General features: G+C 63.1%; 43 protein-coding genes and 3 pseudogenes. 23 read left to right on the forward strand and 23 right to left on the reverse strand.

What is annotated here, in order from left to right:
• From Y707_RS24390 to Y707_RS0107925, 4 genes and pseudogenes are all read left to right on the forward strand, one after another.
• A pseudogene (locus tag Y707_RS24390) lies at positions 1-290 on the forward strand (NAD(P)(+) transhydrogenase (Re/Si-specific) subunit alpha); the annotation flags it as partial.
• A gap of 2 nt (positions 291-292) precedes the next feature.
• Complete coding sequence (locus tag Y707_RS0107910; RefSeq protein WP_155852819.1) at positions 293-610, forward strand: NAD(P) transhydrogenase subunit alpha part 2; 318 nt, start codon at positions 293-295, stop codon at positions 608-610.
• A complete protein-coding gene (locus Y707_RS0107915; RefSeq protein WP_026534672.1) occupies positions 610-2,025 on the forward strand; it encodes an NAD(P)(+) transhydrogenase (Re/Si-specific) subunit beta in 1,416 nt (471 codons plus the stop codon). The genes Y707_RS0107910 and Y707_RS0107915 overlap by 1 nt, the downstream gene beginning before the upstream one ends.
• Before the next feature lie 106 nt (positions 2,026-2,131).
• Entirely contained in the window at positions 2,132-2,824 is a 693-nt protein-coding gene (locus tag Y707_RS0107925; RefSeq protein ID WP_155852821.1) for a hypothetical protein, read from the forward strand.
• Positions 2,825-2,854: 30 nt separating this feature from the next.
• Here the strand turns inward: Y707_RS0107925 and Y707_RS0107930 are convergent, their stop codons facing one another.
• Both Y707_RS0107930 and Y707_RS24395 read right to left on the reverse strand, forming a co-directional pair.
• Positions 2,855-4,009: an NAD(P)-binding domain-containing protein gene (locus Y707_RS0107930; RefSeq protein WP_026534674.1), complete on the reverse strand. Its 1,155-nt coding sequence runs from the start codon at positions 4,007-4,009 to the stop codon at positions 2,855-2,857.
• A 98-nt stretch (positions 4,010-4,107) separates the two neighbouring features.
• Positions 4,108-4,851, reverse strand: coding sequence for an alpha/beta fold hydrolase (locus tag Y707_RS24395; protein WP_051441768.1), 744 nt, complete (start codon positions 4,849-4,851; stop codon positions 4,108-4,110).
• A gap of 227 nt (positions 4,852-5,078) precedes the next feature.
• Here Y707_RS24395 and Y707_RS0107940 point away from each other — a divergent pair, with 227 nt between their 5' ends.
• Positions 5,079-5,996 (forward strand): AEC family transporter, encoded by a 918-nt coding sequence (locus Y707_RS0107940; protein ID WP_216699229.1) that lies wholly within the window; start codon positions 5,079-5,081, stop codon positions 5,994-5,996.
• Here the strand turns inward: Y707_RS0107940 and Y707_RS0107945 are convergent.
• Both Y707_RS0107945 and Y707_RS0107950 read right to left on the reverse strand, forming a co-directional pair.
• On the reverse strand, positions 5,977-7,047 hold the full coding sequence (locus Y707_RS0107945) for a lactonase family protein (protein WP_051441770.1): 1,071 nt from the start codon (positions 7,045-7,047) through the stop codon (positions 5,977-5,979). The genes Y707_RS0107940 and Y707_RS0107945 overlap by 20 nt on opposite strands.
• Before the next feature lie 43 nt (positions 7,048-7,090).
• Positions 7,091-8,011: a LysR family transcriptional regulator gene (locus Y707_RS0107950; protein ID WP_035780859.1), complete on the reverse strand. Its 921-nt coding sequence runs from the start codon at positions 8,009-8,011 to the stop codon at positions 7,091-7,093.
• Positions 8,012-8,148: 137 nt separating this feature from the next.
• On the opposite strand from Y707_RS0107950, the gene glyA reads away from it, so the two are divergent.
• Positions 8,149-9,444, forward strand: coding sequence for a serine hydroxymethyltransferase (glyA, locus tag Y707_RS0107955; RefSeq protein WP_026534678.1), 1,296 nt, complete (start codon positions 8,149-8,151; stop codon positions 9,442-9,444).
• A gap of 4 nt (positions 9,445-9,448) precedes the next feature.
• On the opposite strand, the gene Y707_RS0107960 is transcribed toward glyA, so the two are convergent.
• The 3 genes from Y707_RS0107960 to Y707_RS24400 all read right to left on the reverse strand — a co-directional run bounded on the left by Y707_RS0107960 (position 9,449) and on the right by Y707_RS24400 (position 12,216).
• Positions 9,449-10,063: a flavin reductase family protein gene (locus tag Y707_RS0107960; RefSeq protein WP_026534679.1), complete on the reverse strand. Its 615-nt coding sequence runs from the start codon at positions 10,061-10,063 to the stop codon at positions 9,449-9,451.
• Between the two features lie 117 nt (positions 10,064-10,180).
• A complete protein-coding gene (locus Y707_RS0107965) occupies positions 10,181-10,894 on the reverse strand; it encodes a LysM peptidoglycan-binding domain-containing protein (protein WP_026534680.1) in 714 nt (237 codons plus the stop codon).
• Between the two features lie 296 nt (positions 10,895-11,190).
• On the reverse strand, positions 11,191-12,216 hold the full coding sequence (locus Y707_RS24400; RefSeq protein WP_051441772.1) for a mechanosensitive ion channel family protein: 1,026 nt from the start codon (positions 12,214-12,216) through the stop codon (positions 11,191-11,193).
• 162 nt (positions 12,217-12,378) lie between these two features.
• On the opposite strand from Y707_RS24400, the gene Y707_RS0107975 reads away from it, so the two are divergent.
• Entirely contained in the window at positions 12,379-12,879 is a 501-nt protein-coding gene (locus Y707_RS0107975) for a DUF456 domain-containing protein (RefSeq protein ID WP_026534681.1), read from the forward strand.
• Positions 12,880-12,936: 57 nt separating this feature from the next.
• Here Y707_RS0107975 and Y707_RS0107980 read toward each other — a convergent pair whose 3' ends face one another.
• Complete coding sequence (locus Y707_RS0107980) at positions 12,937-13,998, reverse strand: winged helix DNA-binding domain-containing protein (RefSeq protein ID WP_051441787.1); 1,062 nt, start codon at positions 13,996-13,998, stop codon at positions 12,937-12,939.
• A gap of 218 nt (positions 13,999-14,216) precedes the next feature.
• Here Y707_RS0107980 and Y707_RS33230 point away from each other — a divergent pair.
• The 4 genes and pseudogenes from Y707_RS33230 to Y707_RS0108000 form a co-directional block, all read left to right on the forward strand.
• Positions 14,217-14,339: pseudogene (locus tag Y707_RS33230) on the forward strand (DUF6766 family protein); the annotation flags it as partial.
• 145 nt (positions 14,340-14,484) lie between these two features.
• Entirely contained in the window at positions 14,485-14,949 is a 465-nt protein-coding gene (locus Y707_RS0107990; RefSeq protein ID WP_026534683.1) for a DUF4383 domain-containing protein, read from the forward strand.
• Between the two features lie 79 nt (positions 14,950-15,028).
• Complete coding sequence (locus tag Y707_RS24405; RefSeq protein ID WP_035780828.1) at positions 15,029-16,210, forward strand: MFS transporter; 1,182 nt, start codon at positions 15,029-15,031, stop codon at positions 16,208-16,210.
• A gap of 9 nt (positions 16,211-16,219) precedes the next feature.
• Positions 16,220-17,089, forward strand: a complete 870-nt coding sequence (locus Y707_RS0108000) for an alpha/beta fold hydrolase (protein WP_026534684.1) — start codon at positions 16,220-16,222, stop codon at positions 17,087-17,089.
• A 34-nt stretch (positions 17,090-17,123) separates the two neighbouring features.
• On the opposite strand, the gene Y707_RS0108005 is transcribed toward Y707_RS0108000, so the two are convergent.
• Positions 17,124-18,506 carry a short-chain fatty acid transporter gene (locus Y707_RS0108005; protein WP_026534685.1) on the reverse strand — a complete coding sequence of 461 codons (1,383 nt, stop codon included), beginning with the start codon at positions 18,504-18,506 and terminating at the stop codon, positions 17,124-17,126.
• A 181-nt stretch (positions 18,507-18,687) separates the two neighbouring features.
• Between Y707_RS0108005 and Y707_RS0108010 the strand changes: the two genes are divergently transcribed.
• Positions 18,688-20,028: a choice-of-anchor B family protein gene (locus Y707_RS0108010; protein ID WP_026534686.1), complete on the forward strand. Its 1,341-nt coding sequence runs from the start codon at positions 18,688-18,690 to the stop codon at positions 20,026-20,028.
• 115 nt (positions 20,029-20,143) lie between these two features.
• Here the strand turns inward: Y707_RS0108010 and Y707_RS0108015 are convergent, their stop codons facing one another.
• A complete protein-coding gene (locus Y707_RS0108015; RefSeq protein ID WP_026534687.1) occupies positions 20,144-20,581 on the reverse strand; it encodes a type II toxin-antitoxin system VapC family toxin in 438 nt (145 codons plus the stop codon).
• Positions 20,578-20,835: a type II toxin-antitoxin system Phd/YefM family antitoxin gene (locus Y707_RS0108020; protein WP_026534688.1), complete on the reverse strand. Its 258-nt coding sequence runs from the start codon at positions 20,833-20,835 to the stop codon at positions 20,578-20,580. The genes Y707_RS0108015 and Y707_RS0108020 overlap by 4 nt, the downstream gene beginning before the upstream one ends.
• Before the next feature lie 116 nt (positions 20,836-20,951).
• On the opposite strand from Y707_RS0108020, the gene Y707_RS0108025 reads away from it, so the two are divergent.
• On the forward strand, positions 20,952-22,151 hold the full coding sequence (locus Y707_RS0108025) for an MFS transporter (RefSeq protein WP_026534689.1): 1,200 nt from the start codon (positions 20,952-20,954) through the stop codon (positions 22,149-22,151).
• A 9-nt stretch (positions 22,152-22,160) separates the two neighbouring features.
• Here the strand turns inward: Y707_RS0108025 and Y707_RS0108030 are convergent, their stop codons facing one another.
• The 3 genes from Y707_RS0108030 to Y707_RS0108040 form a co-directional block, all read right to left on the reverse strand.
• Positions 22,161-22,994 (reverse strand): aldo/keto reductase, encoded by an 834-nt coding sequence (locus Y707_RS0108030; protein WP_026534690.1) that lies wholly within the window; start codon positions 22,992-22,994, stop codon positions 22,161-22,163.
• 115 nt (positions 22,995-23,109) lie between these two features.
• Positions 23,110-24,420, reverse strand: coding sequence for a Glu/Leu/Phe/Val family dehydrogenase (locus tag Y707_RS0108035; RefSeq protein ID WP_026534691.1), 1,311 nt, complete (start codon positions 24,418-24,420; stop codon positions 23,110-23,112).
• A 161-nt stretch (positions 24,421-24,581) separates the two neighbouring features.
• Complete coding sequence (locus Y707_RS0108040; RefSeq protein WP_026534692.1) at positions 24,582-26,114, reverse strand: MFS transporter; 1,533 nt, start codon at positions 26,112-26,114, stop codon at positions 24,582-24,584.
• Positions 26,115-26,169: 55 nt separating this feature from the next.
• Here Y707_RS0108040 and Y707_RS0108045 point away from each other — a divergent pair, with 55 nt between their 5' ends.
• The 5 genes from Y707_RS0108045 to Y707_RS0108065 all read left to right on the forward strand — a co-directional run bounded on the left by Y707_RS0108045 (position 26,170) and on the right by Y707_RS0108065 (position 31,952).
• Positions 26,170-26,733 carry a TetR/AcrR family transcriptional regulator gene (locus Y707_RS0108045; RefSeq protein WP_026534693.1) on the forward strand — a complete coding sequence of 188 codons (564 nt, stop codon included), beginning with the start codon at positions 26,170-26,172 and terminating at the stop codon, positions 26,731-26,733.
• Positions 26,734-26,935: 202 nt separating this feature from the next.
• Positions 26,936-27,931 carry a nitrilase-related carbon-nitrogen hydrolase gene (locus Y707_RS0108050; protein ID WP_026534694.1) on the forward strand — a complete coding sequence of 332 codons (996 nt, stop codon included), beginning with the start codon at positions 26,936-26,938 and terminating at the stop codon, positions 27,929-27,931.
• A 44-nt stretch (positions 27,932-27,975) separates the two neighbouring features.
• Entirely contained in the window at positions 27,976-28,989 is a 1,014-nt protein-coding gene (locus tag Y707_RS0108055) for an agmatine deiminase family protein (protein WP_026534695.1), read from the forward strand.
• On the forward strand, positions 28,989-30,536 hold the full coding sequence (locus tag Y707_RS0108060) for an APC family permease (RefSeq protein ID WP_026534696.1): 1,548 nt from the start codon (positions 28,989-28,991) through the stop codon (positions 30,534-30,536). Before Y707_RS0108055 ends, Y707_RS0108060 begins: the two co-directional genes overlap by 1 nt.
• A gap of 54 nt (positions 30,537-30,590) precedes the next feature.
• Positions 30,591-31,952, forward strand: coding sequence for a flavin monoamine oxidase family protein (locus Y707_RS0108065; RefSeq protein WP_026534697.1), 1,362 nt, complete (start codon positions 30,591-30,593; stop codon positions 31,950-31,952).
• 136 nt (positions 31,953-32,088) lie between these two features.
• Here Y707_RS0108065 and Y707_RS0108070 read toward each other — a convergent pair whose 3' ends face one another.
• Both Y707_RS0108070 and Y707_RS0108075 read right to left on the reverse strand, forming a co-directional pair.
• A complete protein-coding gene (locus tag Y707_RS0108070; protein ID WP_026534698.1) occupies positions 32,089-32,835 on the reverse strand; it encodes a ThuA domain-containing protein in 747 nt (248 codons plus the stop codon).
• 2 nt (positions 32,836-32,837) lie between these two features.
• Positions 32,838-33,944, reverse strand: a complete 1,107-nt coding sequence (locus tag Y707_RS0108075) for a Gfo/Idh/MocA family protein (protein WP_026534699.1) — start codon at positions 33,942-33,944, stop codon at positions 32,838-32,840.
• A gap of 172 nt (positions 33,945-34,116) precedes the next feature.
• Here Y707_RS0108075 and Y707_RS0108080 point away from each other — a divergent pair, with 172 nt between their 5' ends.
• Positions 34,117-35,190, forward strand: coding sequence for a LacI family DNA-binding transcriptional regulator (locus tag Y707_RS0108080; protein ID WP_035780830.1), 1,074 nt, complete (start codon positions 34,117-34,119; stop codon positions 35,188-35,190).
• 150 nt (positions 35,191-35,340) lie between these two features.
• Positions 35,341-36,633 (forward strand): ABC transporter substrate-binding protein, encoded by a 1,293-nt coding sequence (locus Y707_RS0108085; RefSeq protein WP_035780832.1) that lies wholly within the window; start codon positions 35,341-35,343, stop codon positions 36,631-36,633.
• A gap of 1 nt (position 36,634) precedes the next feature.
• On the opposite strand, the gene Y707_RS0108090 is transcribed toward Y707_RS0108085, so the two are convergent.
• Positions 36,635-38,101, reverse strand: coding sequence for a S10 family peptidase (locus tag Y707_RS0108090; RefSeq protein WP_026534702.1), 1,467 nt, complete (start codon positions 38,099-38,101; stop codon positions 36,635-36,637).
• A gap of 161 nt (positions 38,102-38,262) precedes the next feature.
• Here Y707_RS0108090 and Y707_RS0108095 point away from each other — a divergent pair, with 161 nt between their 5' ends.
• On the forward strand, positions 38,263-39,702 hold the full coding sequence (locus tag Y707_RS0108095; protein WP_026534703.1) for an SDR family NAD(P)-dependent oxidoreductase: 1,440 nt from the start codon (positions 38,263-38,265) through the stop codon (positions 39,700-39,702).
• 133 nt (positions 39,703-39,835) lie between these two features.
• Here Y707_RS0108095 and Y707_RS0108100 read toward each other — a convergent pair whose 3' ends face one another.
• Genes Y707_RS0108100 through Y707_RS0108115 form a run of 4 tightly spaced genes read right to left on the reverse strand, consistent with a single transcriptional unit; the run spans position 39,836 to position 46,449 of the window.
• Positions 39,836-41,017: a Wadjet anti-phage system protein JetD domain-containing protein gene (locus Y707_RS0108100; protein WP_051441773.1), complete on the reverse strand. Its 1,182-nt coding sequence runs from the start codon at positions 41,015-41,017 to the stop codon at positions 39,836-39,838.
• A complete protein-coding gene (locus tag Y707_RS24410) occupies positions 41,007-44,396 on the reverse strand; it encodes an ATP-binding protein (RefSeq protein WP_035780833.1) in 3,390 nt (1,129 codons plus the stop codon). The genes Y707_RS0108100 and Y707_RS24410 overlap by 11 nt, the downstream gene beginning before the upstream one ends.
• Positions 44,393-45,010, reverse strand: coding sequence for a DUF4194 domain-containing protein (locus Y707_RS0108110; protein ID WP_026534705.1), 618 nt, complete (start codon positions 45,008-45,010; stop codon positions 44,393-44,395). The genes Y707_RS24410 and Y707_RS0108110 overlap by 4 nt, the downstream gene beginning before the upstream one ends.
• Complete coding sequence (locus Y707_RS0108115; protein WP_026534706.1) at positions 45,007-46,449, reverse strand: DUF3375 domain-containing protein; 1,443 nt, start codon at positions 46,447-46,449, stop codon at positions 45,007-45,009. The genes Y707_RS0108110 and Y707_RS0108115 overlap by 4 nt, the downstream gene beginning before the upstream one ends.
• Before the next feature lie 114 nt (positions 46,450-46,563).
• Here Y707_RS0108115 and Y707_RS0108120 point away from each other — a divergent pair, with 114 nt between their 5' ends.
• Entirely contained in the window at positions 46,564-47,232 is a 669-nt protein-coding gene (locus tag Y707_RS0108120; RefSeq protein WP_026534707.1) for a pyridoxine/pyridoxamine 5'-phosphate oxidase, read from the forward strand.
• Positions 47,233-47,594: 362 nt separating this feature from the next.
• Positions 47,595-47,765, forward strand: a complete 171-nt coding sequence (locus Y707_RS30575; protein WP_155852825.1) for a hypothetical protein — start codon at positions 47,595-47,597, stop codon at positions 47,763-47,765.
• A gap of 96 nt (positions 47,766-47,861) precedes the next feature.
• Here Y707_RS30575 and Y707_RS32730 read toward each other — a convergent pair whose 3' ends face one another.
• Together Y707_RS32730 and Y707_RS31350 are read right to left on the reverse strand one after the other, a co-directional pair.
• Positions 47,862-48,302 (reverse strand): glutaredoxin domain-containing protein, encoded by a 441-nt coding sequence (locus Y707_RS32730; protein WP_035780835.1) that lies wholly within the window; start codon positions 48,300-48,302, stop codon positions 47,862-47,864.
• A 9-nt stretch (positions 48,303-48,311) separates the two neighbouring features.
• Positions 48,312-48,732: pseudogene (locus Y707_RS31350) on the reverse strand (acyl-CoA dehydrogenase family protein); the annotation flags it as partial.

The following is a 48,732-nucleotide window of genomic DNA, read 5'->3' on the forward strand; positions in this document are numbered from 1 at the left end:
GCGCCGTGAAGGGCATGAAAGCGGGCAGCGTCGTGATCGACCTCGCGGGCGAGACCGGAGGTAACTGCGAGCTGACGGAACCGGGACAGGTCGTAGTCAAGAACGACGTGACCATCGCATCGCCGCTCAACCTTCCCGCGGAGATGCCCGAACATGCCAGCCAGCTTTATTCGAAGAACGTCACATCGCTTCTCGATCTCCTGGTGAAGGACGGCCGGCTGGACCCGGATTACGACGACGAGATCGTCGCCCAAGCGTGTGTCACCAGGCTGACCCCGACCGAAAGCTGATCATGGACTTCTTCCTTGCCAATCTGGCCATTCTGGTGCTGTCGGGATTCGTCGGTTTCGCCGTCATCTCGAAAGTACCCAACACGCTGCATACACCGCTGATGTCGGGGACCAACGCGATTCACGGCATTGTGCTGCTGGGGGCCCTGATCATACTTGGGACGGTGGACGATCCCGGCTTCCTGATGCAGGCCATCTGCTTCGTCGCCATCGTTTTCGGGACCGTGAACGTGGTCGGTGGATTCGTTGTGACTGACCGGATGCTGTCCATGTTCAAGGCGAAGACGCCGGCCCGTTCGACCAAGGCGGAGGATCATTGATGGATCAGCTGGTCTACGGCCTGTACATCATCGCCGTCGGGCTCTTCATCTACGGACTCATGGGGCTGACCCAGCCCAGGACGGCGGTGCGTGGCAACAAAATCGCCGCGGCAGGCATGGCGCTCGCCGTCGTCGCAACCTTGATCGAAATCCGCGCCACATCGAATTGGATCTTGATCATTGCCGGTCTGGTGGTGGGTGTGGCTTTGGGTATCCCGCCCGCGCTGCGTACAAAGATGACGGCCATACCCCAGTTGGTCGCCCTCTTCAACGGTGTAGGCGGCGGAACCGTCGCCTTGATCGCTTGGGGGGAATTTCTGGAGAGCGACGGTTTCACCGGGCTCGAGCCGGCCGATGGCCTGATTGTTCCCGTCGTCGTCGCTTCGCTCTTGGCCTCGATCATTGGCTCAATATCGTTCTGGGGATCGGTGGTCGCCTTCGGTAAGCTGCAGGGCATCCTTCCGGGGCGACCGATCAGTCTGGGCCGGTTGCAGCAGCCGGTGAATATCCTGATTCTGCTGACGGCTGTTGCGATTGCCGTCGTTATCGGCATTGGCGCAGCTTCCACCGGTGTGAGCCCTTGGTGGTTCCCTGCGATCCTCATAATTTCCGCGGTGCTCGGGCTGATGGTGGTGCTCCCCATTGGCGGCGCCGACATGCCCGTGGTCATCTCGCTGCTCAATGCGCTGACTGGAATTTCGGCGGCGGCGGCCGGTCTCGCCCTGAACAACGTGGCGATGATGGTGGCAGGCATGATCGTAGGCGCATCCGGCACAATTCTCACCAAGCTCATGGCCAAGGCCATGAACAGGTCGATTGCCGCGATCGTGGCGGGCGGCTTCGGCGGGGGAGCAGTTGCGGCCCAGGAATCGGCCGGAGACCGCACGGTCAGATCCACTTCCGCGGCCGACGTCGCCATTCAGCTTGCCTACGCCAATCAGGTCATCGTGGTTCCCGGCTATGGGCTCGCGGTGGCCCAGGCGCAGCTGGCTGTCAAGGACATGGCCATGATGCTTGAGGCCAAGGGCGTTGAGGTGAAATACGCGATTCATCCCGTTGCCGGACGGATGCCCGGGCATATGAACGTGCTCCTTGCCGAAGCGGACGTTTCGTATGACGCCATGAAAGATATGGACGACATCAACGGCGAGTTTGCCCGCACCGACGTCGCCATGGTCATCGGCGCCAACGACGTCACCAATCCGGCGGCCCGCACCGACTCCAGTTCACCGATTTACGGTATGCCGGTGCTGAACGTTGATGCGGCAAAGTCGGTCATCGTGCTGAAGCGTTCGATGAACTCCGGATTTGCCGGGATTGAGAATCGGTTGTTCTACGAACCGCAGACGACGATGCTGTTCGGGGATGCTAAGAAGTCGGTAAGTGACGTGACGGAGCAGCTCAAGGCCCTGTGATTCAGAGCGGAGCCCGGGTGTGGAACCTGAACTCTGACCCATCCGGTCTGCCGCTGACGACGAATAACTAGTAGATTAACCGTTAATCGTCTGAGTGGAGTATGGAATGAAACATAAGAGTTGGCTGGGCGCCGTCGCCATAGCGTCGGTATTGCTGTCCGGTTGCGCAGCTTCCACCTCGGCTTCGCCTGAAGATTCCGCCGCGCCGTCCTCCGCCGCGGCACCTTCCTCCACGTCCGGGTCTCATGGTGGAGAATCCCACACGATGGCCGATGGAACGGAAATGTCCGGGGCCGAACATGGGGCCGCCGGCCACGGAACCGAGGAGTCCGCCAAGAAGTCTGCCGAGCAGACTGCCCGCGAGCCATCGGACGCTGCACGGATGGTGTGTAATGGCCAAGTGGTAAAGAGCATCACCAGCTTCTTCGACCTGGAGGAAGCACCCGTGCCGTCGTCGACATGGGATCAGCCGACGTTCACCTGTACCTATGACCTCGAAAGCGGACCCCTGGTGCTGACGGTGCACGATGCCACCGACGCCGAAAAGGGCAAGGCCTACTACGAATCGCTGAGGAAGAGCCTGGGGAGCCCCGAGGAATTCAAGGGAATGCTCGGCTTGGGCAGGCCCGGCTTCGCCACCGGAGATGGCAAGGTTGCCTTCATCACCGACGGCAAGACGCTCGAGGTCGACGCCACTGGGCTGAGCGGCAAGATGGGCGTGGCGGGCACGTCGACGCCCAGCGATGCGGCCTACGCGGTTGCCTCAGCAGTTCTGGCCTGCTGGATTGACCACACATAAGCCGCAGGTAGGGCGGAAGGCCACTAGGGTCTAGCGGGCCGGGCTTGGCAGCGGACTTCGGCTGGAGTTGAGCTGCGCCATTACCGCCGTCGCTGCTGCCCGTCCGGCACGGTTCGCTCCCAGGGTTGAGGCCGAAGCGCCATAGCCGGTCAGGAACATCCGCGGATCTTTTACGACCTTCACGCCATCGGTCCTGATGCCTCCACCGGGCTCGCGCAGGTGCAGCGGTGCGAGGTGGTCGAGCGACGGCCGGAAACCGGTTGCCCACAGAATGGCGTCGGCCTTCACTTCCGTGCCGTCGTCGAACACCACCGAATCCTCCGTGATCGAGGTGAACATGCGGCGGGCGACGAGGACGCCGTCGTCAATTCCCTTTTGATATTCCGGAGTCAGCGGCAGGCCGGTTGTGGCGACCACGCTCAATGGCGGCAACCCGGCAGAGGTGCGCTCGCGGACGCGCCGTTCGATGTCGCGGCCCCACTCGGCGTCGAAGGGGCGGTCGGTGAATTCCGGCGGGCGGCGGGTGACCCACGTTGTGGTCGCGACCTTCGACAGTTGCAGCAGGAACTGGACAGCGGACGTGCCGGCCCCGACCACGACGACGTGCTGGTCGCGGAATTCGTCGGCGGAACAGAAATCATGGGTGTGGAGCTGGCGTCCCTGGAAGCGGTCGCGGCCTGCATAGTAGGGCCAGTACGGTCGGTCCCAGGCACCGGTGGCGTTGATCAGGGAGCGCGCCTGCCAGGTGCCGGCACTGGTATGGACCGTCAGGGGCGCATCGGTGGCGCGATCGTTGCCGTCGTCGAACCGGACGCTGGTGCCGTCGTCGCCTCCGCTGGTGGCGTCGAACCCGCCACTGGCGACGTCCGGCTCAACCTTGGAGACCGACACCGGCCGGTGCACGGGGAGCCCGAATTCGCGCTCATACTTCTGGTAGTAACGGCAGACGACGGCGGACGCGGGCTCACCCGGATCCGGTTCGCCGAGAGGCATGCCGGGAAGATCGTGAATGTTGTGTGCGGCGCCGAGGGTCAGGGAGGGCCAGCGGTGCCGCCATGCGCCGCCGGGACCGTTATTGGAGTCCAGGACGATGAAGTCCTCTTCCGGTACCAGTCCCAGGCGCTTCAGGTGATAGGCCGCGGACAGACCGGCCTGGCCTGCGCCGATCACGATCGCCTCCAGCATGTTTTCCTCTCCACGGTGCGTTCACCTGTAGAGCGGTGGGCCGTGCGGCCTTATTCCCGCCCTGCCCGTACGAACATATGGCACGCAGCAGCTGAATTTCAGGGTGTGATCAGGGCGTGAATCCGCTCGGCGCAAGACTGTGGCGCTTCCCAATGCACCATATGGCCGGCTTCCGGAACCACGGCGAGGTCCGTTCCGGCATGGGCGTTGACGTATCCCTGCACCTCGGCCAGCGGACGCGTCTTGTCTTCAGCGCCGACGATGACCTGCACCGGTGCCATGAGCTGGGCGGGGACATCCGGTTCCACCCCGTCGAGTGCCGCGAGCAGGCTGGCGTCGAGCACGTCCCGGCGGATCCCGAAGGGCGCATGTGTCATCGCGGCGTCTTCCGGCGGAGAGTTTCCGTACCAGGCGTTGAGGCAAAACTGGATCGCATCCTCGCGGATTGGACCGTTCAGGAACAGGCCGGTGAGCAGTTCACGGGATGCGGACGACGGCGCCGTGGGCACCATCCCGAGCAGCGTCACCGAAGCGACGAGTTCCGGATGCCGGGCGGCGATGGTGGCCGCTATGCTTCCGCCGAGGGAGTGGCCGACCAAATGAACGGGCGCTTGCCGGCGGGTAGCGAATTCCGCGGCGAGAAGCTCAGCCACCGTCCCTACGCCCCATTCGAATCCGTCCGGCAGCGCCGCTGCCCCGTAACCCGGAAGTGGAGGAGCGACGGCGGAGTGCCCCAGCTGCTCAAGTCCGCGCTGCAGCGGTGTCCAGTAACCCGCCGGACAGGCCCAGCCGTGAAGGAGAACCACATCAGCTGCCGGGTCGCCGTCGTCGTCATTGTGCATTGTCTGCTCACTCCTTCGTATTCGGTTGGGCCGCCATCACTTTAGGCAGGTTACGCCTTACCGGCAACACGCCACCGCGGATTTGAGTCGAGCGGCGTCTTAATCGATCCGCCGGATGGGTGCTGGGGGTTCGACGGCGGTAATATCGCCACGGTGACGTGTCGGCGGAACACCGCGGCCACTGCGTGGCTAACGGTAATAAATAGCGGGAGGTGATCGTGGCAGGAGTGCTCGAAGGCTTCGCCGTTATCGTTCTCGTGGTCGCCGTCGGCTTCGTTCTTGGCCGGTTCAACGTGCTCGGAACAGATGCGCAGCAGGTAATCTCGCGGCTGGTGTTTTCAGCCGGTACGCCCGCCCTGCTTTTCGTCACTCTGACTGAGGCGGATCTCAATTCCGTCATCTCTCCGGGGTTGGCCGTGACGGCACTTTCGACCACCGCGATCGCATTGCTCTACGCCGGCATCGCGCGTTTCGCCTTGAAGCGCAGCACCGGTGAAACGGTGATCGGCGCGCTCGCCGCCTCGTACGTCAACGCTGGAAACCTCGGCATCCCCATCACCGTTTTCGTCCTGGGTGACGCCGCCTACGTGGCGCCCGTGATGCTGTTCCAGGTCGTGGTGATGGCGCCCGTTGCCTATGCGATTCTCGACCTCGACGCGCAAAAGGTCTCCGGTCCGGTGTGGAAGCGCGTTGTCCGCCCGCTGCACAACCCGATCACGATCGGCAGCGGTCTGGGCATGCTCGTGTCCGGAACGGGAATGACGATCCCGGACCTCATCTACCAACCGATCGAGCTGGTGGCCGGCATGGCGGTGCCTGGAGCGTTGATCGCCTTCGGCCTGTCGCTGTCGTCGGGATGGCGGATGACCTCGCCGCCGCCACGGCTGGACCTCACGCTGATTTCGGTGCTGAAGCTCGTCATCCACCCCGCGCTGACGTTTGTGCTTGCCTACTTCGTGTTCCAGCTGTCGGGAATCCTGCTGCTTGCCGTCACCTTATTCGCGGCGCTGCCCACTGCCCAGAACGTTCTGATTGCGGCAATCCGGTACAACCGCGGTCCCGGTCTTGCTCGTCAGGCGGCGCTAATCACGACGGCGTCGTCCATCCTGCCGATGGTGCTGATCGTTACGCTGATTCCGGGCTGAATTCTATGCAGCGCGGGCCGGCAGCACACTCGTAGCTGTCCAGGAACGCCAGTGCCCCGGTGGACTGGTCGATCTGATAGACGGACAACCGGCTGGACACTTCGCCGCACGTCAGCAGGTATTGGCCATCCGGGGTGATATTCATGCCGCGTGGCTGGGTTTCGGTGGGGAACGAGTCCAGGTAGCTGAGCTGGCCGCTGCCGCCGTCGACCGCGAATGCCGTGATGGTGCTGCTGGACCGTTCCGTGGTGTAGAGGAACCGGTTATCCGGTGTCAGCCGCAGTTCCGCACACCAGATTGCGTCCGGACCGGGTTTGGGAACGGATCCGTCGCGGACCCGTCCGCGGATGAGCTGCAGGTGTTCGGGGACGGAGGAAACGGACTGGATTTCCGTGAGCGAGCCGGTGCCGGCGTCGCGTTCGAAAACAGTGACGGTCCCGGCCATCTCGTGCAGCACATAGACGTGGATTCCGGAGCTGGAGAAGCGCAGGTGCCGGGGGCCGCTGCCCGGCTGGGAGGCCGCCGTGCCGCCGTCGTCCAGCTTTCCTGTTGTGGCATCGAAGCTCCACCAAGCGGTCAGATCGTCGCCGAGGGCTGTCGCATACACGTACTTGTTGTCGGGCGAGGGGAGCACGGTGTGGGCATGCCGGCCGGGAATGACCTTGCCAGTCCGCGCGCCGGTGGCCACGCCATCGTCGATGCTGCTGACCGTCACGACGTCATCATTATAGGAAGCCGCGAGCAGATGTGTGCCGTTGCGGTCGGGGGCCAGGTACGCCATCGACGCGGCCAAGGGCGCCGTACCTGCCTGGTGGAGTCTGGAACCTGCGGCTGAGCCTGAACCTGAAGCCTGAAGGGAGACCACGCTCGGCGGATCCGAACGGACGGCGGCGTACAGCATGCTTCCGTCCGGGGCGGTCGCCAGCCACTGGACCTCGTTCCCGGCCTGGAACCGGCCATGGCCTGACAGCACCCCTTTGTCGAGGTCGAGCTCAAACGTATCGATCGATTTCCCCGCGGCACAGCCAACATAGACGGCGACAGAACTCACACTTACCTCCCGGATTGGATTCAATGGCCAGCTTAGCTTGGGACTATTCGCCCTGTGCCGGAATGCCCACGAAGCCGGCACAGTTTTCCTTGAGTGCCGCGACGACGGCCTGCACGCCCGGGCGGCGCTGGTTGGTCCTTCGGACGACGGCGATGATCCGACGCCGGGTGGACGGCGCCAAGGGCACGGTGGCAATATCCGGTGCGACGGCGGTGACCGCCAGTTCCGGCAGCACCGTCACGGCGCGCCCGGCGGCAACAAAGGCGAGCCCGACGTCGGCATTGTGGAACCGGGCAACAACGGAGGGGCGGAATCCGGCTTCCGCGCAGGCGCGCTGCACAAAGGCGCCGAGATAGGTTTTCGATTCCTCCAGCAACCAGGGATCATCGGCGAGCTCCTCCATTCGGATCGACCGTGCCTGCGCCCGGGGATGGTCAGGCGGCAGGACGACCAGCAGCCGGTCCTTCATCAGCAGTCCGCCTACCAGGTTCTCATCGATCAGCGGTTCGTCCGCGAAGGAATCGACGACGGCTACGTCGATATCGCCCACCGCCAAACGGCGCAGACTCTCGTGCGATTCGCTCTCATCCACCGTGACATTCAGGTCCGGAAACCGTTCGTCGAGCGCGGTGCACGTCCGGGGGAGGAGGGCGCGCGCCCCGCTGGAAAACGCGGCGCTCCGGATCATGCCCGCAACCTTGGTCCGGCTGGCCTGCAGGTCGGTTTCGGCCGCCTCGATGGAGGCAAGGATGCCATGGCCGTGGCGCACCAGCAGGGCGCCCTCTTCGGTCAACCGGACCCGGCGGCCATGGCGCTCGAGCAGGCGGACCCCGGCCTCGCGTTCGAGGACGGCCAGTTGCTGGCTGACGCCGGAGGTGGACAAAAACCGTACTTCAGCCACACGTGTCAGCGTGCCGAGCCGGTCGAACTCGAGCAGCAGGCTGAGGCGTTCGGGGTCAATCATCCGCAGATCCTTCACAAGCTTGCCAAAAATTGTCAATAGACGGTGGAAGGTTTCCGCCTGAGACTGAGTATAGAACCAGTGCGTGCTGATTCCAGCGTCTCTGCTCGTGCCGCCGTCGTTCCTTCAAAGGAGTCTTCGTGTTCCCTGCGCTGTCACCCCGGTCCTGGGTCCCCGCACCAAGCGAGGATCTCGTGCGCCGTGTCTCGGAAGCCACCGCGGCGGACAGTCCAGCCGGCATCCTCGGCGAGCTGGACCGGCTGGTCGAGCAAAACCGCACGATTCACGACGTCGACGCGGTCAATCTGAACCCTGCCACCAACGCGATGAATCCGAGGGCGGAGGCGATGCTCTCGGCACAGCTTGGCCGGCCCTCGCTCGGGTACCCTGGCGACAAGTACGAGATGGGCCTGGAGGCCATCGAACGAATCGAGATCATTGCCGCCGAACTCGCCGCAGAGGTCTTCTCCGCCCGGCACGCCGAAGTCCGGGTCGGCTCCGGTGCGCTGGCGAATCTCTACGCCTTCATGGCGACCTGCAAACCCGGAGACACGATTATCGCCCCGCCGGCCGATATCGGCGGACACGTCACCCACCATGCACCCGGTGCGGCCGGGATGTACGGGATCAACACCGTTCCCGCCCTCCGGACCCTGGCGCACGAAGTCCGGCCGAAACTGATTACCGTTGGCGGCAGCCTGAACCTGTTCCCCCACCCGATCTCCGCCATCCGCGGGATCGCCGACGAGGTCGGTGCGTACGTCCTCTTTGACGCTGCGCACCTGTGCGGGATGATCGCCGGAAAGGCGTGGCCGCAACCCCTCGCTGAGGGCGCACATCTAATGACCATGAGCACTTACAAGAGCCTCGGCGGTCCACCCAGTGGGCTGGCCGTTACTGACGACGACGAGCTCGCGCAACGGCTGGATGTCATCGCCTTTCCCGGACTGACCGCAAATTTCGACGCCGGCAAGACCGCTGCGCTCGCCGTCACCATGGTCGATTGGAAAGTTGCCGGAGCGGACTACGCCCGGGCCATGATCGATACTGCCCAAGCCCTTGCGGCTGAACTGGCCGACCGGAGCGTGGAGATCTTCGCAGCAGGGCGGGGCGGGACGACATCCCACCAGTTCGGAATACCGGCTGCCTCATACGGGGGCGGACAGCAGGTAGCGCACCGGCTCCGGAAGGCCAACCTGCTGGCCTGCGGCATTGGGTTGCCCGCGCCGCTGGTTGAGGGGGACATGAACGGTCTGCGCATCGGCACGCCGGAAATCGTCCGGCGCGGCATGCGCCCAGCGGATATGCCGGAGCTGGCAGGCTTTATCGCCCGTGGCCTGGATCCAGGTACCGATCCGGAGCAGGTCGCCCCCGAAGTCTCTGCCTGGCGCAAACAGTTCGACAGCATCCACTTCACCGCCGACAACCCGAACTGACCGGCTACCGTTCGTAGTGCCCCGGCCAGTCGGCGGCGCGGATCCGTTTGATCTCGCGGATATGGCCGGCGGTGCCCCACTGGTCTTTGCCCAGGCGGGAAAGCGGCTGCAGTAAGTCGACTCTGGGATGCTGGCCATCCAGCACATCGGTAGCGATTGCCGCGTGCAGGACCTCGCCGAAAACCACGGTGCAGTCACCGATCGGGAGCGTCCTATACAGTCGGCATTCGAGTGCAACGGGAGACTCTTTCACCCGCGGAGCCGCAACAGTCAGGGCCGGCTCCCGGGTGAGACCGACGGCGTCGAACTCACTGACATCAGCGGGGAAATTGGTGCCGGTGGCATTGACCTGTTCGAAGAGGTTTTCCGGCGTTAGGTTGACCACAAAATCCTTCGTGGCCTCAATGTTCCGCAACGAATCCTTCTCGCCGACTGAGGTGAATTGGATGATCGGCGGGTTGACGGAAGCGACGGTATAGAACGAATGCGGTGCGAGATTGTCCACGCCCGCTTCAGAGGTTGAGGAAACCCATGCGATCGGACGAGGCACCACCACCGAGTTCAGCAGGGCATAGAATTCGCGGGCGGAAAGATCTTCGCGGCGGAAATCGGTTCGCATGCCTCAATTCCAGCACACGGGAGCGTTTCCCCGGGGAGGTAGCGGGCGTTAAACACGAATGCGCTCCGTGCCGGCGAAGATTGCCGGCACGGAGCGCATTCGTACGCTGCGGAGGTGTTACTGAGCCGGGAGCTGCAGAACGTCTCCGGTGAAGATGAGATCGGCGCTGATGAGGGTATCGGCGTTGACCTCGTGCAGGGCCTGCCATCCGCCCTGAACGCCCAGCTTCTCGGCGATCTTGGCGAGCGTGTCGCCGGACTGGATGGTGTAGGTCTCGCCGCTGACGGCTGCGGCCGGAGCAGCAGGTGCCTGAACTGCGGCGGGTGCGGGTGCGGGGGCAGGTGCCGGTGCAGGAGCAGGAGCAGGTGCCGGTGCGGGAGCAGGCGCCGGGGCCGGAGCAGGCTGCTCGATGGGTGCCTGAACCTGAGACTGCGTGGTGACCTGGGTCTGGGCAGCAGCGCCGCCGGTTGCGACAGGTGCGCCGCCACCGCCGGAGAGTCCGAGCTCGGCGGCACATGCAGGCCATGCGCCCCAGCCCTGGGTGTTCTGGACGCGCTCGGCGACGGCGATCTGCTCAGCCTTGCTGGCGTTGGTCGGTGAGCCGGTGCCACCGAAGGCGGACCAGGTGCTCGGGGTGAACTGCAGGCCGCCGGAGAAGCCGTTTCCGGTGTCGATGCTCCAGTTTCCGCCGCTTTCGCACTGGGCGAGGGCATCCCACGTGGCAGTGGAAGCGGCCGAGGCGGAAGTGGCGGTGAGGCCGGCAGCAGCGGTGGTCATGGCTGCAATGGCGAGCCCGCGGCGGGCAGTGCGCTTAAAGGTGGTGTTTTTCATGAGGGTTGCGATGCTCCGAAAGGGCTGCTTGCGCTCCATCCGTCCCCGGATTTCCTCGCGACGCCGCCTGCCCCTGACAAATTGAGGTCTCTAACGATGACTGCATTGGCGGCGTAAAGCATGCTGCAGCACCGGGCATTTCGGACTGCCAGGTGAGTCCCAGCAGTCCCATCTCCCGAACGGGATCTCCCGCTACCCTACGACATTTAATAAATCGTTGCAAAACCGAGATCAAACTGTGTGGTGCGTTACCGTTCCTTTATGGTTCGTCTGATACGGCGCTTATCACGTTCCAATTACGACGTCGGGCCCAGCTGGCTGTCGTCCTTGCCATCCGGATTGCCGCTCCCGGCGAAGACGGTGTTGTTGCCGTCCCTGATGACGGCCTGGTTGACCAGCGGGATATGAAGGCCGGCCTCGTCGAGTTCTGCCTTCAAGCGGGCGCGCATCTCGCGGGCAACGCCCCACTGTTCCAGCGGCTTGGTCCGGAGCACCAGGCGAATGGTGATTGATTCGCCGCTCAGGGCCTGCACGCCCCAGACTTCAGGTTCATCCAGGATGAGGCGGCGCCATTGCCGGTCCATCCGCATCTTTTTAGCAGCCTGAAGGATGAGATCGCTGACCTGCTCGAGGTCGGAATAATACGGAATCGGGATATCGAGGACGGCACGCGCCCAGCCCTGCGAGAAGTTGCCCACACGCATTACTTCGCCATTGCGGACGTGCCACAGCGTGCCATCGAGATCGCGGAGCTGGGTCACCCTCAAACCGACATTCTCGACTTCGCCGGAAGCATCTCCCAAGTCGACATAGTCGCCGATCCCATACTGGTCCTCGGCAACCATGAACAGCCCCGAAATATAATCCTTGACCAGCGCCTGGGCGCCGAAACCAAGTGCGACGCCGACGATACCGGCGCTCGCCAGCACCGGGGCCATATCGAAGCCAAGCTCGGACATAACCATCAGCAGGACCAGCGCGGTGATCACGATAGTGGACAGCGAACGCAGCACTGAGCCGACGGTTTTGGCGCGCTGGGCCCTTCGCGCGTTCGCCAACGGCGAATCCTGAATGAGCCAGTGCCTGGTCTCTTGTGCCTGACCGGTTTCTGCAGGCACCACCTCATTGTCCAGCTTTGCGGCGTCGCCCTTGGCTATGTGGTCCATGGCCCGGCGGATGATCATCCGCAGGATCAGGTTCAGCACAATGCCGGCAACAATGATGATCGCGATGCGCAGCGGCTTGTCGAGGAGGAAGTCCCAAATCCCCGAAGCGGCAACCCCCGCGCTCTCGACTGCGTCCTGTGCCGTATTTTCGTCCATAGTGCCGAGGTTATGCGGGTCCGGAGGGAGCAGGCAAACTGTCAGGAACTACTCGGTTGTCATTCAACATAGCCGCAAAGTTGGGTTTTCGACGTCGGAGCCTGCGGCCCGCAGGCTCCGATAGGCTCTATCGGAAGAGCCCGTGGCAAGACAAGGAGCGCCGTGGACATTTCCGTCGTCATCGTCATCGTATGTGCGTTATTGATTGTCGTCGGGGTTATCGGCGTCGTCGTTCCTGTGCTGCCGGGATCACTGCTGGTCGTCGCTGCCCTGCTGGTGTGGGCCGTGACTGTGCAGAGCATGGCCGGCTGGATCGTATTCGGCATCGGGGCGCTGCTGCTGACCATCGGAATGCTCGCCAGCGCCGTGCTGACGGGACGGCGGCTGAAGCAGCGGAAAATTCCCAACCGCTCGATTCTCGTGGCGCTGGTCTTCGCGGTCGCGGGGCTGTTCCTCATCCCAGTGGTGGGTTTGTTCGTCGGCTTTGCGGCTGGACTGCTGCTGGCGGAATTCATCCGCCAGCGGGATTTCCGGGCGGCTGTTTCCTCCAGCTGGGCCGCCTTGAAAGCGACGGGTATCGGCATCCTGGTGGAGTGCGGGCTGGCCTGTCTGGCCGCGAGCGTGTGGGTCATTGGACTCTGGGTGCACTTCGCGGGCAGCTGATTGAACTCCATAGCGACGGTTGGGGAGTGTGACCAAAGTCATACTCTCGACATGGGTTCAGCGAAGCGTGGCGAACCGTCGTTCAATAAGGCGCAGTTCCGCCTTGGTGAACCGCCGGCTGAACGACGTCGGTTCGATCCTTCGGTCCACACCCTTTCCGGCGCGCTTCCAGGTACCAGTCACCTGACCGTCGCGGATGATGGTTGGACGGAAGACGCCGTTGCCGCCGGGAACAATGCGCTGGGCAAATTCAGGTCTCAGTGCCGCCGACCGGTCCTGATAACCGAGCAGGTATTCGTCAAAACCAGGCAGCAGGAACAGTCCCGATGCTTCGTGCGCTTCGCCGCCCGGCAACGCCGGTGATGCGGGGTCCATCAGGTACTCAACGCCGTCGTACCAGCTGCTTTCCAGGTTCTGCCGGGCGAGTGCGACGGCGGTTTTCACATCCGCCGCCCGGAGTTTGGTCCACCAGCCGAAATCCTTCACGGTCGCCGGTCCGTGGCTGCGGAAATATCGTAGAGCCAGTTCGCCCAGCGCCTCGTCCGGTTCGAGCCGGCGCGGATGTGGAATCCAGGAGTCGATGAGAACCAGCTGCTGTTCACCACCGCGGACCGGGCCGAAGCACAGCACTCCCGTCATCGCCAGGTGCCCGATCAGATGGTACCCGCGTTCCTTCACCTCCAGCAGGCCGGCCTTCCGCCACAGGGCGATCAGCTCATTGCGGCTGATCGGCTTTCCATCACGCATCTCCGCCAGCGCGATGTCCCGGGCGGCGCCAATGAGCCGGTCGTCGATGCCGAGTTCAGCATGCCGGCGGGCCGACGTGGCGACCATCCGGGCCGCCGTCGTCCGCAGCATCCAGCCCAGATCCTCGGCCGGTACAAAATGCAGCGTGCCCCGCATCGGCCAGGACCGGACGATCGTTCCGGCGTCGAGGGCGGCAAGGACCGCCTCCCGGGTCCCGCCTTGGAAGCGCAGTGCCACCGAAGTGACGGCCCCATTGAAGTCCTGCGCCTGAACAGCCATCATCCAGCGCACGACGTCGGCAGCACCGGCTTCCATCGGAGCGGCGATGCGTTGGGAAACCAGTCTCAGCTGGCCAATGCCGAACTTCACCATCTGCATAATGCTAAGCCGGATTAGTGCCCGGCGGACCCGGAAACCGGCTTCTTTGGAAGTACCTCCTGCCGCGGGTAGCGTTGAGCGGGAAAATGGGGAGACTACTTTGCGATATGCATTCCGTGGGGTCGTTTTGATTATCGGCCTGATGGCTTTGGCGGGTTGTTCGGCCCTCAATCCCGGCACCGCAAAAGCGGAGAAGACGGCCGAAGCGTTCCATGCAGTCGGAGTTTTTGGCCGTTTTGTCCATGGCCGTCCTGGCGGTGTATCTGCGCCAACGTGGTTCACCGGAATCCAAGCCGGTGGGCGAGCCGCATTCATCCACGGGCGTACAAGGTTAATGCAGTCGTGAATTGAATTCATCCACTTTTCCGGGCGGATAAACGTCGAATAACAAGATACTAAGTACCCTTACGTTCGCGGATAATGGTGGCTGGAGTTTGTAATACGACGCTTCATACGACCGAAAATGTAAGGAGATGCAAAATGGCCAGTTCAGCAGCCCACAACACCCCGGGCGGAAGCTCGCGCACGCCGGTCCAGCTAGCCGCTCTCGTCGTCGGCGTTGTCTTTTTGCTCGTCGGCATCCTGGGGTTCATCCCCGGAATCACCACCAACTACGGTGCGTTGCAGTTTGCCGGTCATGAGTCCGAAGCCTTCCTGCTTGGGGTCTTCCAAGTCTCAATTCTGCACAATATCGTGCATCTGCTGTTCGGTGCCGCCGGTATTGCCATGGCGAAAACCGGTCCGTCGGCCAGTAAATACCTGATTGTCGGCGGCATCATTTACGCTGTCCTGTGGATCTACGGCCTGATTGTGGCTCCCGAATCGGGTGCCAACTTTGTTCCCTTGAATACCGCCGATAACTGGCTCCACTTGGTCCTCTTCATCGGCATGGTGGCTATGGGATTCCTGCCAGGACGGAAGACAGCAGCCACAGCACGGGCATAAACAGCATGACCGGACTGCTCCCACGGGGACCACTGCTACTCTAAGCGGGTAGCAGTGGTCCCTTAGCGACGGAGGTGCCATGAAGGCATTGCCGCTGATTGTCAGCGGGACGGCGCTGGTGGGTGCCACCTATGGGCTGGCGCGTTTCAGCTATGGTCTGTTTGTTCCGGCCTTCAGCAGGGAATTCGAGCTGACGCCGTCCCTGGCCGGGGTTATCTATTCCGGAAGCTTCCTCGCCTACTGCCTTGCCGCCGTCGTCGCCTTCCGCTTTGCTGACCGGCCCCGCTGGAGCATTCTCCTGGCGGGGGTCACCGCCACAGGTGGCAGCGTCGTCGTCGCCGCAGCGGTTTCCCCGATCATGTTGGCAGCCGGCATCCTGATCGCCGGCGCCGGCGCAGGATTCGCATCGCCGGGCCTGGTCGCTCTCGTTGCCCACCACGTACCTTTCCGTGCTGGCGACCGAATCCAGACTGTCGTCAATGCCGGCAGCGGGATCGGCGTAGCGGTGGGCGGCCCGATGGCGCTCCTGTTCAGTGGAAACTGGCGTACGGCGTGGTGGCTGATCGCGCTCATTGCCGCCGTTGCGACCGCCCTGACTCTGCTGACCGACCGTCCCGCGACTGGCGCGACAGGTAGAGCCGGCGGGGCGGATGAGACCGATAGAGCTGCCGCGGGATTGACGCTCTCCGGCCTGGCCCCGCTGCGGACCGCGATGGCGGCGGCTGTGCTCGCCGGGGCAGCCAGCGCGGGGGTGTGGACCTTCGGCCGCAGCCATGTCGTGGCATCGGGCGGACTATCCCAAACCCAGGCCACGGTTTTCTGGGTCCTCGTCGGCATCGCAGGCGTGGCCGGCGCCTTTTCGGGTGATGCGGTGGACCGGATCGGCCTGCGCCGCAGCTGGATGACGACGTCGGCGTTGCTGGCGGGTGCCACGGCGGCTGTTGGCTTTTGGGCGGGGCAGCCGGTGGTGGCTTTTAGCGCCGGGGCCATCTTCGGGGGCGCCTACGTCGCGTTGACGGGGATCCTGATTGTGTGGGCGGCCCACCGGGTGCCGGAGCAGGCATCGGCGGGCACCGCGGCACTTTTCATTGCGCTCGCCGTGGGTCAGGCGGGCGGCGCGGCGCTGCTCGGTGGGCTGCTCGAGGTTGCCGCGGCCTGGGTCGGTTTCCTGCTCGCGGCATCAACCGGTGTCCTGGGCGCCGTGGTGGTGGCGGCGGATGCGGCTGTCGATGAGCGGCCGCGCAGCCCGGACCTGGTTTGAGGGGTTGCCATGTTCGAGGGGTTCACCTCAGAAGTGATCAACGTGGGCGGCGCCGAAATCTTCGTCCGGCATGCCGGGAATGGTCCCGCCGTCCTGCTGCTGCACGGACACCCCCGGACATCGGCCACTTGGGTCCACGTCGCCCCGGCGTTGGTGCAGTTCGGCTTCACCGTTGTCTGTCCGGACCTGCGCGGCTACGGCGCCTCATCGAAACCGGCGACGACGCCGGATCATGCGCCATACTCCAAGCGTGCGATGGCGGGTGACATGTCACGCTTGATGGAGCGGCTGGGACACCGCCGGTTCCACGCCGTCGGCCACGACAGGGGCAGCTACGTCGCATTCCGGCTCGCGATGGACAGCCCCGACCAGCTCCGGAAGCTGGTGCTGATCGACTCGGTACCAATTAAGGAAGCGCTCGACCGCTGCGGTTCCAGGTTTGCGGCGAAGTGGTGGCATTGGTTCTTTTACGCCCAGCCGGACACCCCCGAGCGGGTTATCAACGCCGACCCGGACGCCTGGTACCGGGGTACGCCGCTGCACATGGGCGGCGAGGCCTATGCGGAGTTCCGGTCCGCCACCTGGAACCCGGCGACCGTCAAAGCGATGCTGGAAGACTACCGGGCGGGTCTATGCATCGACTACGAAAACGACACCGCGGACCGGACGGCGGGCAGGAAAATACGCTGCCCGCTGCTGGTGCTCTGGACCTTGCGGGACGACATGGAAGAGCTGTATGGCGATCCGCGCCGGATCTGGCGGGACTGGGCCGACGACGTCGAAGGTCACGGCATCGATTCCGGTCACCACGTGGCGGAGGAAGCGCCGGAAGCCTTAGTGCAGGCGGTCAGCCGCTTCCTCCGGACGGATGGCAATTAGCCCCGATCCTACAGGCGCCGAGTAGCCCTGATTATCAGGCTCCGGCGCCCACGATCAGCAGGATGCCGGCGAAGACGATTCCGGAAGCGATCAGCGTGACCATCGTGTAGCCGAGGATGTCGCGCATCTTCAGCCCGGCAATGGCCAGCAGTGGCAGTGCCCAGAACGGCTGGATCATGTTCGTCCACTGGTCGCCGTAGGAAACAGCCATGATCGCAACTGACGGATCGACGCCGAGGCGGTCGGCGGCGTCGAGCATAATCGGTGCCTGCACGGCGAATTGTCCGCCGCCGGAAGGGACGAAGAAGTTAACGATGCCGGCCGAGAGCAGGGCCAGCACGCCGAAGGTGGCTGGACTGGCGATGCCAACCAGGAAGTCGGAGAAGACAGTGATGAGTCCCGTCGTCGTCATAATTCCCATAATTCCCGCGTACAAAGGGAACTGCAGCAGGATTTCCCCGACGTTGGAGGCGGCGTTCTTGATCAAGCCGATGAGCTCGAAGGGATTGCGCACGAGCAGGAAGATCAGCGCCAGGAAGGTCCAGTTTACGATGTCGAGCGTGGCCGTCCCGCCCTGCACGTAGTGGATGACCAGATAGGTGGCCAGCGCTAGGCCGACGATCGTGGTCAGGATGCGGCTGGCATCGACGTGGTCGGCCGGGGTGACAACTTCGTCCTCGATATCGACGTCGTCGGTGTTCCGGGCGTCGACCTTGAGCTCGATGATTTTGTCGCCGGCCCGCGGAGCGACGAGTGCAAGGGCGAGAGCCACGAAGATGATGGTGGCAATGGCGGCCGTGATGTTCCACCAGGTGAAGGTCGTCTCGCTGACCGGGATGGTGCGGCCCAATTGTTCGGCGATGAACGAATCCGGTGTGGCGGCGACCAGCGGGCCGGAGCCGGAGTAGCCCATATGCCACACAACGAAGCCGGAGAAGCCGGCGGCGACGAGCATCGGAAAGTGCAGGGCCATGCCCTTTTCGCGGCCCTGCGCGGCAACTTCTCTGGCCAGCAGACCGCCGACGACAAGACCGAGCCCCCAAGTGATCAAGGAGGCGACGGCCGCCACGACGAAAACGAAAACGTACGCCTGAACCGGGCTTTTGGGAACCCCGCCGAGAAACGCCAGGAATTTGCGGACCGGCCCGGTGTTGGCCAACGTATGCCCGAGCAGCAGAATCAGCGCCATCTGCGTCATAAAGGCCAGCAGGCCGGACAGGCCGTCGCCCCAGCTGGAAACGACGTCGACGAAACCGGCGTCGGTCAGCAACAGTGCCAGTATTCCGACCACCAGGGTGAGGACGACGGCGAACACCAGCGCACTGGGGATGTAGCGTTCGACGACGGAGTTGACCGGCCGCATCGCAGCGGAAAGGCCGGACGATTTCTGCTTCGGTTCAGGGCTCGAGGTAGGCATGATACATACTCTAGGCGTATGTGCATACCGGTTCCGGCATTTTGCCAGCCAATTCTGTGACAACCTTCACAAGCAGCGTCTCCTATGCGTACGTTCTAATAACTACGTTCGCACGAGCGGCCGGCAGCGACGGGCAATCCCCGTTCAGCAAGCGGCTGCTCTTTTCTTTGGAGGTACATGCATGACTCGACTAACCCGGCTTATAGGAGCTTCGGTGATCAGCGCCGCTTTGGCGGTGAGCCTGGGCAGCACTGTGGCAACTGCCCACGACGACGGCAAGGGCGCCGTCCAGCCACCGTCCATGGAAGCGCAGGAACACGAGTTCGAAAACGTTGCCGCCTCTGCGGCTAATGCGGAGAGTAGCGCTCCTAAGGGATTTGCTCCCTGCATCAACGGAATGGCCGCCAAAACCTACCCGTGTGACGGCGTCGACATGATGAGCCACCTGACGAGGGCAGACCTCGGGCTCAGTTTCGTGAACGATATCTGGGGCTGGACGGATCCGAAGACCGGACACGAGTACACCCTGGTGGGCGGTATCGAAGGCACCGTCTTCGTCGACATCACGGACGCCAAGCGTCCCGACGTCGTCGGCATCCTTCCGACGCACTCCACCTTGGGCGGCGACGTTTGGCGGGATATTAAGGTCTCGGGCCACCACGCTTACATAGTGTCGGAGAACGCCGAACACGGTATGCAGGTTTTCGACCTCACAGAGCTGCGTGGTGCCACCGGAGAACCGACTGTCTTCGAGGCGACGGCCCACTACAGCGAATTCGGCAGTGCCCATAACCTCAATATCAACGAGGATTCCGGCTATGCCTACGTTGTTGGCAGCCGGACATGCGACGGCGGACTGCACATGGTCGATATCAGCGCCCCGGCAAACCCCGAATTCGCAGGATGCTACTCCAGCGAGGGCTACATCCACGATACGCAGTGCGTGATGTACGAGGGTCCCGACGTCGCCTACCAGGGCCGCGAAATTTGCTTCAACTCGAACGCCGATGGCGACGAGAACACCTTGACCATCGCCGATGTGACCGACAAGTCGAACCCGGTGACTCTCTCGAAGGTGTACTACGAGAACGATGGTTACAGCCACCAAGGGTGGCTGACGCCGGACCAGGGTTACTTCCTGCACGGTGACGAGCTGGATGAGGCAACGCGCGGAATCAACACGACTACGCGGGTGTGGGACGTTCGTGACCTGGACAATCCCGAAGTGATCGACGTATACGACAACGGAACCGATTCCATCGACCACAACATCTACACCGAAGGTGACCGGGCTTTTGCCTCGAATTACACCTCCGGCCTGCGGATCTTCGATACCAGCCTGGTCGCTGACGGCGAGCTCAGCGAGGTCGGATTCTTCGATGTCTACCCGGAGAACAACAACGCGACCTTCGAAGGTGGAACCTGGAGCAACTACCCCTACTACGAGCAGAACGTCGTGGCGGTGGGCAGCATCGACAGGGGACTGTTCGTGCTGAAGCCCCGGGGCGACGTCGGCCCATAACCGCCGTCCATTCCGGCTCTTTCGGAGAGTCTCCTGAAGAACACCGGGGCCCGCATCGTTTGGTGCGGGCCCCGGTGCGTTCCGTCGAAGCGGGACCAGTCGAATGAGTCGTTGGTTATGTATCGGCGCCTCGGTTGATGTCGATGGTGACCAAACCTTGGTTTGAGCATGCCGACAGGAGGTCATGATCACCGGCGGCGACTGCTGTTGCCGGTCCATTGACGGCCAAGGCTGAGGCAAGATGCACGGCGTCGTATCCGCGAAGGTCTTCGAATACGGCCAAGGAAGCCGCCTGTTCAAGAAGCGGCGTGGTCGGACTAATTAAGGTCATGTCCCCCAAGAGGATGCTGAGCTCTTCGACCGTGGGCCCCAGCTGATCCCGGCCGATCCGGTCCATCCGCGCGGCCATGGCCAGCGCCGCGGCAGCCTCGACACGGGCGAGCTCGGAAGACACGACCGCATCGGCGCTTTGCCACAGTTCAGCTACAACGCCACTGGATGGCTCCTGGGTAATCAGCGGGATTAGAGCGGATGTGTCTACATAGAGGATCATCGGCGCTGAGCGGCCACGAGATCCGACACAGTTCCGTTGGCGGGGAGCGGGTGTGGTTTCGTGCGCCGGCCGCGCACCGGGGGTGTAGCCACTCCGGATTCAATTAGCTCCTCCAGAATGGACCGTTCTTCGATTGGCACAATTCTGGCGACGGGATGACCATGCTCGGTCACTGTCACGGTCCCGCCGTTCTTGACTTGGGAAATGTGCGCGCTCAGGTGGTTTTTCAGTTCCCGCAGACCAACAGATTCCATTTTCGCCTTATCGATAATGTGTCCCCATTATGTCTCTATTGTAGCTACAGAGGCAATAGCTGCTAGCGGGGTTGGAAGTGCCGGACCGGAACCGCTGGCGCCCCTAAGCTTGGAGTATGACCCCGCCCTTCTACCGCAGCCGCCGGTTCTGGCTGTGGTCCACGGGTTCGCACCTGTCGAACCTGCCGGCGGCGATGGCGCCGCTGACGTTCACCGCCCTGACGGCGACACTGACCGGTTCATACTCGACCGGTGCCGGTATGGTCGCGGCGATGATTCTCAGCCAGGTGGCACTGGCCATTCCGGTCAGCCGCCTGCTGGACCGTGCCTCCTCCAATGCCGGACTGCGGCTGTTGTTACTGCTGCGCGCCGTGGTGTTCGGCATCCTCCTCTGCGCTGTCCTCTTGTCAGCGCAGACTTACTTGCTCATCGGGCTGGCGGCGCTCGCGGGAGCGGCCGGGTCGGCGGTTCCGGGCGGCTTCCGTGCCCTGCTGACCGGGATCGTCGGCTTCGCGGACCTGCGCCGCAGTGTGGCATTGACGGCGACGCTGAACGAGCTGATGTTCGTGATCGGGCCGGTCCTGGTGGGAGTCCTTGGGCTCATCACCGAATCGATGCCCTTGATCGTCATGGCGGCGCTCACCGCGGCCGCGGCGGCTTTCGTGCCCGGCAACGCGGCTGCGGCCCGGAGTGCGCCACCGGTGAAAGGCGCATCCATGGTGCCGAGGCTGTTCGGTTGGATGCTGGCCGGTTTCGCCGCCGCGTCCATCGTCGCGATCGTCGAAGTCGGTGCGGTCGCGTTGGCACTGCGGCTTGGCCGGGACGCCACCTGGGCTACCGTGATCGTGGTCGTACTCTGTATTGCCAGTGTGTCCGGCGGCGTTTTCTGGACGTGGCGCAACTACCGCGGTTCGACGGCGACACTGCTGGTGCTGCTCGCCGGCATGATGGCCGGTGCCGTGCTGATCGCGCTGAGCCTGAACTTCGTATTCGTCCTGGCCGGTGCGGTGCTCGTCGGTCTGTGCCTCGCTCCGCTGGGAACGACGGCGTCGCTGCTGGTGGAGGACGCGCTGGACCCACATCGCAGGATCGAGGGGTTCTCCCTACTGCGGACGGCGTCCGGGCTCGGAGCCGGCTTTGGCGCTCTGCTGGTAACGCTGGTTCCGATCGGCGCCGCAGCTTCTGCCGGTGTCGCGGCCCTGGCGGGTGCGATAGCCGGGTTGTACTTCTGGGCGCGGCTGTCCGCCCGGCGCAATCTGACCGAACCAGCGCCGACGTCGGAAGAGGTTGAGGTTCCCCGGCCCGGCGGCGACTGATCCGCAGCCTTAGTGGCCGAAGTCGTCCGAATCGGCGATATCGCTGACGCCGGTGTCCATCGAGGAGATGCTGTCCATGTCGTCGGGAGCCAGTTCGAAGTCGAAGATATCGATATTCTGCCGGATCCGTTCAGGTTTGGCTGACTTGGGGATGACGACGGCGCCCAGCTGTACGTGCCAGCGCAAGACAATCTGCCCCGGCGTCTTGCCATACTTGTCTGCCAGTGACGTGAGGGTCTGTTCCTGAAGCAGGTCGCCACCCTTGCCCAGCGGGCTCCATGACTCGGTGACGATGCCATGCTGGGCATGAAAGTCCCGCGAATCAGGCCGGGTGTGCCGGGGATCGAGCTGGATCTGGTTCACGTCCGGGGCCAGTCCCTCGTCGAGCACCCGCTGCAGATGGGCCGGCTTGAAATTCGAAGTGCCGATCGCCCGTACCCGCTTGTCCTCGAGCAGGGCCGCGAGTCCCTTGAACGCATCCACGTACTGGTCCTGCCCGGGATTCGGCCAGTGGATCAGCAGCAGGTCGATGTAGTCGACGTCGAGGAGCTTGGCGCTGTTCTCGAAGGCGCGCTGGGCGCCGTCGTAGCTGTGCCAATCCTTGTTGAACTTCGTGGTGATGAACACGTCACCGCGGTCGATCCCGGAGCGGCGGATACCTTCGCCGACACCGGCCTCGTTCCGGTAATTTTCAGCGGTGTCGAAGAGCCGGTAGCCGGAACCGATGGCGGTTTCGACGGCGTCGGCCGCTTCCGCATCATCGAGCGGCCAGGTGCCGAACCCGAGCACGGGCATGGACGCACCGTGCTTGAGACGGACGGTGGGGGCGGTGGAATCTGTCATGAACTGCTCCTGAAAATCCCGCGTCGGACGGGGTAGGCATTCGAAACATTGCGGTCTGTCCAGCCTATAACCCGCGTCCGACACTCAGAAGTGTTGCACGGCCCCACCGAGTGGATCAGGGGTAGAGTCCGCGGATCTGGCGTGCTTCGGCAACGCGTTCGACGGCGGTGACGGTCGCCGCCTCGCGGAGGTTGAGGCTGCGGCGGTTCGCCACGGTCAGCACGTTGTGCCAGGCGGCGAGCATCCGGCTTTCGAGCCGTTCCTCGACCTCCGCGGCGGTCCACCAGTAGGCCTGGTTTCCCTGCACCCATTCGAAGTAGGAGACGATCACGCCGCCGGCATTGGCCAGAATGTCCGGCACGACCAGGATCCCGTTGTCTGCGAAGATCCGGTCCGCTGCCGTCGTCGTCGGACCGTTGGCTCCTTCAACAATCACCTTCGCCTGGACCCGCGCCGCATTGTCCGCATGCAGGACGCCTTCGACGGCGGCCGGAACCAGCAGGTCGACGTCCAGTTCCAACAGCACGTCGGACGGGATCGGATCAGAGCCGGGGAAGCCGACTACGCTGCCGGTAGTCCGCACATGGTCGGTCAGCGAACGGATGTCCAGCCCTTCGGCGGCATGGATCGCCCCGTACTGGTCCCCGACGGCAACCACGCGGACACCGGCGTCGGCCAGGAATCCGGCAGCACCGGCACCAACCTTGCCGAAGCCTTGCACGACGGCGGTGGAGCGGGCGGGCGCGAGGCCCGCGTGATTCAGCGCGGCCAGGGCAATGTGCACGACCCCCCGGGAGGTGGCAGAGGGACGGCCGAGCGAGCCGCCGACGCTGACCGGTTTCCCGGTGACGACGCTGGGTACGGTGTAGCCGACGTTGACGGAATAGGTGTCCATCATCCACGCCATCGTCTGCTCGTCGGTTCCAATGTCCGGGGCGGGAATGTCCTTGTCCGGACCGATGATCGGCAGGATCTCGCTGGTGTAGCGGCGGGTGACGCGCTCGAGCTCCCGCTGCGAGTAGTTGCGCGGGTCGATGGTGATTCCACCCTTGGCTCCGCCGTACGGCACATTGAGCAGCGAGCACTTCCACGTCATCCACATCGCCAGGGCGCGGACCTCGTCAAGGGACACGTTCGGGCTGTAACGGAGGCCGCCCTTGGCCGGGCCGCGGGAGAAGTTGTGCTGCACGCGGTAACCGGTGAGCATTTCGACGCTGTCATCGTCGCGGCGCAGCGGAATTCCCACCGTCATTTCGCGCCGGGCCTTCGCGAGATGCTGGTGCAGGCCGTTGCTGAATCCGAGGGTCTGGACCGCGGCGGAGAGCTGCGCCTGGGCGTTTTCGAGCGCCTCGGCGCCGGTATCCCGGACAGGAGCTGCGCCAGGAGTGGCAGGGGTGGCGGGAGCGGACAAAACTTCAGTCGTCATTGACATGTTCCTTGTTGGTGAAACGGGGGAGAGGTGCCTTCTCAGCGTATGGGGCGGTACGTTTTCCGGCAGTAGGCAGCTGGCCAATCTTTCGAAGGTCGTGTTGTGCAGATGATCAGCTGCCAGGCGCCGGGCAGGGGCGACAGTTGCCGCGTTGGCTCTCAGCGGTCTGCCTTGGTGCTCCGCAGTGTCAGGAGCACGGTGACGGCAGCACTGACCATCAGCGCAACGCCGATCGCCGCCGTCGTCGCCACTCCCGAATCAAAGGCAGCCTTCGCCGACTCGAGCAGCGCCTGGCCAGGTCCGGAAGGCAGGGAAGCGGCGACGTCGACCGCCCCGCCCAACGTCTCGCCTGCCACCAGCTGGTCGGGACCGCTCAATCCGGCGGGAATGACCACATTGCGTTGGTAGGCAGCGGTGACGATACTGCCCAGAATCGCGGTTCCCAGCACGGCGCCGAGTTCGTAAGCCGTTTCCGATATGGCCGACGCCGCTCCTGCCTTGGTGGCCGGGACGCTGGACAGGATCAGATCGTTGGAGATGGTTTCACCCGCTCCCACCCCTGCACCGAGGATCATGAATCCGGCCATTACACCGTGCACGTCGCCCTGATGCCCGGTCTGGAGCACAACGTAGTACCCGACGGCGTTGAGCAGGAGTCCACCGGCCACGACGTAGGACGGCTTGATCCGGCGGACCATCGGCACGACGGCGAGGCCGGCCAGGATGGTCAGCGCAAGGCCGGGCAGCATGGTCAGGCCGGCCTCCAGGGGAGACTGTTCCGCGACCAGTTGCAGGTGCTGGGACAGGAAGAAGATGAAGCCGACCAGTGAGAAAATGCTGAGCAGGTTGGCAGTCAACGCGCCGCTGAAGACGGGGTTCCGGAACAGCCGCACGTCGAGCATCGGGATGCGGCGGCGGAGCTGGCGCCGGACAAAAGGCCCACCGAAGAACAGTCCGACGGCGATGGGAGCCACGGAAGCCGCACCGGCGCCGTCGACCGCAAGAGCCTTAATGCCGTAGACGACCGGTGCCATGGTCAACAGGGCCAGGGCGATGCTGATTGGGTCAACAGGCCCGGGCGCGGGATCCCTGGATTCCGGGACGAAGAACGGTGCGAGCACCAGCAGCGGGATCAGCACCGGCACTGCCACGAGAAATACCGAGCCCCACCAGAAATGTTCGAGCAGGAAGCCTCCGGCGATCGGGCCGAGGGCGGCGCCACTGGAGAATCCGGCAGCCCATATGGCGACGGCGGTCCGGCGCTGGGTCGTGTCGGTGAACATGTTGCGGATCAGCGACAGGGTGGCCGGCATCAGCATGGCACCGAAGAAACCAAGCACCGCGCGTGCGGCGATGAGCATCTCGCCGCTGGAAACGAAAGCGGCCAGCACCGAGACCACGCCGAAACCGGCGCTGCCAATCAACAGGAGACGGCGGCGGCCGATGCGGTCTCCAACGCTGCCCATCGGCACCAGCAAGCCGGCGAGAACGAGCGAGTAGACGTCGACAATCCACAACAGCTCCGTGCCGCTGGGATTCAGCGCCAGGGAGATGGAGGGAATGGCGAAACTCAGGACGGTATTGTCTGCCGCGACGAGCAGCACAGGCAGCATCAGCACCAGCAGCCCGAGCCATTCGCGGCGACCGGCCCGGTCCTTGGCGACTACAGGTGTGGCAATGGAGATGGACATGGAGAAATACTATACCGTCTAGACGGTACAGTAAAGAAACAGGTACGGTACAGATATGTCTGCCAAACCTTCCGCCCGCGACAAAGTCCTGTCGGCGTTCGAAAGCCTGCTCATTGAAGAAGGGGAGCGGGCCGCCACGATGGATGCGGTTGTCGCCCGGGCCGGAGTATCAAAAGGCGGGTTGCTGTACCACTTCAAAAACAAGGAAGCTCTGGCCGCGGCGCTGGTTGAAAAGCTGCGCGCCCTCGCCGATGCGGACATTGAAGCCATGCGGACCGACCCTGACGGGCCGTCGATGTATTTCGTCCGCGAGTCGGTGTACGTCGGCAGCGGCCTTGACCAAACCTTGATTGCCGCCATGCGGGTGGGTCAGAACTCGGAGACCGAGGCTCGCGAGCAATTGCAGCGGATTCACCAGTGCTGGTTCGAGTTGATTGTCGAAGAGGTGGGGGACCACTCCATCGCGCGCGCCATCATGCTGCTTGGCGACGGCCTCTACTACAACGCGACCCTGGCCGGCATCTGGCCCGAGGAGGCCGGCATCGGTAAAGAGGAATCTGTGCAGGGACTGCTCGAAGTGGTCCGAATGCTCAAGCGCCATGCTGCCGCAAAGGCGTAACGCGCAACTGCAAAGGCTTTGCTGCTACGACGTAAAGCGCAACTCCAGAAGCTTTGCGTCCAGGCGTAACGCGCAACTGCGGGTGTCCTCCCCGCGTCGTAAATGAATCATTTTCGTTTTCGTCTTGCCAAGCGGGTTTATCGTCGTTCATACTAAACGAACGCTATTCGTTTATGTGACCGCCGTCTCTCTCTGGAGAATCATGATTGAACTAACCCGCCTCGACCCGCCGGCTTCATTCGCCCGCACTGCGGAACCGTCCCGCAAGCCACTACGTGCCGGGCTGGTTCAACACCGCTGGAATGCCGACCCGCAGCGTTTGCGGTCCGAGCTCAACGAGGGCATCGAGCGCGCGGCAGCACACGGCGCCTCGGTGGTGTTCCTTCCCGAACTCTCGCTGTCCAGGTATCCGGCCGATACCCTTCCGGAATCCGAACCTGCCGCTGAAGCCGAAGACCTGCTCACCGGGCCGACCTTCACCTTTGCCGCCGCTGCGGCCCGCGCCAATAACGTCTGCGTGCACGCCTCGCTCTACGAGAAAGCCGACGCCGGTGACGGGCTGGGGTTGAACACGGCCATCCTCGTGTCCCCGGAGGGCGAGTTGCTGGCGCGGACGCATAAACTGCACATTCCGGTCACCGCCGGGTACTACGAGGACAAGTACTTCCGCCAGGGCCCCGCGGCAGAAGATGCGTACCAGATCCATGCACCCGCCGAACTGGGCGGCGCCCGCCTGGGGATGCCGACCTGCTGGGACGAGTGGTTCCCGGAGGTCGCACGGATGTATTCGCTGGGTGGTGCCGAGCTCCTGGCCTACCCGACCGCCATCGGCTCCGAACCAAGTTTCCCGGCCTTCGATACCCAGCCGCTGTGGCAGCAGGTGATCGTTGGAAACGGCATCGCGAACGGATTGTTCATGGTTGTGCCGAACCGCTGGGGCGACGAAGGAAACGTAACCTTCTACGGTTCCTCGTTCATCTCGGATCCCTACGGACGCATTCTCGTGCAGGCACCGCGGGACGAGTCGGCCGTGCTGGTCGCGGATCTGGATCTTGAGCAGCGCAGCGACTGGCTGGAGCTCTTTCCCTTCCTGTCCACCCGCCGTCCCGAAACGTACAACCGACTCACTGAACCGGTGCGTCACGACACTCCCTACGGGGACAGCCCCGCGCCGGCCGGCATCCCCGGGATCGGCTGAACATGGGAGCGTCAAACATGGGCCCGTTGAACAGCGGTTGGAGGATGCCGTCGGAGACTGCGCCGCAGGAGAAAATCTGGATGGCCTTCCCGCCCGGCGGCTACGCATTGGGCGATACCCCCGAGGAGGCGCACGCCGCCCGTTCCACCTGGGCCGCCGTCGCCAACGCGGTGGTCGAATTCGAGCCGGTCACCGTCGTCGCCGCCGAAGACGATGCCGGGATGGCCCGCAGCTACCTTAAGCCTGAGGTCGAGATTGAAACCGCGCCGCTCAACGATGCCTGGATGCGGGACGTCGGGCCCACCTTCGTGATGAACGACGACGGCGGGCTGGCCGCGGTCAACTGGATCTTCAACGGCTGGGGCCGGCAGGACTGGGCAGAGTGGGACAAGGACGAGGAGATCGGCACGGCAGTCGCGGACTGGGCCGGCGTCGAACGGATCGATTCACCGCTCGTCAACGAAGGCGGCGGTATCCAGGTCGACGGCGAAGGCACCGTCCTGGTCACCGAGACCGTGCAGCTGGATCCGGACCGCAATCCCGGACTGACCAAGGCGGAGGTTGAGGCAGAGCTGGCCCGCACCATCGGCGCCACCCATACGATTTGGCTGCCGCGGGGACTAACCCGCGACGCACAGAAGTACGGAACCCGCGGGCACGTGGACATCGTGGCGGCCATCCCATCGCCGGGCGTGCTACTCCTTCATGCGCAGAACAACCCTGACCATCCCGACTATCAGGTCAGCCGTGACCTGAAGAGCTTCCTGGCCGGCACACACGATGCGGCCGGACGCAGCTGGAACATCATTGACGTTCCGGCCCCCGAAACCCTGACGGACGAGGAGGGGTTTGTGGACTACAGCTACATCAACCACCTCGTCGTCAATGGCGCGGTGATCGCCTGCAGCTTCGATGACCCGAATGACGAGCAGGCACGATCCATCCTCGCAGCCGCCTATCCCGGACGCCGCGTGATCAGCGTAGACGCACGCGAACTGTTCGCCCGCGGCGGCGGCATCCATTGCATTACGCAACAACAACCCCGAAAGGCCCAATGATGAGCCAGACCACCCGTACGCCGGCCCCCGCCGGGAACAAACAACCAGGCGGAATTACCGCCAAGGGGCTGCAGAAGGGGCAGCTGGGGCTGCTCGCCGTCGTCGTCATCGGTATCTCCACGATTGCACCCGCCTACGTGTTGACCAGCTCCCTCGGTCCCACCGTGCAGGCCATTGGCGTCCACCTGCCCGCGATCTTCATTGTCGGCTTCATCCCGATGTTCCTAGTGGCGCTCGGCTACCGTGAACTCAACGCGGATTCGCCGGACAGTGGCACCACCTTCACCTGGGTGACCAAGGCCTTCGGGCCGTACATCGGCTGGATCGGTGGATGGGGGCTGCTCGCCGCGAACATTATCGTGCTCTCCAACCTGGCCGGCGTTGCGGTCGACTTCTTCTACCTGTTCCTGGCCCAGCTGACCTCGCAGGGCTGGATCGCGAACTTGGCCGGAAACATCTTCATCAACGTCGCCACCTGCCTGGTCTTTGTCGGGCTCGCGGTGCTGGTGTCCTGCCGCGGCATGCGCACCACCAAGACCGTGCAATACATCCTGGTCGGCTTCCAACTGGCCGTGCTCGCCTGGTTCGTAATCGGCGCCTTCTCCGGCATCTCCCGCGGCATCACCGGCTCCGACCTGGCCTTCAGCTGGGACTGGTTCAATCCGCTGCAGATTGAAAGTTTCTCCGCCTTCGCGCTCGGCCTGTCGCTGTCCATCTTCGCCTTCTGGGGCTGGGACGTCTGCTTGACCGTCAGTGAGGAAACCACCAACGGCCGCCGCACCGCCGGCGCCGGAGCCACCTGGACCGCCGTCGTCATCCTGGGCATCTACCTGCTGGGCGCGATCGCCACGGTGATGTTCGCCGGCGTCGGCGATACCGGCCTGGGACTGAACAACCCCGACAACGCGGGCAATGTCTTCACCGTCCTCGCCGCGCCCGTGATGGGCCCGTTCGCAATCCTGCTGTCACTGGCGGTGCTGTCCAGCTGCGCCTCATCGCTGCAGACCACGATGGTCTCGCCGGCACGGAGCCTGCTCGCAATGGGCTACTACAAGGCACTGCCGGACAAGTTCGCCTCCGTCAGCAACCGCTTCCACTCGCCGGTCTACGCCACCATCGTCGCCGGTGCCATCTCGGCTGGTTTCTACGCCGTGATGCGCTTCCTCAGCGACAACGTACTCAACGACACCATCATGGCGCTGGGCCTGATGATCTGCTTCTACTACGGACTGACCGCGATCGCCTGCGTCTGGTACTTCCGCCAGACCCTGTTCACCAGCGTGCGGAACTTCTTCTTCCGGCTGCTGTGTCCGCTGCTGGGCGGGATCGGCCTCCTGGTCGTGTTCCTGCAGACAGCCGTCGACAGCTGGGACCCGGCATTCGGCAGCGGCTCGGAGATCTTCGGCATCGGACTGGTCTTCATTATCGGCGTCGGGATCATTGCCCTCGGGGTCGTGGTGATGCTGTTCATGCGCCGCAGCCGGCCGGAGTTCTTCCAGGGTGAAACGCTGCAGAAAGACACGCCGGCCCTCGTGGTCCCCGAGTAACGCTGGATCAACAACCGCACAACGAAACAACCGCTACGCCAGAAGGAACACACCATGAGCACCATCGAGCGCGACGTCGTCATTATCGGCGCCGGAGCATCAGGACTGACCGCCGCCCACGAACTGACCAAAGCGGGGCTCAGCGTCGCCGTGCTGGAAGCCCGCGACCGGGTCGGCGGACGGCTCTGGACCGGGAATATCGACGGCGCCATGCTCGAGCTGGGCGGTCAGTGGGTCTCGCCGGATCAGGACGCGTTGATTGCGACGCTCGCGGACCTGGGCCTGGAGACCTATTCCCGCTACCGCGACGGCGACAGCGTCTATGTCGACGAGGCTGGGGAGAAGAGGCGTTTCACCGGCGATATGTTCCCGGTCCCGGCCGAAACGGCGGCCGTGATGGAGGACCTGATTGGGCAGTTGGACACCTTGACGGCGGAGGTCGGCGCGGAGGAACCGTGGAAGCACCCGCGCGCGGCCGAGCTTGACCGGATCTCCTTCAGCACGTGGCTGGAACAGCAAACGGACGATCAGATCGCCCGTGACAATATCTCCATGTTCATCGCCGGCGCCATGCTCACCAAACCGGCGCACGCGTTCTCGCTCCTGCAGGCGGTGTTGATGGCGGCCAGCGCCGGCAGTTTCAGCAATCTGGTCGATGCCGACTTCATTCTGGACAAGCGCGTCGTCGGGGGTCTGCAGCAGGTTCCGCTGCGGCTGGCTGAACGGCTCGGCGAGGACGTGCTGCTGGGCACCCCGGTGCGCAAGGTGCAATGGAACGACGACGGCGTCACGGCAGTGGCGGACGAGGTGACCGTGCGTGCCAAGTATGTGGTGATGGCCGTCCCGCCGAACCTGATCTCGAGGGTGGATTTCGAACCGCCGCTGCCCCGGCGCCAGCAGCAGATGCACCAGCACCTCTCGCTCGGGCTGGTCATCAAGGTGCACGCGGTCTACGCCACGCCATTCTGGCGCGAAGACGGGCTATCCGGAACATGTTTCAGCCCGTACCAGGTGGTGCACGAGGCGTACGACAACACCAATCACGGGGACACCCGGGGCACGTTGGTCGGTTTCGTCTCGGACGAGACCGCCGACGCCGTCTTCGCTCTGTCCGCCGAGGAGCGGAAGCGGAAAATCCTCGCCTCGCTGGCCAGCTACTACGGCGACCAGGCGCTAACTCCTGAGGTTTACTACGAGAGCGACTGGGGCACCGAGGAATGGACCCGCGGCGCCTATGCGGCCAGCTTCGACCTCGGCGGATTGTCCCGGTACGGCGACAGCCTGCGCGATTCAGTAGGGCGGATCCACTTCTCCTGCAGCGACATCGCCGGAGCCGGATTCCAGCACGTCGACGGCGCCATCCGGATGGGCCGCAACACCGCCACCGCCATCACCGAGCTCGAGAACCCGGCCTAGGGGAGTTTGGGCCGGGAAGCTCCCCGTTGGGACATTTAGACCTGCGCGCCGGGGGCGAAAAGTCCCATCGGGGAGCCAACCCGGGCGTGTCGTGGTCCCCCTGCAGCGCAACCAATTCTGGTCGCCGGCCCGGTGGCTACAGGGCGAACCAATTCCGTTGCGGGTTCCGTACCGACGGGGCGCTCCGGTGCAGTTCCGGTTTCGCCGCCCATTGCACGCCATTTGCCAGAACCCGGCGGATCTCCGGCCGGTGATACACCGGGTACTCCTGGTCTCCCGGACTGAAGTAGAAGATCCGCCCCTTGCCGCGGTTGAACGTGACGCCGGAGCGGAAAACCTCCCCGCCTTCAAAGGAACTGATGAAGATCAGGTCATCGGGGGCGGGGATGTCGAAGAATTCGCCATACATCTCGTGCTTGTCCAGCACCACGGGATGGTCGATCCCATCGGCGATCGGATGCGTCGGGTTCACATTCCACACCATTTCCCGTTCGCCGTCATTGCGCCACAACAGTGAACATGTGGTCCCCAGCAGTCGGGTGAAAATCTTTGAGAAGTGTCCGGAGTGCAGCACCAGCAGTCCCATGCCGCCCAGCACGTGGCGCTGCACGCGGTCAACCACGACGTCGTCGACCGCGTCATGGGCGATGTGCCCCCACCAGAGCAGGACGTCGGTGTCCGCCAGGACCTCTTCGCTCAGTCCGTGCTCCTCATCGGCCAGCACTGCGGTCCGGATTTCCGCTTCCGGATAGTGCTCGGCCAGTCCTGCCGCGATGGCGCCGTGGATGCCATCCGGGTAATGGTCTGCGATCGAGGCGGGCTCCTGCCGCGCCTCGTGCACGCCCTCGTTCCAGACGGTGATCTTCAATGCCGGGTTGCTCATGATTACAGTTGCACCTCTCTGTGTTCGGCCGCCGACTGGTAGCAGGCGTCAATGATCCGGGCCCGGCTCAGCGCGATCGACCCGTCGTGCTGGCCCCAGACCGTTTCCCCGCCGCGGACGGCAGTGATGAAATCTTCGACGACGGCGCGGTGCGCCCGGCCGGGCTTCGCTTCCGGAGTGTAGTCGGCGTTTTTGCCGTCCTTTTCGGTGTAGACCCTCAGCTCGGCCACGGGCGCCAGCGGAGCTCCGGCGGCACGCAGGTCCGCCCCGCCGTCGGTGCCGAAGACCGAGAAGTCCATCAGGTCCGCTTCGTCGCGATAACTGGCCCAGCCGGATTCGATGATCAGGGTGGCACCGCCTTCGAGACGGATGAAAGCCGACGCGAAATCCTCCACCTCGTAAGCGAAATTGGTGCTCAGTGCTGTTGCCCTGTCGTTGCCGCCGCGGCCGCGCGGTCCCAACTCGGCGAAGGTGGCAGCGGAAACACTCATAACCTTAGGTTCACCAAGCAGGTGCAGCGCGTAGTCCAGCACGTGCACGCCGATGTCGGCCAGCGGCCCGCCGCCGGACATTTCCCTATTCGTGAACCAGCTGCCGAGCTTGGGAATCCCCGAGCGGCGCACCCATGAGGCCTTGGCGTAATACGGCCGGCCGAGATCGCCGTCGTCGATAATGCGCTTGAGCACCTGGATATCGCCACGGCGGCGGTGGTTGAACGCTACGTCGAGGACACGTCCAGCCCGACGTGCGGCATCGACCATTTCCTGCCCTTCGTTGCCGTCGCGGGCGATCGGCTTCTCACTGAGCACGTGCAGTCCACGGTCAAGAGCGGCGATGGCAATTGGCGCATGCAGGAAGGTGGGAACGGCGATGCTCACCGCGTCCAGACCCTCCAGGTCCAGCAATTCTTCCCAAGTCCCGAAGGCATGTGGAACGGCATACTCCCCAGTCAGCTGGGCCAGCAGATCGGCTTCCATTCCGGCCAAAGCAACGACGTCGACGCCGTCCAGCTCCCGGTACGCGTCCAGATGCTGCTGGCCTGCCCAACCCAAACCGATGACTCCGACCTTGAGAGTGTCGCCCGGGTAAGACCCGCCGAGTTGGTGAATGCCGCCGTCCCTGAGTGTGGTGTCGTCGTTTCCAGCCGTCTGTTCCAAATTCAGGTCCTTAGTCTCTGGCTCACATGCTCCGCAGATGCAAACGTTTGCATCATTTTGATCGTACCAGCCGGACACATGGCATGCTGGAGACAAGTAAAATTTCAACCTGCGAGGACGACCCATGAGCGCGAGCATCCACGATGTTGCCCGGGTCAGCGGTGTGTCCACGGCGACCGTGTCCCGCGCACTCCGCGGCCTGCCCACCGTTTCGGAGCTGACCAGGCAAAAGGTCCTCCGCGCCGCGGATTCGCTGGGCTACGTCATCTCATCCAACGCCTCCAGCCTGTCGACCGGCCGGACCAACGCCATCGGCGTCGTCGTGCCCGCCATCAATAAGTGGTTCTACTCGTCGGTGCTCGAGGGCGCGGACCAGATACTCCGCAACGCCGGCTATGACCTCATTGTTTACAACCTCGGCGGCTCGGAAGAGAACCGGCAGCGGGTCTTCAACCGGGCCATGCTCCGGGAGCGGATCGACGCCGTCCTGATCCTGTGCCGCGCGCTGCTCGAAGTTGAGCAGGCCGTGATCGCAGACCTGCACTACCCCTCGGTTGTAGTGGGTGGCCGGTTCGACGGCGGAATCAGCGTCAGCATTGACGACGGCGACGCCTGCGGGAAAGCCATCGATTACCTTGCGGCGCTTGGCCACCGGCGGATCGGGTTCATTGGAGGCCAGACTGACGACTCGTCGTCGTTCTCCGTTTCGCGGGCACGCAATGAAGCCTTCGGGGCGGCGATGGCGGAAGCGGGACTCGAGGTGGATCAAGCGCACGTGGCCTACTCGGATTTCACCATCGCCGGCGGCGCCCGGGCAACAGAACAAATATTGTCCGACGCCGGAACAGGGGCTGGATCCGGCACTGGCACCGGGACTGGGGCGGGCCCCGGAACCGGTCTGCCCAGCGCCATTTTTGCCGCCTGTGACGAGATGGCCTTCGGTGCCATCAGTGCTGCCCGCCGCAACGGATTGCGGGTTCCCGAGGATCTTTCCATTGTGGGCATTGACAATCATGAGGCCGCCGAAGCGCTGGGGTTGACCACCGTCGCGCAGGACCCGCTCGGCCAGGGAGCAGCCGCGGCGCGGATCCTCCTCGACGCCCTGCGCGGTTCTGAACCGAAGCCGGGTTGGATTGTCACTCCCAGCGAGTTGGTGGTCCGGCGTTCCGCGGCGCCAATGAGTCTGACCCATTCCTGAAGTTCCGACTTCCAGCCGCGATTGTTCACGGCCGCCCTTCCGGAAGGAAATGCAACCGTTTGCATCCGCCCTTGATCGCTTGCTAGCGTGAACCGCGTCACATAGCTGGGTGGGCACGAAGTCTCCCGGTCGTCTCATCGAGGAGAAGCAATGTTGAACAACAAGAGATTCGCGCCCATCGCTGCCGTGGCCGCTCTGACGATGGCCTTGACCGGATGCGGAGGCTCCACCGGCGGCGGAGGAGGAGCCGGAAGCGATGAGGGCCCGGCCGCTGAGAATCTGGATGCCCGCGGGCCGATCACCTACGTCCGCGGCAAGGACAACAGTGACGTTGTGCGCCCGCTGATCAAGAAGTGGAACGAGGCACATCCGGATCAGAAGGTTACCTTCAAGGAACAGTCCGATACGGCCGATCAGCAGCACGACGACCTGGTGCAGAATCTGCAGGCCAAAAATGCGGATTACGACATCATGGAAGTCGATGTTGTGTGGACCGCCGAATTCGCCGCGAAGGGCTGGCTGCAGCCACTCGAAGGCGACATGGCCATCGAGACCGAAGACATGCTGGATGCGACGGTCGAAACCGGCATGTACAACGACGTGCTCTATACCGCGCCGCAGCGGAGCGACGGCGGACTGCTCTACTACCGCAAGGATCTGGTTCCCAAGGCCCCCGGGACCTGGGACGAGATGATGGGGATGTGCGACATCGCCGAGGAAAACGACATGGGCTGCTATGCGGGTCAGTTTGCCCAATACGAGGGGCTCACGGTCAATGTCGCCGAGGCCATCAACACCGCCGGCGGAACAATCATTGACGAGGAGGGCAACCCGACTCTGGAAACGCCGGAAGCCAAGGCGGGACTGGGCAATCTGGTGGAGGGATTCGAGAGCGGGAACATTCCCGAGCAGGCCATCACCTTCCAGGAGGAAGAGAGCCGGCAGGCGTTCCAGAGCGGAAACCTTCTGTTCCTGCGCAACTGGCCGTATGTCTACAACCTGGCCAAGACCGAGGCATCGTCCAAGGTGCAGGGCAAGTTTGGCGTCGCGCCGCTGCCTGGCAAGGACGGTCCCGGTGCTTCATCGCTGGGCGGACATAACCTCGGAATCAGTGTCTACTCGGACCACAAGGCGACCGCACACGACTTCATGGAGTACATGATCAGTGCCGAATCTCAGACATTCCGGGCAACCCAGGGATCACAGGCGCCCACACTGGCGGCGCTGTATGACGATCCGGAACTGATCAAGCAGCTTCCCTACCTGCCGGTGCTGAAAACCTCCATTGAAAATGCTGTGCCACGTCCGGTGACGCCGTTCTACCCCGGCGTATCGAAGGCGATCCAGGAGAATTCCTACGCCGCACTCCAAGGGGAGAAATCGGTGGACCAGGCACTGGCGGACATGCAGCAGGCGATTAAGTCGGCGGCTGCCGGGTCATAGTTCAAACCGCGGTGACGAAGTCCTTCAGTGCTTCCAACTGGGCGAGCCGCGCTTCCGGTTTGAGATACATCATGTGCCCGGCCTCGTGGTAGTGGTGGTTGAACCGGTCGCGTGCCTGTTGGCTCAGGTTCATGTGGGCAAAGACGTACTCGGCCGCAAAGTGCGGCGTGGCCCCGTCCTGGTACCCGTAGTCCACGTGAACGCGCATGTTCGGGTTGTGCACCATCAGCCGCTCGAGGACATCCGATACGTCAACCGGTGCGCCTTCGAACGTCTTGTAGCTCCAGGGCTGGACCCTGGCGGTGAGGATCTCGTAGGGAAGGTCGTTCTCGTACCCGAGTTCCACCCGGACATAATGGTTAATCGCCGCGGCGTAGGGCCCATTGATGGCGCGAAGGCTCGGGTCGTCCATATTCTTGGAATCCTGCTGTCTGGCCGGCTGGGCGGTGAACCGGCCATCGATCCGGCCGACCACCAGATTGTCTTCACGCAGCAGTTCGGCCGCGAATTCGAAGTAATTCCAGCGCAGATTGGTCCGCCTGATGAACCCCTCGCTTAAGGTGAGGATGGCAGCGAGCCGGCTGACGACGTCGTCGTACTCGGCTTCGGTGAGCCGGTTTCCTTGGGTGAGGGCGTAGCCAAAGTCCTTGGCCGCAAACTCCTCCGCTTCCTGGACGACGTCGGTCAGCTCCCGACCGGGATGCCGGCCGTGGTAGTGCGCAATCGCGGCATAGGTGGGGATGTGCAGGGCGTAGGGCTGGTCGCTGCCGGCGAAGAACCGCAGCGTCGACATGTTCAGCACGGTGGAAATCAGGCCGAGTCCGTTAACCGCCATACCGTAGGCATCGTAGAGCCGGCCGGCGACGGCGACCGCACGGAGGGTGCCGTATGACTCGCCGGCGATGTACTTGGGGGAGAGCCAGCGACCGTTGCGTGTGACCCAGAGGCGGATCACTTCGGCCACCAGGTCCCGGTCTTCGACAAAGGCGTGGAACTCGTCCGCTTCGCCGCCTTCGACGACGCGTGAGTAGCCGGTGTTCACCGGGTCGATCAGCACCAGGTCGCTGTGCTCGAGCAGGGTTTCGGGGCTGTCGACGATTCCGTAAGGGGGCGCGGTGAGGTTGCCGACGTCGCCCGAATCCACCAGTCGGGGACCGAGCAGGCCCATATGCAGCCAGACCGAGGCCGATCCGGGACCGCCGTTGAAGGCGAACGTGACTGGACGGCTGCCTGGTTCCGCATTGTCCTTCGTGTAGGCGACGACGAAGATTTCCGCCTTGGGTTTGGGCCCTTCAGTCTTTCCGTCCTTGCTGACCGATTCCGTCCGCAGCACCAGGCGGCCGGTCGTCGTGGTGTATTCCATGCCGGATGGTCCGTGCTTGTGTTGGCGGGTGACGAAGTCGTCGGAGACTTCAGGGGTTGCCTGCTCACCGGTTGTGCCGTCGTCGTTTTTTGTGTCCTCAGTCATAAACCGAGACTATCCTCCGGCGATGACATTTCTGTTCCTGCGCTCACCATCGGCCAAAGTTCAGGCCCAGGTCCGCGGCGATGGATGACTACCGCTTGTGCCCGGGTCCACAACAGAACAACCTGCGCCGGTCGTTGGCCGACAGACCGTAAAATGGATGGGTGAACCCTCCCGAGCTGAGCCACGACGAGATCCAGTCGTGCCTGAAAGTCCTCAACGCCATCCACGTCTACGACGAGGAGCACCCGGACTATGTCCGGGTGCGGCAGGCGACGGGAAAGATGTTTAAGGCGGTGAAGCGGCACCGGCGCAACGTCAAGCGGGACGCCGCCAATGAGGCCGACAGAGCCGTGATGGCGCTGACTGCGACTGCGGCTCCGGACCGCATTGACGACGAGACGCGCGGCAACAAGCTCGCGCCTTCGACGACGGGGCACAGCGCGGGCACTTTGACGCGGTCGCGGCCCTGCTATATCTGCAAGCAGCACTATACGCAGGTGGATGCGTTTTACCACCAGCTCTGCCCGGCGTGCGCCGAATTCAGCCACGGCAAGCGGGATGCCAGGACAGACCTCACTGGCCGCCGCGCCCTGCTCACGGGCGGTCGCGCCAAGATTGGCATGTACATTGCGCTGCGGCTGCTGCGGGACGGCGCCCACACCACGATCACCACACGCTTCCCGAAGGACGCCGCTCGTCGCTTCGCGGGCATGGAGGACAGCACCGACTGGCTGCACCGGCTGCGCATTGTGGGCATCGACCTGCGCGATCCGTCCCAGGTGATCTCCCTGACCGATTCCTTGAACGAGGCCGGTCCACTGGACATTCTGATCAACAACGCCGCGCAGACGGTGCGGCGGTCCGGGAACGCCTATCAACCGCTGGTGGAGGCCGAACTGGAGCCACTGCCCACCGACAGGCCGATGCCGGAGCTGCTCTCCTTCGGCCACACCCAGGACAAACACCCACTGGCTTTGACCGCCCAAATGGCGGAGCACCCGAAAATGGCCGGCGATGAAGTAGCCGCGCTGGCCCTGTCCTTGGGATCGACATCCCCGGAGCGTATCGCCGCTGGAAACGCCATCGACGCCGGTGGCTTGGCTCCGGACCTGCATACAGCCAACAGCTGGACCCAGGTGGTTGAAGAGGTGGGCCCGCTGGAAATGCTGGAGGTGCAGCTTGCCAACGTGACCGCGCCTTTTCTTCTGGTGTCCCGGCTCCGGCCCGCGATGCGCCGTTCGATGGCCCGTCGCAAGTACATCGTCAACGTCTCCGCTATGGAGGGTCAGTTCTCCCGCGCCTACAAGGGCCCGGGGCATCCACACACCAACATGGCCAAGGCGTCTCTGAACATGTTGACCAGGACCAGCGCTAAGGAAATGCTGGAAGCCGACGACATCCTGATGACGGCGGTTGACACCGGCTGGATTACCGACGAACGTCCGCACTACACCAAGGTCCGCCTGGCGGATGAGGGCTTTAAGGCCCCGCTGGACCTGGTCGACGGTGCTGCCCGGGTCTACGACCCCATCGTGATGGGCGAAGCAGGCGAGGACCAGCACGGCGTCTTCCTCAAGGATTACAAGCCCAGTCCCTGGTAGGGCGCGGTCCCGGGCTGGTTCTCATGCCGCACCGCTGCCTCCAAGGCCTCGGCGCGCCATGTGGCACTCTCAGGTTTAATCTCCGCAGCTATGCTTCCACAGCTTGTCGGGTGTTGTGACGACGTTCTCAATTTTAGAGACGCTCCAACGCCCAATCCCAGTTGATGTGTTCTTGTTCCAGCCGGACGGCGGGCCCATAGGAGTCATTTCGAAGCGACTCATACACCGTCAACTCCTCCGGAGCGAGCCGGGTCAGGATCGCGCGTGAGGGGTTCGGCTCCTGGCCCCAAAGATTGCGGTGAGCCAGCAACGTTTCCGTGTCCATGAGGATGGAGTGCACATGTGGATGGCCGGAACGCAACTGATCGAGAATCCGGAAACCGTGAGTGTCCAGGTCGCCCCAATACAGCACATCACAATTGCGGAGCCACTCGGCTTCATCCACTGCCGAGAAGCCGTAGCCGGCTCCAAACACAGCGAGCGTCCTTGGCCGTGCGGGTAGGGAAAGGAAGTTGACCAGGTTCTCGGTCACGATGACGGCATCCACGTCCGGTGCGAGGTTCCTGAAGCCCTCCGCCGTTACGGTGATGTCCCGGACTGCACCCAACAGTTCCGACTCCGGATCCAACAGGCGGAAACGTACCCGCTCCGGCGCGGCCAGGAAACCGTGCCGGCTTGCGAAACTGGACCCAGGCCGGCCGCGTTCGGGTTCCAGCGCCGTGACCATCTCGTCAATGGTCCGGCGTCGGGTTTCAACGAACTTCGTGTGCACACCGGCCAGGCTGAGCTGACGGAGGTAGATGCCGGGTGCGGGATTGTCGCGGAACCACACGGCGACGGCGGCCGCCGTGAGTGCATCCTCGCTGAGTTCGAGCAATTGCAGTGGCCGCCTGACCGCCCACACCTGGAGCGCCGGTTCGATTCCCTCGATCCGGGAGGCGAGGTCGAGGAACGTTCGCGCCTGTCGTGATTTGCCGATAAAAGCAATTTCGTCTTCGGCCGTGGCGAAGACGGCAGCGGACGGAACGTCGTTGGCTCCGATCGTGTTCCGCCCGACTGCTGCGGTGGAGATGGAGAAGTCGCCGGCACCACCGTGGAGCTCCGCCGCCCAGGCTCGAGCCGCAGGATAGCTGTCCCGCAGCTCCTTCGCGGTGGGATGTTTCAGCGGTCGACGGCGGGGGTAGGTGTCGTCCGTGGGCGCCAGCAATTGGCGAAGGAGGGCACCAGTTTCCCAGGCCTTGCGGGACTGCGTCCGTAGGGCGGCCAAAGTGGTCCAACCGTGGACGGATGGGGCGGGAGCCGCGTTAGCCGCCACGGCGGTCCCGTTCCTGGCGGTATTCCTGAATGGTCATATTGCGCAGCTGGGAATCGTCGCCGTTCTTGTTGGCCACGAATCCCACGTTCGCGACGAAGGGCTCAATCACGTGGATTTTCTGCAGCGGTGTCACGATCAGCAGCTGCAGTTTCATCCTCTTGAACAGCTCGAGCCCGTATTTCGCCGATTCATCCGAGCCGCGTCCGAATGCCTCATCGATAACGACGAATCGGAAACTGCGGCCGCTGCTGCTCTTGCTCAGAGATGAGGCAAGTCCGAACTGGAACGCCAAGGCAGCGGCGAGGATGGTGTAGGCGAGCTTCTCCTTCTGGCCACCGGATTTTCCGCCGGAGTCGGTGAAATGTTCGTGTTCCTCACCGGTCTCGGTCCATTTCTCGGAGGCGGAGAAGACGAACCAGTTCCGTACGTCGCTCACCTTTGTGGCCCAGCGGTTGTCCAGTGCCGTCAGTCCCTCACGGCCACGGAACCGTTCCACGAGCTTTTCGACCTGCAGGAACTTTTGCTCCGAGTACTGGTCGTCATCGCCAAGTGTTCCTTCCGAACATGCCCGCAGGTCGGCGCCAAAGTCGCGCACATCGGCGTCGGACGTGTTCTGGTGCTCAAGCTGGATGTGCCGGCCGGGGTTGTATTCGATGGTGGCCAATGAGCGGTTGATTTCCGCTATACGGTTGGCAATATCCTGCCTGCGCGATTCGAGGAAGGCGTTGAAGGCGACCACTTCGTGAATGGTGTTCTGATTCAGCGACTCTTTGAAGTGCTCCTCGAAGCGTGGTAAGTCATTGTCAACAAGCTGGTTCAGCAGCCGGTTGTACTCTCCGGCGGCGTCCAGTGCCGCATCGACCTCTGTAGTCTCGTTCGGATATTTGTTCCGGAATGCCTGCATGAGACCGACTGTCCGTTCGCCCGAGCGGGCGATCTGTTTGTTGAGCGAGTCGATAGTCGTGCTGAGAGCGTTGCGGATACCGCTTGCGATCTTTTCCGTATTTTTGTACGTGAGCGTGGTGTCGGCGAGTGCGTCAGCAGCGAGCCGTTCCAAGTCCTCCAGCAGCCCTTTATCTTCAGTCAGAGGCGTTTCCGCAAGAATGGATTGGCAGTCCTCGATCATTTCAGCGATTTCTTTGGTGGCACCTTCATTGGCGCCGATCCGCTTCTGGATCTTTTCCATCTGATTTTCGGCCCGGTGCAGGCGCGACTGGGTGTCGTATTCTGCCGCAGCGAGCTTCTGCAGGACATCGTTGGCCGCTTCGAGGGAGGATTTCTCTGTTTTCAGACCCTCAATCCGGTGGGCGGTGAGTTGCCAGCTGACTTCCGAGAATTCCTTGACGCTGGAGATTGTCCCCAGATGCCGGTGTTGCTGCCCCAGCTGGCCGAGGGCGGAATCGACCTTTGTCAGCTCGGCGTCAGTTGCCCGCACCTGCCCTTCGAGTGCTTCCAGGTCTGTTTGGAAGCCGGTGATTTTTGCGTGGTTGTCCCAGCCCAGGACGAAATTCCGCCGGTCGTTCAAGTCCCGCCGGTCGTCCTTCTCGTGCCTGCCACGTCCACCCTTGAGCTGACCGTTGAGGGTCAGTGCCTTCGGATAGCGACGGAAATCGTCGAGCGACTCGCAGCACATGTGGTCGAAACGGTGGTTCAGCTCGTCGAGCAGGTACTCGCGGAAACCCGTTCCAGGTTTGATGGCGATCTTGGATGCCAGGGTTCCTGGCTCCGGGGGCCGTCCCGGGCTCGTCTGCCCGATTTTCAGGTAGACCAGCCGCGTCCGCAAGTTATTTTCGTCCACCCATTTGCTGACGGCTGGATAGTGTTCTGTGGGGACCAGCATCGACAATGCGAATCCGTGAAGAGTGCGTTCTGCCGCGCCTTCCCATTCCCCTTCGCCATCCCGCACCCGGAGCAACTCGCCGCCGAAGGGCAGATCCGGTTCGCGGATCCCGGTGCCTTCGCACAGGCGACGACGCAGTTCCAGTTGCGGACGCGGAAGCAGGTTCTGCCGGGACTGAAGACTTTTCAGCTCCGCCCGGATCTCCCCGGCACTGTACGCGTCCTCATTGCGTCTCATTGTCAACCGGGTGCGGCGCTCCTGCAGATCGCTGTTCTGTGCCTGCAGCGATTTCTCCACTGCAGGCAAGCCGGCGGAATTCTTATCGAAGAGCACCTGATCTTCCGGAACGTGCAGCTCCAGGGCCTCTGCGGCCACCGCATAGCGTTCGAAACGGGAACGCTGTACAGCCGATTCTTCACTCAACCTGGCGATCTCGGCGTCAATCGCCGCCAGCCTCCCACCTCCGTTGGTGCGGATATCCTCCTGCAGGTTTGTTAGCTCATGGCGCAGCCGCGAGATGTCCCCGGCGAGCTTTTTGCGGTCGGACTCCAGCCGCGTGCCGGTTCTCTCGAGTTCCGTCTGATGCTCCAGGCTTAGGTCCAGCCGTCGTGTGGTGAAGAAGGGATGCAACTGGTCGCGCTGGTCGCGGCCACGCTGTTCCCGCTCCTCGAGTTCGGCATGCCTGGCGGCGCCATCCCGGATCGGTGTCAGCAGGGCAACCTGGTCCTTCGCCCGCAGGACGGCGCCGTGGGCCTTTTTCAAGTCATCGAAATGATGGATCAGATTGTCGATCCTTGTGGCCACATCGTCCTGCTCGAGCATGTTGGTGCGCACGAAGTGGGTGATATTTTCCACCTGTTTCATGGACACCGTGCGGTGGAACAGATCCATTGCCTGACTGCCGGTAATGCCGAATTGGCGTTTGAAGGCAGCAGCATATGGGTCGAAGGAATCATGGACGGCGGCGCCCGCCGCCCGCAGCCTTTTCTTCAGCTTGGCGGGCTCCTGTTCGAAGTTGGAGAAATCCGCCATGATGGACTGTTCCTCCTGGGCCAGGGAGTAGAAGCGGTTCGGTTGGCCCGATTCCTGTGGTGCCCACAGGGTGATCGCAAGACTGACAGACTTGTCGAGTTCAGCATTGTAGAACACTCCGAGGACCACCGAGTATGAACCCGGCCCGCGGAGTGCCACGGGTTTGGAATATTCGCCGGCCGTCGTTCGCGCACTCTTGTGGTAGCCGCGCACGTACGACATCAGGCTGCGTTCCTTCTTTTGAGCACCCGCTGCCTTGTTGTAATCGATCTTGTTGGCTGGCAGCAGCAGGGTGGTGATGGCGTCCACCACCGTGGATTTGCCGGAGCCTATGTCTCCAGTCAAAAGACTGTTGTCACCGTCGAGGGTGAAGGTGCGTACGCCTTGATGGAACGTGCCCCAGTTGAGAAGCTCGAGCCGGTGCAGTCGGAACCCCGGGGGTGGGCCGTCGTCGTCGTTCTTGACTTCATCCAGGCTGAACAGGCCTGCCTGCAGTTCCGTGGTCATACGGTTGCCTCTTTAGTCTTGGCACTGGAGCCGCCATCAAGTGAAGCCCGGTAGTCGGCCAGCCGGGAGTCGAACTCCTCCAGCCACTGGGCATCCACGTAGGCTTTGAGAATCCGGGCGACTTCGTAGGTGCCGGCCTGTCCGCGCATCCGGCGAAGGAAGCCCAGCTCCACTACCTTTTTGATATCGGAGCCGAGCCTGTCGAGAATCCGGGCCTCGTTGCTCGATTCCGGGAGGAAGACCGAGATCATATCTTCGATTTCCGTCTCGGTCATGACAAGTCGGGTTTCGCTGCTGTTGGCGTCGAATTCGGCGAGCTTTGCACGCAGCAGCGCCAGTAGCAGGCTGACATTGAACGTCAGCTGCCGGCGTGGAACGAGTCGGGGGAGTGCGGCGTCGCTCTCTTCCCTGGACCGGAGAAAAGCGTAGCCTTCCGTCTCGTCGAGAATGAGCTCCAGGCCCAGTACGGAAACGTAATCCCGCACATGGGAAGCCAACTCCAGAAGGGCCTGCCACACCTTGCCGTCCGATTCCGCATAGACGACACCTTTGAACAAGCGGGTGACGATGACCGGCAGTTCCTCTGGATGGCCGGTTTCGGATTCGCTGCTCAAGATGGCCTCACAAAGATGATCTGTTCAATGGTGGCTTCACGCAGACTGCCGTCCGGCATTGCCCACGATAATTGCTGTGTGTGGTCGGAGTTAATCGTGGCCCAGGGCGAGTCAGTGGCCAATTGGAAGTACGCCACGATCTCCGCCAAACCCTGGGTGAGTGGAAAGGCATCCGTCACGTCCGCGAGAGTGGCCTGCTCTGCATCTGTCAGCACCGTATCGATGTTCCCACGCAACCGCTCATTGTCGACATAGAACTGCTCGAACAAGGCTCCTGGATCAACATCCGTATCGTCGGCGGACAGGATCTCGTCGTCGACCATCACCCGGGAACTGGGCTCGTAGAGCGGACGCTCGAAGGGCAAAGCCACCTCAATGGTCTGGGCAGGCACCTCAAGGAAGGTGCCCGACGGCGGGGTGTTGCGGACGGCCAGCGCGTCGCCTTCGATACGCCGGATCAGCTGCATGATGCGCTTGTTCTCCAGGAAGACTTTATCGTCGAGCAAGCGGCGCATCTGCTGGGAAAGCTGTCGTACGGTGCTCTGGGTCTGTTCGACGGCAGGAAGCCAGTCCTGGTGCATGCTGGTAAGGGCATCGACGTTTTCAAGACTGCTCAACGCCTCAATCTGCGTAGCGCGCTCCAACAAGCTCGTCAATTCAGTGCGCAACCGCGGGGACATGAGGTAGTCCCAGAACCCTTGGAAGGTCCGGCCCTGCGTGGAGCTGCTGATGCCCTGCTGATTCGAAAAAATAGTCTCCAGCAGCTCGCCCTGGCTGCCTTCCCACGTAGCGATTTGCTCCCGCACTCGACGGTCCAGTCGCCGGAAGTTCTGCTCCACTTCCCGAAAGTCGGCGAGTAAGTCCCGGGCGGTGTCGGTGAGCTGTTGAAAGTGATCCAGAGCTTCGGGGGTGCTCATCACCTTGATATGGCCTTCGCGGATTTGCTGCATCTCGACGTCGATGGCATCGCGTTGTTTCTGTAGTTCATCCAGCCGCACATCCGGGTCCGTTTCGGATTGCTGGACCAGCGTCTGCAGCAACTGGAAGATGCTGGTCAACCGCGATTGAGTTGCCACGAAGTCCCGTCCGCGCAGGTTCTCCACCCAACGGACGACATCCTCGGCCGCCGCGGTGAGATCGTAGACCGGCTCGTCCTGCCCGGGCACATAGTATTTGCGCAGCCAGCTTCTCTCCGGCGCGGCCCACTCGTCCAGATACTCAGCCGCTGGACGGGGAAACTTATCCTCACCGAGCGAATCGCGAAGCCCGAAGAGAACATCATCGAGGGTGTCGATCAATGCCTGGCGGGCGATATTGCGGTTGTTGGGCTCGGTGAAAGCAGCCATGAAGAATGCCAGGGCAAGCGGGGCATTTTGTGCGCGCAACAGGGACCATCCTGCGTGGTTCTCACGTAACGAATTGATCGCGTAATAGTCCACGCTCTTCACCTCCCCCGCGTCGCTTGTGGCTTGCCCTCAATGTTAGGGGTTGGGTCCGACATTTTCTGCCGGCAGCTACCGGGAGGCCAAGGCGGTGCGGGCTAAGATGTGGCCATGAGAGATTCCGGCCGGTTGCGGCAACTGTTGCGCGAAGTACAAGTCTTCCCGGAACAGATGTCGGGATTCGATCCGGATCAGACCCCTGACCAACCTGTGGAGTTGTTTCTGCAGTGGCTGGCTGCCGCAGTCGACGCCGGGGTTTTGGCTCCGCACGCGGTCAACGTAGCCACCATGGGGGCTGACGGTATGCCGGACGCGCGGATCGTGATTCTCAAAGATATCAGCGACGGATGCTGGTGCTTTGCCAGCAGCAGCACGAGTCCCAAGGGCCAGCAACTGCAGGCGGCGCCATCGGTTGCACTGACGTTTTTCTGGCCCTCCGTTGGGCGCCAGATCAGGATCAGGGGCCGCGTGCACGTGGGTTCGCCGGTCGAGAACGATCAGGACTTCAAGCGTCGGAATTTGGTTGCGAAGGCGTTGGTGCTTGCCGGGCAGCAAAGTGACGTTATGCAGAGGACGGATGACCTCGACGATGCAGTTGCCGGTGCCAGGGCCCAGTTTGATGTTGATCCGGAAACCGGTTCACCATCCTGGACTGTTTACAAGGTCACGGCGCAGACTGTGGAGTTCTGGCAGGCGGACCCTGACCGCCGCCATATTAGACTGCGCTACAGCCGCAACGATGGACACAGCGCGTGGAGAAAAGACCTGCTCTGGCCGTGATGTCCTGGCTGTCCCACCAAACTGGTCTCCCAATGCATGCCAGGGCTTATCGGCCCGCTGGCGGGAAGCCAAAAAGGCTTTACTACTGTTTGGGCCAAGGGGCTTCCATGCGTGCCTGTTGACGGATACACCGCGGCGCCGGGCCTCCTCGTAGAGGCGGTCGCGAACGATGGACGAAACCTTGATCGTGGTCATAGCCATAAAATCAGTATGCCTCGGCTGTACCGAGGAGCAGCCGGTTTCGTTGGTGATTTATGCGAGACCGAGCTGCTCCAAGGGAAGACGTCCGGACATTAGCGGGCGGATGTTTTCCAGAAGGTGAAGTCGTCCTGGTTCAACGCGCGCCGGGTTCCATCCGCGGCTTGGCGGATCCAGACGGTGCCGAGGCCGGGTGCGGTGTCTGCAACCTGGCCGCGGTAGTAGACGCGGGCACCTCTGCGGACTTCGATTTCATCGCCGCGGTTCAGGGCGCCAAGGCTGCGAATACGTTTGGGGAGGGAGTTGATTGGTTCCTGACGGATATTTTCAGCTAATGAGATGGCCGACCCCTTTCGATGATGGCTTCAGTTATGTCAACCATCAACGGCGCAAAGATATTCCCCTCTATGCATAATCGTGCAGTTCTTTTGTTACGACTTCACGAGTTTCCGGCGGACCACCGTTGGCTCGGGGTTGGTGTGGACCGCGCCGTCGAGGATCACAGTCGGCACGGTTTCGTTGCCATTGTTGTTCTCGCGAACGAACGCCGCGGCGTCGGCATCACGCCAAATATTCACCCAATGTGCCTTCCGGCCGGTCGATCCGAGCAAGGTCTTCATCCGGATACAGAACACGCATCCCGGCCGCCAGAAAATCACTACTCCACGCGACGACGGCGGCATGTCCTTCAGCTCTGCCCACGGTTCACCCTTGCGGCCAAAGAGCGGGCTCAGCAGCCAAGCGACAACCAGCAGTGCGACGGCGGCAATCACTGCTGAAGCCCAATTGCCCTCCTGCCCATAGATAAAGACGACGATGACGGCCATGGCCGCGACGGCGATGGAGTTTGACCAGCGAACGAGTGAACTCATAGCTCCACGTTAACGGTAATTCCGGTGCAGGTTCTCCGCGTTGGATGGCCCGGAGACCGGCTCGGTGATCCAGGGACCGGTACCTTCGGAGGGGTCCAGGATTCCGTCTTCCAGCCACGTGTAGTTGCCCTCCAGGATCCGGTTGGAGAGCTTCCGGTCCGGCCCATCGCTGTTCCGCCACAGATCGGTAAACAACTGCCGGATGCGTTCCCGGGACTGCAGGCAAAAGGCGTCCGCCAGTTCGTAGGCGCTCCTGCCTTGGGCCGGGTCCTCTGACCGGAGCTGCTCCGCCCGGATGCATGCCGCCGAGATAGCAAATAGTTCCGCTCCAATGTCAACGATCCTGCCCAGGAATACCTGTTGGTGCTCGAGCTTTGCCTGCCAGCGGCCCATCCCCATGAAGGTATGGCGGGCGAGCTTCCGGGAGGAG

Origin of the sequence: Arthrobacter sp. H14, from assembly GCF_000520495.1 — a bacterium.
GTDB lineage: Bacteria > Actinomycetota > Actinomycetes > Actinomycetales > Micrococcaceae > Arthrobacter_C.

Excerpts from the sequence above, each read along its gene's own strand:
- Y707_RS0108050 (WP_026534694.1), top strand. The coding sequence starts at position 26,936 with ATGATTGAACTAACCCGCCTCGACCCGCCGGCTTCATTCGCCCGCACT.
- Y707_RS0108060 (WP_026534696.1), top strand. The coding sequence starts at position 28,989 with ATGAGCCAGACCACCCGTACGCCGGCCCCCGCCGGGAACAAACAACCA.
- Y707_RS24395 (WP_051441768.1), bottom strand. The coding sequence starts at position 4,851 with ATGCACAATGACGACGACGGCGACCCGGCAGCTGATGTGGTTCTCCTT.
- Y707_RS24410 (WP_035780833.1), bottom strand. The coding sequence starts at position 44,396 with ATGACCACGGAACTGCAGGCAGGCCTGTTCAGCCTGGATGAAGTCAAG.
- Y707_RS0107980 (WP_051441787.1), bottom strand. The coding sequence starts at position 13,998 with ATGGTGAAGTTCGGCATTGGCCAGCTGAGACTGGTTTCCCAACGCATC.
- Y707_RS0108085 (WP_035780832.1), top strand. The coding sequence starts at position 35,341 with ATGTTGAACAACAAGAGATTCGCGCCCATCGCTGCCGTGGCCGCTCTG.
- Y707_RS0108120 (WP_026534707.1), top strand. The coding sequence starts at position 46,564 with ATGAGAGATTCCGGCCGGTTGCGGCAACTGTTGCGCGAAGTACAAGTC.
- Y707_RS0107930 (WP_026534674.1), bottom strand. The coding sequence starts at position 4,009 with ATGCTGGAGGCGATCGTGATCGGCGCAGGCCAGGCCGGTCTGTCCGCG.
- Y707_RS0108070 (WP_026534698.1), bottom strand. The coding sequence starts at position 32,835 with ATGAGCAACCCGGCATTGAAGATCACCGTCTGGAACGAGGGCGTGCAC.
- Y707_RS0108035 (WP_026534691.1), bottom strand. The coding sequence starts at position 24,420 with ATGACGACTGAAGTTTTGTCCGCTCCCGCCACCCCTGCCACTCCTGGC.
- Y707_RS0107990 (WP_026534683.1), top strand. The coding sequence starts at position 14,485 with ATGGCCAGTTCAGCAGCCCACAACACCCCGGGCGGAAGCTCGCGCACG.
- Y707_RS32730 (WP_035780835.1), bottom strand. The coding sequence starts at position 48,302 with ATGAGTTCACTCGTTCGCTGGTCAAACTCCATCGCCGTCGCGGCCATG.
- Y707_RS0108080 (WP_035780830.1), top strand. The coding sequence starts at position 34,117 with ATGAGCGCGAGCATCCACGATGTTGCCCGGGTCAGCGGTGTGTCCACG.
- Y707_RS0108005 (WP_026534685.1), bottom strand. The coding sequence starts at position 18,506 with ATGCCTACCTCGAGCCCTGAACCGAAGCAGAAATCGTCCGGCCTTTCC.
- Y707_RS24405 (WP_035780828.1), top strand. The coding sequence starts at position 15,029 with ATGAAGGCATTGCCGCTGATTGTCAGCGGGACGGCGCTGGTGGGTGCC.
- Y707_RS0108055 (WP_026534695.1), top strand. The coding sequence starts at position 27,976 with ATGCCGTCGGAGACTGCGCCGCAGGAGAAAATCTGGATGGCCTTCCCG.
- Y707_RS0108015 (WP_026534687.1), bottom strand. The coding sequence starts at position 20,581 with ATGATCCTCTATGTAGACACATCCGCTCTAATCCCGCTGATTACCCAG.
- Y707_RS0107910 (WP_155852819.1), top strand. The coding sequence starts at position 293 with ATGGACTTCTTCCTTGCCAATCTGGCCATTCTGGTGCTGTCGGGATTC.
- Y707_RS0107960 (WP_026534679.1), bottom strand. The coding sequence starts at position 10,063 with ATGCGAACCGATTTCCGCCGCGAAGATCTTTCCGCCCGCGAATTCTAT.
- Y707_RS0108010 (WP_026534686.1), top strand. The coding sequence starts at position 18,688 with ATGACTCGACTAACCCGGCTTATAGGAGCTTCGGTGATCAGCGCCGCT.
- Y707_RS0108065 (WP_026534697.1), top strand. The coding sequence starts at position 30,591 with ATGAGCACCATCGAGCGCGACGTCGTCATTATCGGCGCCGGAGCATCA.
- Y707_RS0108090 (WP_026534702.1), bottom strand. The coding sequence starts at position 38,101 with ATGACTGAGGACACAAAAAACGACGACGGCACAACCGGTGAGCAGGCA.
- Y707_RS0108020 (WP_026534688.1), bottom strand. The coding sequence starts at position 20,835 with ATGGAATCTGTTGGTCTGCGGGAACTGAAAAACCACCTGAGCGCGCAC.
- Y707_RS0107950 (WP_035780859.1), bottom strand. The coding sequence starts at position 8,011 with ATGATTGACCCCGAACGCCTCAGCCTGCTGCTCGAGTTCGACCGGCTC.
- Y707_RS0108000 (WP_026534684.1), top strand. The coding sequence starts at position 16,220 with ATGTTCGAGGGGTTCACCTCAGAAGTGATCAACGTGGGCGGCGCCGAA.
- Y707_RS24400 (WP_051441772.1), bottom strand. The coding sequence starts at position 12,216 with ATGGACGAAAATACGGCACAGGACGCAGTCGAGAGCGCGGGGGTTGCC.
- Y707_RS0108040 (WP_026534692.1), bottom strand. The coding sequence starts at position 26,114 with ATGTCCATCTCCATTGCCACACCTGTAGTCGCCAAGGACCGGGCCGGT.
- Y707_RS0108030 (WP_026534690.1), bottom strand. The coding sequence starts at position 22,994 with ATGACAGATTCCACCGCCCCCACCGTCCGTCTCAAGCACGGTGCGTCC.
- Y707_RS0107965 (WP_026534680.1), bottom strand. The coding sequence starts at position 10,894 with ATGAAAAACACCACCTTTAAGCGCACTGCCCGCCGCGGGCTCGCCATT.
- Y707_RS0108045 (WP_026534693.1), top strand. The coding sequence starts at position 26,170 with ATGTCTGCCAAACCTTCCGCCCGCGACAAAGTCCTGTCGGCGTTCGAA.
- Y707_RS0107915 (WP_026534672.1), top strand. The coding sequence starts at position 610 with ATGGATCAGCTGGTCTACGGCCTGTACATCATCGCCGTCGGGCTCTTC.
- Y707_RS0108025 (WP_026534689.1), top strand. The coding sequence starts at position 20,952 with ATGACCCCGCCCTTCTACCGCAGCCGCCGGTTCTGGCTGTGGTCCACG.
- Y707_RS0107925 (WP_155852821.1), top strand. The coding sequence starts at position 2,132 with ATGAAACATAAGAGTTGGCTGGGCGCCGTCGCCATAGCGTCGGTATTG.